Below are 57,093 nucleotides of genomic sequence, written 5' to 3'. Positions count from 1 at the left end.
AGCAGCCATCATTTAAAGAAAGCGTAATAGCTCACTGGTCGAGTCGGCCTGCGCGGAAGATGTAACGGGGCTAAACCATGCACCGAAGCTGCGGCAGCGACGCTTAGGCGTTGTTGGGTAGGGGAGCGTTCTGTAAGCCGTTGAAGGTGGTCTGTGAGGGCTGCTGGAGGTATCAGAAGTGCGAATGCTGACATAAGTAACGATAAAGCGGGTGAAAAACCCGCTCGCCGGAAGACCAAGGGTTCCTGTCCAACGTTAATCGGGGCAGGGTGAGTCGACCCCTAAGGCGAGGCCGAAAGGCGTAGTCGATGGGAAACGGGTTAATATTCCCGTACTCGGTGTTACTGCGAAGGGGGGACGGAGAAGGCTAGGCTAGCCGGGCGACGGTTGTCCCGGTTTAAGCGTGTAGGGGGAGAGAATTGGTAAATCCGTTCTCTTATTCAACCCTGAGGCGTGATGACGATGCACTACGGTGCAGAAGTGGTTGATGCCAAGCTTCCAGGAAAAGCCTCTAAGCTCCAGGTAACACAGAATCGTACCCCAAACCGACACAGGTGGTCAGGTAGAGAATACCCAGGCGCTTGAGAGAACTCGGGTGAAGGAACTAGGCAAAATGGTGCCGTAACTTCGGGAGAAGGCACGCTGGCGCGTAGGTGAAGAGACTTGCTCTCGGAGCTGAAGCCAGTCGCAGATACCAGCTGGCTGCAACTGTTTAATAAAAACACAGCACTGTGCAAACACGAAAGTGGACGTATACGGTGTGACGCCTGCCCGGTGCTGGAAGGTTAATTGATGGGGTTAGCGGCAACGCGAAGCTCTTGATCGAAGCCCCAGTAAACGGCGGCCGTAACTATAACGGTCCTAAGGTAGCGAAATTCCTTGTCGGGTAAGTTCCGACCTGCACGAATGGCGTAATGATGGCCAGGCTGTCTCCACCCGAGACTCAGTGAAATTGAACTCGCTGTGAAGATGCAGTGTACCCGCGGCAAGACGGAAAGACCCCGTGAACCTTTACTATAGCTTGACACTGAACATTGAGCCTTGATGTGTAGGATAGGTGGGAGGCATCGAAGTGTGGACGCCAGTCTGCATGGAGCCAACCTTGAAATACCACCCTTTAATGTTTGATGTTCTAACTCGGCCCCGTAATCCGGGGTGAGGACAGTGTCTGGTGGGTAGTTTGACTGGGGCGGTCTCCTCCCAAAGAGTAACGGAGGAGCACGAAGGTTAGCTAATCACGGTCGGACATCGTGAGGTTAGTGCAAAGGCATAAGCTAGCTTGACTGCGAGAGTGACGGCTCGAGCAGGTACGAAAGTAGGTCTTAGTGATCCGGTGGTTCTGAATGGAAGGGCCATCGCTCAACGGATAAAAGGTACTCCGGGGATAACAGGCTGATACCGCCCAAGAGTTCATATCGACGGCGGTGTTTGGCACCTCGATGTCGGCTCATCACATCCTGGGGCTGAAGTAGGTCCCAAGGGTATGGCTGTTCGCCATTTAAAGTGGTACGCGAGCTGGGTTTAGAACGTCGTGAGACAGTTCGGTCCCTATCTGCCGTGGGCGTTGGAAGATTGAGAGGGGTTGCTCCTAGTACGAGAGGACCGGAGTGAACGCACCACTGGTGTTCGGGTTGTCATGCCAATGGCACTGCCCGGTAGCTAAGTGCGGAAAAGATAAGCGCTGAAAGCATCTAAGCGCGAAACTTGCCTCGAGATGAGTCTTCCCTGGGCCTTTAAGGTCCCTGAAGGAACGTTTAAGACTAAGACGTTGATAGGCTGGGTGTGTAAGTGCAGCGATGCATTGAGCTAACCAGTACTAATGAACCGTGAGGCTTAACCTTACAACACCGAAGGTGTTTTTAGAGACGAAGTAGAGTTTTAATTTTCAGCGATGTTCTTAGATTGGTTCTGGTGGTTACGTGTAGAGACATGTGACGGCCTGGAATGAAACAGAATTTGCCTGGCGGCAATAGCGCGGTGGTCCCACCTGACCCCATGCCGAACTCAGAAGTGAAACGCCGTAGCGCCGATGGTAGTGTGGGGTCTCCCCATGCGAGAGTAGGACACTGCCAGGCATCAAATAAAGTAGAAAGCCTCATGCGAAAGCATGGGGCTTTTTGCTTTGAGATTTAAACTCAGAATTAATTTGTTCAAGAGACTCACTTATTCTCTTATTTCCTTCAGCCATTGTGTAATAAATACGGCGATCTCCTCTGGCCGATTGATATCTAATTGCCGCAGTATATCGTTGGTTTTTTTATCGCTTGCCACCGCAATAACATATTTATCCAGCATACTTTCAAGCGGTTTCCCCACTTCCTCGCGATAAAGAACGATTTTACTGATAGGTTCATGTTTGAATCCCTCCACCAGAATTAAATCCACTTTGCTACTGTCGAACCTGCTGGCCAAATACATTAAATCCAGCGGTTGCTGTTCGGGGGTTTCGGTCATCAGCACCCAACGCCGATCGTTAGCCACCAGCGTTTGACTTGCTCCGGCTTTACGTAGCTCGTAGCTGTCCTTGCCTGGAGTATCCATATCCATATCATGATGGGTATGCTTGATAAGCCCAATTCGTATCTGCTGCTGTTTCAATAGTGGAATTAATTGCTTAAGTAGCGTGGTTTTTCCTGTGCCGCTATAAGCTGCGATAGCGAGTAAAGGGGGTAATGAGTTAATCATCAACGATTCCTTTCTCCTGCAACCATTGCTGGCAATCTTCAGGCGTATTTAAATTGCGGAAAGCCTGTCGCTGGTTATTGAATACAACCTGCTGCGCACCTATGGCCTCCATAAACAGCATCAGCTTACGCTCGCCGCTAGCCAGATAATCCGTCAAGTTACCCAATAGGCTGGTATGGAATAATGCTAATGTGGGGTGCGGGCGCTCGCCGTCGCTGGCATAGGCAGCCAGCGCTGTACCTTTATGCTGCCATAGTTGCTCAACCAAATTGTCTGGGAGATCTGGAACATCACAGGGGGCGCAGACTATCCACTCATTATCGGCATAGTGGAACCCAGCCAATATACCGGCTAATGGGCCGGGGAAGTCAGCCGTCAGATCGCTTACTACTGGTAAGCCGCTTTCCCTATAACGTTGCTGATTGCGGTTTGCGCAGATAATCAGGTGACCAACCTGTGGCATTAATCGATCCAACACGTGTTGGTACAATGCTTTATCACCCAGTTGAATTAGTCCTTTATCTTCACCCATCATGCGGGCAGAACGCCCTCCTGCCAGAATAACGCCGGTTATTTCTTTATGCATCATCCATCACTCTGCTGTATTGCTAATGCACTGATTGTAGCGCTAAACCTGTTCAGATAGGGTGATTTACCTTTATTGACAAGCTGGTTCTTTCACTGCGTGAGTAAGCCTGCTACTTTGTGAGTTTATTCACTTCACTGGATGATATTGGTATGAAAACGCATCGCGTAAACGAGTTGATTGAGCTGCTCCACCCGGCCTGGCAGCAGGATCCGGATCTCAATCTGATTCAGTTTCTGCAAAAGCTGGCGCAGGAAGCGGGTTTTCAAGGTGACTTGGCGGATCTGAGCGATGATATTTTGATTTATCATCTTAAAATGCGCGGCAGTGCTGGCACCGAGCAGATCCCTGGTCTGAAGAAAGATTACGAAGAAGACTTCAAAACCGCATTGCTGCGTGCTCGCGGTGTCATTAAAGACTAGCACTCATCAGGGACAGTCATCTGTAGTGATGATTAGTGCTACTATTTCTCATACTTGGCACTGTGTTGTCATCTGGCGAACTGAATGGCTGTTATGAATAATAACTCTGCTTTTAATTTTGAAACCCTTTCTCCCGATCTGATTATGGATGCTTTGGAAGGGATTGGTTTGCGTGTTGATTCCGGGCTGACGGCGCTGAACAGCTATGAAAACCGCGTTTATCAGTTTATGGATGAAGATCGTAAGCGTTATGTGGTGAAATTTTATCGGCCGGAGCGTTGGAGCGCAGTACAAATTGGTGAAGAGCATCAGTTTGCTCTTGAGCTATCCCAAGCTGAAATCCCGGCAGTTGCACCACTGGTGTTGCAAGGGAATACCCTACATACCCATGCAGGTTTCTTTTTTACCGTCTTTCCCAGTGTGGGGGGCCGGCAATATGAGATAGATAGTCTTGAGCAACTGGAGTGGGTTGGGCGTTTTCTGGGTCGTATTCATCAGGTGGGTAGCGAAAGTTTGTTTGCCGAGCGCCCCACCATCGGCGTTGAAGAGTATCTTACGGCGCCACGGCAGGTTTTGGCAAACTGCGCTTTAGTGCCCAAGGCTCAGCGCGATACTTTTTTGAACGCTATGGATAATCTGATTGCCGTCATCAAACAGCATTGGCAATTGGATTGGCAGCCGTTGCGTGTGCACGGTGACTGCCATCCGGGCAACATTCTGTGGCGTGATGGGCCGTTGTTCGTCGATCTGGATGATGCGCGTAATGGGCCAGCAGTGCAGGATCTGTGGATGTTGTTACACGGTGAACGCCGCGATCGGTTGATGCAATTGGATATCTTGCTGGAAGCCTACGGTGAATTTGCCGAATTTGATCAGCGAGAATTAGCGTTAATTGAGCCGTTGCGGGCGATGCGTATGGTGTATTACCTGGCATGGGTAGCACGCCGTTGGCAAGACCCGGCATTCCCTAAAAGTTTTCCGTGGATGGCTGAGTCTGATTTTTGGTTATCTCAGACTAAGGCATTTACTGAGCAGGTTAAGCTGTTGCAGGAACCTCCTCTGCAGCTGATGCCAATGTATTGAAGCTTTAACATAATGGAGAGTTTAGTTTTATGAAGAAAATATGGTTGGCACTCGTTGGCATGGTGATGGCATTCAGTGCCTCTGCTGCGCAAGTTAGCGACAGTTCTCCATCCATCACTTTGGATAAAGCCGTAAAAAGTGAATCACAGACGCTCAGTGCCTCTACTGCGCGATTTAGCGATGGTACTCAATATGTCACTTTGGACAAACCTGTGACCGGTGAACCGCAAGTATTGGAGTTTTTCTCCTTCTACTGCCCACACTGTTATCAGTTTGAAGAGGTTTATCATGTTTCTGATAGCGTGAAGAAAGCCTTGCCTGCGGGCACCAAAATGACCAAATATCATGTGGAGTTCCTGGGGCCTTTGGGCAAACAGATGACTCAAGCATGGGCTGTGGCGATAGCCTTAGGTGTGGAAGATAAAATCACTCCGCTGATGTTTGAAGCAGTACAGAAAACTCAAACGGTACAAACCCCAGATGACATCCGTAATGTTTTCGTGAAGGCAGGCGTTAGCGCGGAAGACTATGATGCGGCCTTGAACAGTTTTGTCGTGAAATCCTTGGTGGTTCAGCAACAGAAAGCGGCTGAAGATCTGCAACTGCGTGGTGTACCAGCGATGTTTGTTAATGGCAAATACATGGTGAAGCCCGATGGTTTGGATACCAGCTCAATGGAAGCTTACGTGAAGCAATTTGCTGACGTAGTAAAATTCCTGAGTGAAAAGAAATAACGTGTAAACAAGATAACGAACGCCGGTTAATCCGGCGTTTTTTTTAGCGGTACTGGCGCTTGAGTTTATCAAGCAGGCGGTCTTTTTCCAGCCATAAGGTATTCAACCAAAGCTGGAATTTGCGCTTGAACTGTTTGTCGTTGAAGTAATCCCCGTGCAAGATTTTATCAATCGGCAGGCATTCAATTCTTACCACAATGCGTTTCAGCCGGCCGCACAGCATATCCATAAACGTGTGCGCCTGGTTATCAGGATAGAGCAGAGTCACATTCAATACTTTATCAAATTGGTTACCAAGTGAGTTGAGCGTAAAGGCAATACCGGCCGCTTTGGGTGCAAGTAAATTACGGTAAGGTGAGTGAGTTTTGATTTTTTTCGCTTCCGTAAAACGCGAACCCTCAACGAAATTAACGATAGTTGTTGGGCGTTGGCGAAACTTCTCACAGGAACGACGAGTTGTTTCGATATCCCGTCCCCGTTTTTCCGGATGCTTCAGCAAATAGGAGCGAGAATAGCGTTTCATGAATGGCATATCCAACGCCCAGCAGGCCAAGCCAACGAAGGGTATCCAGGCTAACTGCTGTTTGAGGAAATACTTATTCATCGGTATGTGATTACGGAAGAGTACACACAGCACGACAATATCCGACCAGCTTTGATGGTTACCAATCAGCAGATACCAATTCTTTTTTTCCAACCCTTTCAGCCCATCAATATCCCATTGTATACCCGTGTTAATTTTTTTTAGTAGCAGGGCTAGGCTTTGGCACCAGCACCACATGATGTAATCACTAAAGATGGAGATATGTCGCCAAAGAGCGGGAACCGGAACCAACAGTTTAATAACGCCAGCCAAAGTTATAGGGATAGAGCATAAAACCGTCACTACAATGGTGAGCAGTGTAGAGAGGATAAAAATAACGGGGGATAACAACTTTGGCATGAGTTAAGTGCTGAAGGTGAATGAAAACATTGTTACGGATGAAAGAATATTCTAACAGAAACCAGGAGCAGATAACGCTGCTAAAAGCCAGTATTTTGGCTACAAAGGAATAGCCGAGTATTACGTCCCCGTGCAAATCGTTAATCTTGTGCTATGGCCATTGAGGTGCCAAAAATTGATTATTTGTGCTGTTAGCATTTGGCTTAAGTTATATCCACAAATTGCTTGAAAGATGATTAATATCAAGGCATAAAATAATTTACTTTAACGCTATGATTTAAATGCTAATTTTATTTTCAGTTATAATGATAAGCGCATTATTATAATTCGCTATCTTTTCTATGCACAAAGTTATCCACAAGAAGGATCTTGCGGATCGCCTCGCAGAATCCCATCAAATTTATCGACAATGCACGCTAAGGTTCGTCACCAGCGGCTAGCTATGGCATGCTTAGCTCAGTCTTTTCACGAATAAAAAAAGAAACGCTATGGCCCAGATTGCAGAAAACCCATTAATCCTGGTAGATGGTTCTTCCTACCTCTATCGTGCCTATCATGCCTTCCCACCGCTAACCAACTCCGTTGGCGAGCCGACCGGGGCGATGTACGGTGTGCTGAATATGCTGCGTAGCCTGCTTCTGCAGTACACCCCTAGCCACGTGGCGGTGGTGTTCGACGCCAAAGGCAAAACTTTCCGTGACGATCTGTTTGCCGAATACAAATCACACCGGCCACCGATGCCGGACGATTTGCGTGCGCAGATCGAACCTCTGCACCAAATGGTGAAGGCCATGGGGCTGCCGCTGATCGTGACGCCAGGAGTGGAAGCCGATGACGTGATTGGCACCTTGGCACAAGAGGCGGAAAAGGCCGGCCACGCGGTATTGATCAGTACCGGTGACAAGGATATGGCGCAACTGGTGACGCCAAATATCATCCTGATCAACACCATGAACAACACTATCCTTGGTCCACAGGAAGTGTGTGATAAATACGGCATTCCACCAGAGCTGATCATCGATTTTCTGGCATTGATGGGTGACTCGTCAGATAACATCCCCGGTGTACCTGGCGTTGGTGAGAAAACCGCTCAGGCGCTGCTGCAAGGGCTGGGAGGATTGGATGCGCTCTATGCTAATCTCGACAGCATCGCCACGCTGAGTTTCCGTGGGGCTAAAACTATCGCCGCCAAATTGGAGCAGAATAAAGAGGTGGCTTACCTCTCTTATAAGCTGGCGACGATTAAAACCGATGTCGAGTTGGAACTAAGCTGCGGCGAACTGCAAGTGAACCAGCCAGATGTTGATCAGTTACAGGCGCTGTTTAAACGCTACGAATTCAAGCGTTGGATGGCAGACGTTGAGGCTGGCACTTGGTTAGAAAATAAAGGTGGCGGACGTAAAGCCAGTACCGGAGCAAAACCGGCGGCAGCGGCTGAAACACCTAAGGTTGCCAGTGAAGCCACACTGTCGCAGGAAGGTTATGTCACGATCCTTGATGAAGAAACCTTTGTTGATTGGATAGCACGCCTGAAAAAAGCGGACGTGTTTGCCTTTGATACCGAGACTGATGGCCTGGATACCTTAACCGCTAACTTGATTGGTTTGTCCTTTGCTATTGAGCCGGGTGTAGCTGCCTATTTGCCGGTCGCACATGATTACCTTGATGCTCCCCCTCAATTGGATCGTGCCCATGTGTTAGCCACCCTGAAGCCGTTGCTGGAAGATGAAAAGGCGCTGAAGGTTGGGCAGAACCTGAAGTTTGATAAGAGCCTGCTGGCGCGCTATGACATCGATCTGCGTGGTATTGCTTATGACACCATGCTTGAGTCCTACGTACTGGACAGCGTCAGCGGTCGCCACGATATGGACAGTCTGGCCGATCGCCATCTAGGTCATAAAACCATTACCTTTGAAGAGATTGCAGGTAAGGGGAAAAATCAGCTGACCTTTAACCAGATTGCCCTTGAGCAAGCCGGGCCTTACGCCGCTGAAGATGCCGACGTTACGCTGCAGTTACATCTGGCGATGTGGCCAAAACTGAAAGAAAGTGAAGATCTGCTGACGGTATTCAATGAAATTGAAATGCCGTTGCTGCCGGTACTTTCGCATATCGAACGAACCGGTGTGCTGATCGATCAAAATATTCTGGCGGCACATTCCAAAGAGTTGGCTAAACGCCTGGCAGAGCTTGAAGTGCAAGCGCATGAACTGGCTGAAGAGCCATTTAATCTGGCTTCAACCAAGCAGCTCCAGGCAATTTTGTATGAAAAACAAAAGTTACCAATTTTGAAGAAAACCCCCGGTGGTGCTCCTTCAACCAATGAAGAGGTTTTGGCTGAGCTGGCGCTTGATTACCCATTGCCAAAAGTACTGCTGGAATACCGTGGGTTGGCGAAACTGAAAACCACCTATACCGACAAGCTACCGCTGATGATCAATCCGGTTAGCGGGCGGGTGCATACTTCTTATCATCAGGCAGTGACGGCAACCGGGCGTCTTTCCTCCAGCGATCCGAACCTACAGAACATCCCGGTGCGTAACGATGAAGGCCGTCGTATCCGTCAGGCGTTTATTGCGCCAGAAGGTTACCGTATTGTCGCTGCTGACTACTCGCAGATTGAGCTGCGTATCATGGCTCATCTGTCGCAGGACGAAGGTCTATTGAAGGCCTTTGCTGAAGGTAAAGATATTCACCGTGCCACAGCGGCAGAAGTGTTTGGTTTGCCGCTCGACAAAGTGACCAGCGAACAGCGCCGCAGTGCCAAGGCAATTAACTTTGGCCTGATTTACGGCATGAGTGCGTTTGGTCTGGCGCGTCAGTTGGGGATCCCGCGTGGCGAGGCCCAGCGCTATATGGATCTTTATTTCGAACGCTACCCCGGAGTGCTGGAATATATGGAGCGTACCCGCCAGCAGGCCTCTGAGCAGGGTTATGTTAGCACGCTGGATGGTCGCCGGTTGTATCTGCCAGACGTACGTTCCAGTAACGCGATGCGCCGTAAGGCAGCTGAACGAGCGGCGATTAACGCCCCGATGCAAGGTACCGCAGCGGATATCATCAAGCGTGCGATGATCGAAGTGAATGCCTGGTTGCAAGTGCAGGAAAAGCCGTTAGTGCACATGATCATGCAAGTACATGATGAATTGGTGTTTGAAGTACATGAATCGGCCATTGAAGAGGCGAGCCAGCGCATTCACGAACTGATGGAAGGCGGTATGAAACTGGCCGTACCACTGAAGGTGGATATCGGCGTTGGTAAAAACTGGGATGAAGCCCACTGATTGCTTTGCTGCGTTCTTCAGGGGATGGCATCTAACTGGCGATAACCTAAGCACTTTTCGTAATTAAGCTACAATATACGGCGATTGTTTCCCCAACATCGCCGTTCTTAGCCTTTATACTGTGTAACTAAACTACAAAAAATTCTTTTGCGCTGTGAAAAAATGATGTAGAGTTACAGGCGTAGGGTACAGAGGTAAGATGTTCTATCTTTTCAGACCTTTTACTTCACGTAATCGGATTTGGCTTAATATTAGCCGCCCCAGTCGGTTTTGACTGGGGCGTTTTTTATTGTATAAACAAAGGCCAACATAGCTTTCTCTTCGCTTTCTCTGTTTATTCCCTTTCCTGCCAATGGTCGATAACCCTCTGTTTTTATCTGCATTATTCTCTCAATTTTGCCATAAGTCTTTCTGATGGTTTTTAGTCAGAAATGTAACTAGGTAACAAAATAAAGCACAGCGTGGCGATCTGTAGACGTAAAAAAAGCCGATGTCTCCACATCGGCTGTTTACTCAACCAACGGTTATTCTCCGCCGATTTCATCCTCTTCCGGCAGTACCTCGGGTGGGATCTCATTAAACCAGGTGTTTAGCTTTTGGCTCAGCTTGTCGACGCCAATTTTTTTCGGTGAAGAGAAGGCTTCAACCTGAACATCCCCCATAAACGGCAGCACGGCTTCACGCACCATATTCAGCTGTGCCTTGCGCGCGCCGGACGCCAGTTTATCGGCCTTGGTCAGCAGCACAAGCACGGGCGTGCCGACATCAACAGCCCATTGAATCATCTGCTGGTCGAGATCCTTCAGCGGGTGGCGGATATCCATCAGTACCACCAGACCTTTCAGGCAGTTGCGCATCTGCAGGTATTCCCCCAGCGCGCGCTGCCATTTGCGTTTCATCTCTTCAGGGACTTCTGCGTAGCCATAGCCAGGCAAATCCACCAGACGAATACCTTCTTCCACTTCGAACAGGTTGATCAATTGGGTACGGCCAGGGGTTTTACTGGTACGCGCCAACCCTTTCTGATTGGTCAGGGTATTCAACGCACTGGATTTACCGGCGTTGGATCGGCCGGCAAATGCCACTTCAATACCTTCATCCCCCGGAAGGTGGCGAATATCGGGCGCACTGGTGACGAAGTGGGTCACATGATAATTGTAATTCTTACTGGTCAAAATTTTCGTCTCCGTGAGGATGGCTATCTGGTGGGCGATTATAACTGCATCGGTATCAAAATGGTGTTTTTCTCAGTTTTTATACATCTAGCGAGTAGTCCATTCGAGCAAATTGGCTCCTATCGTGTAAGACATTTGCCATTCCAATAGAGGGTAATGTCTCTTTATTTAAATGTTCATTTATTAATTTTGTTTAAAAAACAAATGATTAGTGTTTTTGTGGTGAAAATATCACTGTAAGCCTGTTGTAGGTACCTTGAGTACAGCGCCTAAAGGCGTAAAGTAGGTCTCAACGCAGGACGCGAAGGAAACAGGAACATCCAGGAAGGGTGATAAATCTCATGGAATACACAGGATGTGTAATGAGTATCAGGATGGCTTCAGATGGAATTGAAACTATTTGTACCGGAGCGTATGAATAGCATATGGATGGTGAAGTAACTGCAATTTGGATGCATGCGGGAAGCACACTCAGGAAGAGTGAAGGCTAACGGATTGCACCAGGGACGAATTTCCTTTTCAGGATGAAGGACATAGTTGCAGGGAATGCGGTTATAGCAGATGGAAAAACTGGGACGTTGAGTGTACGCATGGAGTGCGGAGTAGGAATATCCTTCACTTGAAGGTGTGAAATAGGCGGCAGGTTTAACCTGCCGCCTTTTTTCTTTGTCTACTTTCTGCTAGATTCCGCCGCAATCGTATAGCATTTCTATACTGAATCTACACACCTAAGAGCACACGCAATGAACCAGCCATCAAAAGCACCTCGCACCCCACGCAGCAGCGCGGCGACGTCAAAAAGTAAAAAGAAAAGCCGTGTGGAGCTCGATCAGGAAGCTCGTGATCGCAAACGTCTTAAAAAACGCCGTGGTCATGCTTCAGGCTCACGCACCCAGGTTGAGTCCGCCAACCAGAAAGACAAAGCGGCGGCACAGCCTAAAGATCCCCGTATTGGCAGTAAAGTGCCGGTAGCGCTGGTGGTTGAAGCCAAAGCGAAAGCCAAACCTCAGCCAAAACCGAAGGCAGAAGCTAAGCCGCGCCTGTCGCCGGAAGAAGAACTGGCGAAACTGGAAAATGATGAACGTTTAGATGCATTGTTGGAGCGCCTGGATGATGGTGCCACCCTGAATGCGGAAGATCAGGCTTACGTTGAGAAAACCCTGGATCGTATTGATGCACTGATGGAGCAGTTGGGCATTGAGTTGGGTGATGAAGACGACGAAGTCGAAGAGAAGCAGGAAGATATCCTGAAACTGCTGAAAAGCGGTAACCCAAAAGACGTATTTTAATGTGACATGTGGCTGATCCCGGCAATAGCCCTACTGTTGACGTGTTATCTACTGTGGTTATTCGGTAAACTATGGCGGCTGTCGAAACGCAAAGCGCGTTTTCGCAGCGCTTCCGCGGCCAGACAGCATAGACAACTGCCCATTTCCCGGCCCGGTAGGAAAAAGTATCGGAAGGAGTGAGCAAACATGTCTGAACAGACAATAGTCTGGGATTTGGCCCTGATCCAAAAGTATAACTATTCGGGGCCGCGTTACACCTCATACCCCACAGCGCTGGAGTTTAACCAGAGCTACGACGAAGCGGCGTTTCAACGCGCAGCGGCGCGTTATCCTGAGCGCCCGCTCTCGCTGTATGTGCATATTCCTTTCTGTCACAAGCTCTGCTATTTCTGCGGCTGCAATAAACTGGTGACGCGCCAAACCCATAAGGCTGACGAATATCTGGCAGTGCTGGCGCGCGAGATTGCCGCGCGTGCGCCGCTGTTTACGGGCCGTAAGGTTAATCAGATGCATTGGGGCGGCGGAACGCCGACTTACCTCGACAAACAGCAAATCAGCCGGTTGATGGCTATGCTGCGCCAGCATTTTGATTTCCTGCCGGATGCGGAGATGTCGATCGAGGTTGATCCACGCGAAATTGAGCTGGATGTGCTGGATCATTTACGTGCTGAAGGAATCAATCGCCTGAGCATGGGGGTGCAGGACTTCAATAAAGAAGTGCAGCGCCTGGTGAACCGTGAACAGGACGAAGACTTTATCTTCGCGCTGATCGCTCGAGCTAAAGCCTTGGGGTTCAACTCCACCAATATCGACCTGATTTACGGCCTGCCAAAGCAGACGCCGGAAAGCTTTGCTTTCACATTGCAGCGCGTGGCGGAACTGAACCCGGATCGTCTGAGCGTCTTCAACTACGCGCATTTGCCGAATCTGTTTGCTGCGCAACGTAAAATTAAAGATGCTGATTTGCCGAGTGCGCAACAGAAGCTCGATATTTTGCAGCAGACCATCGCTTCGCTGACCGAATCAGGTTACCAGTTTATCGGTATGGATCACTTTGCCCGGCCGAATGACGAACTGGCGATCGCCCAGCGCGAAGGTAAGCTACACCGCAACTTCCAGGGTTACACCACTCAGGGGGACAGCGATCTGCTTGGTCTGGGGGTTTCCGCCATCAGCATGCTTGGTGACAGCTACGCGCAGAACCAGAAAGAGCTGAAGGTGTATTACGCCGATGTAGAAGAACGTGGGAATGCGCTATGGCGTGGCCTGGCGATGACAGAAGACGACTGCCTGCGTCGCGATGTGATTAAAACCTTAATCTGCAATTTCCAACTCAGCTATCAGCACATTGAGCAGCAACACGCTATCCGGTTTACCGATTACTTTGCCGAAGATCTGGCATTGTTGGCACCGTTCGAGCGAGATGGGCTGGTGGAGCGTGATGAGCGTGGCATCCGCGTCACACCGCGCGGGCGTTTGCTGATCCGTAATATCTGTATGTGTTTTGATATTTATCTGCGCAAGCAGGCTCGCACTCAGCAGTTCTCACGGGTGATTTGATGCTTAAAATAACAGCCGCTGAGATGCGGCTGTTATTTTAACTGAAGAAATTGATCAGTGCGGCGCACAGTACCGCAGCAAAGGCCGCCTGCGGCGTGTGGCTGACGGCAGAACTGACGTCTGCGCCATGGGTAATAAAGACGATAAAAGAATCCAACATCCTGAGCCTCCGGGGTTTGCGCCATAATCATACTGCTGCGGCGTACCCTGTAAAGCCGTAATTAGCTGATTTTTTGTGCGCTTGATTGTGTTTTTACTATCCAGCACACAGATTACTCCATCCCCAACTCTTTCAGTTTTCGCGTTAACGTATTTCTCCCCCATCCCAGCAGGCGAGCGGCTTCCTGCTTGTGCCCCTGTGTGTGGCGTAATGCGGTGGTGAGCAAGGTTCTTTCCATCTCAGGCTGGGCTTCTGACAACAGATTTTGATGCCCGGAACGCAGCGCACGATCGGCCCATTGCGCTAGCAGAGTAGCCCAACTGTCCGGCAAGCTGTGGCCAGCGGATTCTGGCGCCGTGGTTTCAAACAGCTCACTGGGCAGATCCTGAATCAGCACCTCTTGCCCGGCGGCCATTACCGTTAACCAGCGGCAGGTATTCTCTAACTGACGCACGTTGCCTGGCCATGGCAGGCGGGTGAGGGCAGTTTCGGTTTCTGAGTGCAGATTTTTCGCTTCCACCCCCAGTTCTTTCGCCGCAACCTGCAGGAAATGGCGTGCCAGGCGTGGGATATCTTCCCGGCGTTCGCGCAGTGGCGGCAGGTGGACGCGGATCACGTTCAAACGGTGGAATAGGTCATCGCGGAACTTACCCTCTTGCACCCGTAATTCCAGGTTCTGGTGGGTGGCGGCAATGATACGCACATCCACTTTTACCGGTGCATAGCCCCCAACGCGATAAAATTGACCATCCGCCAGCACGCGCAGCAAACGGGTTTGCACATCCAGCGGCATATCACCGATTTCATCCAGGAACAGCGTGCCGCCGTCGGCCTGTTCAAAGCGCCCTTGGCGGATCTGATTGGCACCGGTAAACGCGCCTTTCTCGTGGCCGAACAGTTCGGATTCGATCAGGTCTTTAGGGATCGCCGCCATATTCAGGGCGATAAACGGGGACTTGGCGCGCGGGCTGTGGCGGTGCAACGCATGGGCGACCAGTTCTTTACCGGTTCCCGATTCCCCGTTGATCAGCACGCTGATGGACGAACGTGACAGGCGGCCAATAATGCGGAACACGTCCTGCATCGCTGGTGCTTCACCGATAATATCGGCTGCCGGATCGCTAACCGGCTGGCTACGCGCCGGTTGCTGCTGTTCCTGATAATGGCTGATGGCGCGCTCTACCAGCGCGACGGCTTCGTCAATATCAAAGGGTTTCGGCAGGTAGTCAAATGCCCCTTGCTGATAGGCGCTGACGGCGGCATCCAGATCTGAATGCGCGGTCATTATGATGACCGGAAGCATCGGATGGCGCTGTTTTATCTGCTTAAGCAGCGCCAAACCGTCCATACCTGGCATGCGAATGTCTGACAGCAACACATCGGGAGTTTGTGTGGCAAGTTGCTCTAGCACTTCATGGCCACTCTCAAAGGTGACGCAGCTTACACCAGCTCCAGTGAGCGCGCGTTCAAGCACCCAGCGGATGGAGCTATCGTCATCGACGATCCAGACTATCCCTCGTTGCATAGCGACCTCTACTTACGAATGGGCAGGTAAACCGAGAATTCGGTATGCCCTGGCCAACTGTTAAATTCAATTTTTCCGCAATGCTGATCGATAAGATTACGGGCGATAGATAATCCCAGGCCGGTCCCCCCCTCGCGGCCACTGACCATTGGGTAGAACAGGGTGTCTTGCAGCAGCGCCGGTACGCCAGGGCCGTCATCTTCGATATCAATGCGCGCTGCCAGCCGGTAGCGCGTGCCGTGCAGGGTGATCTGAAACGCAGTACGCGTGCGCAGCGTGATGGTGCCACCGGCGTGGCCCAACGCCTGTAGGGCATTGCGGGTGATGTTGAGCAAGATCTGTTCTATCTGGTCTGGATCGTGTGCCAGCTCTGGCAGGCTGGGGTCGTAATCACGCACCAGCGTGACGTTATCCGGTTTTTCCAACGACACCAATTGGCAAACACGCTCTGCAACCTGATGAATGCTCTGGGTAATATGCTGACCAGGCCGCTGTGGCCCCAGCAAGCGATCCACCAGATTACGCAGCCGATCGGCCTGCTCGATGATCACTTTGGTGTATTCGGTCAGCGCCGGATCGGGCAGCGCCTTGGCCAGCAACTGTGCTGCGCCACGCAGGCCACCGAGCGGATTTTTGATTTCATGTGCCAACCCGCGCACCAGATCGCGTGCTGCCACTTGCTGAGCATGCTGCAACTGTTCCTGGCTCAATCGGCGCTGGTTATCCATCGGTGCCAGCTCGATCAGGATAAAGCCTTCAGGCAGCGCCTGGGCGGTCAAGGAGAGGATGTGCGCACGGCTATCGACCACCAGGGTCACTTCATTGTCGGTAAAGCCCTGGCCTGCGTTGAGGCTCTCGCGCATCAGATCGATGTTCAGCGAAAAATAGCCCAGTAATTCAGGCAATGGCGTACCGAAAAGTTTACGGGAACTTTGCGCCAGCAGTTGCTGCGCTGCCGGGTTGGCGTAGTGAACAGCAAGCCGGTCATCCAACAGCAGGATGCTATTGATCAGAGAATTGAGGATCTGCCCAGCATCGGGTAGCTTGCCAGTTGCCATACATGCCCTTCATCTTTCAAGGCACAGCGTTGTTGGCCGCCCTTGCTTACTCCAGTCACTTGGCCGACCAAGCATCCTGGGGATGCGCTCGGTTGCCGCCTAGCTATACCATGGAACCTATTGGGTACAGAAGACGTCTGCACCTTTTTAGTGCATCCATCCTACTCCATCCTGCACTCTCGCGGTATGAAATAGTTTTGCAGAAAATACGGTGGAGAAAAAAGCCCATCAGAGATGGGCTAAAAAGTTTCCACGGCAACAAAAAAACGGCAACTGAAACCGGTGCGCCATCCGCGGACAGCGCAAGGTATCATTTAAACGCTGTAGTACAGCTCGAACTCTACTGGGTGTGGCGTCATGCGAACGCGGTCCATCTCTTCTTTACGCAGTTCGATGTAAGCATCGATCGCGTCGTCAGTGAACACGCCACCACGGGTCAGGAACTCGCGGTCTTCGTTCAGTGCAGCCATAGCTTCATCCAGTGAGCCGGCCACTTTTGGAATCTCAGCTTCTTCTTCCGGCGGCAGGTCATACAGGTTTTTGTCCATGGCATCGCCAGGATGGATCTTGTTGATCACGCCATCCAGACCAGCCATCAGCAGTGCTGCGAAGCACAGGTATGGGTTAGCCGCTGGATCCGGGAAGCGCGCTTCGATGCGGCGAGCTTTCGGGCTGGAAACCACTGGAATACGAATAGACGCTGAACGGTTACGGGCAGAATAAGCCAGCATCACCGGTGCTTCGTAACCTGGGACCAGACGCTTGTAAGAGTTGGTGGTCGGGTTAGCCAGGGCGTTGATCGCTTTAGCGTGCTTGATGATACCGCCAATGTAGAACAGTGCGATGTCAGACAGGCCGCCGTATTTGTCGCCAGCAAACAGGTTAACACCGTTCTTGGACAGCGACATGTGGCAGTGCATACCGGAACCGTTATCACCGAACATCGGTTTTGGCATAAAGGTCGCGGTTTTACCAAATGCGTGCGCCACGTTGTGCACCACGTATTTGTAGATTTGGATTTCGTCGGCTTTCTTGGTCATGGTGTTGAAGCGGGTTGCCACTTCGTTCTGACCTGCGGTGGCCACTTCATGGTGGTGAGCTTCAACCACCAGACCCATTTCTTCCATGGTTAAACACATGGTAGAACGGATGTCCTGTGAAGAGTCAACCGGTGGTACTGGGAAGTAACCGCCTTTCACCGCTGGACGGTGGCCTTTGTTGCCGCCTTCGTATTTGGTGCTGGTGTTCCAGGCGCCTTCGATGTCATCGATGCTCACGTGGGAACCACGGATGCTGCTGCCGAAACGCACGTCGTCAAACAGGAAGAACTCTGGTTCTGGCCCAAACAGCACGGTGTCTGCAATGCCGGAAGAGCGCAGGAAATCTTCTGCACGTTTGGAGATCGAACGCGGGTCACGGTCATAGCCCTGCATGGTGCCTGGCTCGAGGATGTCACAGCGAATGATCAGCGTGGTTTCTTCAAAGAACGGATCCAGAACCGCAGTGCTGGCGTCTGGCATCAGCACCATGTCAGATTCGTTGATGCCCTTCCAACCACCGATCGAGGAGCCGTCAAACATTTTGCCTTCTTCGAAGAAATCGGCATTTACCTGATGAGCAGGGATGGTGACGTGTTGTTCTTTACCCTTGGTGTCAGTGAAGCGCAGGTCTACAAATTTCACTTCATGCTCATTCAGCATCGTTAAAACGTGTTCAGCGGACATACTTAACTCTCCCGGATTTATCGTTGTCGTCGTCGTGGAACGAATCTGTGGAAACTGGCTTGATTTCGCCTTGCGTAGACTAAAGCGAAAACTGTGCCAACTATTTTAAAAGCGCAATAATCGCCTTTCTGCGCGGGTTTTGCCCATCCCTAGTATGCACCATGGGGGATGCAATGCACTGCTGTGGTGCAAATAATGCCTGCTGGGGCACTTAAATGGTGCAAAACGTCATCAGTTGCTGCTTTTTGCACCGTGAATGAGATCACAAACTGACCTGTACACAGTTGTTTATAAGAGAGTGTTGTGATCTTGTTTAGTACCTCGCTTAATACGTGTACAATAGCGCGCTATTTCTAATGCCTGAGGCAAAGCTGTGATCGAAAATTTGCGTAACATCGCCATTATTGCCCACGTTGACCATGGTAAAACCACCCTGGTTGACAAGTTGCTGCAACAATCCGGTACTTTCGGAGAGCGTACAGAAGCAACTGAACGCGTAATGGACTCCAACGATTTGGAGAAAGAGCGTGGGATTACCATCCTCGCAAAAAACACCGCCATTAATTGGAAAGACTACCGCATCAACATCGTGGATACCCCAGGACACGCCGACTTCGGCGGTGAGGTTGAGCGAGTGATGTCAATGGTCGACTCGGTGCTGCTGGTCGTGGATGCGATGGATGGCCCAATGCCGCAAACCCGTTTCGTGACCAAGAAAGCGTTCGCTAACGGTCTGAAACCGATCGTGGTCATCAACAAGGTTGACCGCCCTGGCGCGCGTCCTGACTGGGTCGTTGATCAGGTCTTCGATCTGTTCGTTAACCTGGACGCCACCGACGAACAGCTCGATTTCCCAATCATCTATGCTTCTGCACTGCTGGGTATCGCAGGTCTCGACCATAACGAGATGGCTGAAGACATGACCCCGCTGTATCAGGCGATCGTTGACCACGTGTCTGCACCGCAGGTTGAGATGGATGCTCCATTCCAGATGCAAATCTCTCAGCTGGACTACAACAACTACGTTGGCGTGATCGGCATCGGCCGTATCAAGCGCGGTAAAGTGAAGCCTAACCAGCAAATCACTGTGGTCGACAGCGAAGGTAAAACCCGTAACGGTAAAATCGGTAAAGTGCTGACCCACATGGGTCTGGAGCGTATCGAAGCCACCGTTGCCGAAGCGGGCGACATCATCGCTATCACCGGTCTGGGTGAACTGAACATCTCCGATACCATCTGTGATGTGAACGCGGTAGAAGCACTGCCTGCGCTGTCGGTTGATGAACCGACCGTAAGCATGTTCTTTAACGTCAACACCTCACCGTTCTGTGGTAAAGAAGGCAAGTATGTGACTTCACGTCAGATCCTTGAGCGCCTGAACAAAGAACTGGTACACAACGTGGCATTGCGCGTTGAAGAAACGGCAGATGCTGATGCATTCCGCGTTTCAGGCCGTGGTGAACTTCACCTGTCGGTACTGATCGAGAACATGCGTCGTGAAGGTTTCGAACTGGCGGTTTCCCGTCCGAAAGTTATCTTCCGCGAAATCGATGGCCGCAAGCAGGAGCCATTCGAAAACGTGACGTTGGACATCGAAGAGCAGCATCAGGGTTCTGTGATGCAGGCGATGGGCGAGCGTAAAGCTGACCTGAAAAACATGGATCCTGATGGTAAGGGCCGTGTGCGTCTGGACTATGTGATCCCAAGCCGTGGTTTGATCGGTTTCCGTAACGAATTCATGACTATGACTTCCGGTACGGGTCTGCTGTACTCCACCTTCAGCCATTATGACGACGTGCGTCAAGGTGAAGTGGGTCAGCGTCAGAACGGCGTGCTGATCTCCAACGGCCAGGGTAAAGCGGTAGCATTCGCCCTGTTCGGTCTGCAAGATCGCGGCAAGCTGTTCCTGGGCCATGGCGCAGAAGTGTATGAAGGCCAGATCATCGGTATTCACTCACGTTCTAACGACCTGACCGTGAACTGCCTGACCGGTAAAAAGCTGACCAACATGCGTGCTTCTGGTACTGACGAAGCAACTACCTTGGTTCCTGCCATCAAGATGTCTCTGGAGCAAGCTCTGGAATTTATCGATGATGACGAACTGGTAGAAGTGACGCCAACCTCGATCCGTATCCGTAAGCGTCACCTGACGGAAAACGATCGTAAGCGTGCAAGCCGCGGTCCTAAAGAAGCTTAATCAGCTGATTTAATCCGCAATGCTTAGGGCGCGTAAAGGCGCCCTGAGTTTTTTCCTCAGTCTTTCCCCCGTTTCTGCGGCGTGTCGTGCGCTTTTCCTCCTTGTTCCCTGTTCAGCCTTAACTTTTCCCGTTACAGTAAAATCTCACTGGCCCATCAGGAGAGGACTATGCTGTATATCTTTGATTTAGGTAATGTGATCGTCGATATCGATTTCAAACGTGTGCTGGGAGTGTGGAGCAATCTGAGCGGTACACCGCTGGCGATATTGACCGATCGTTTCAGCATGGGCGAAGTCTTCCAGCAGCACGAACGCGGTGAAATCAGCGACGAAGATTTTGCCGCTAAACTGTGTGATGAGATGGGGGTTGCGCTCAGTTTCGAACAGTTTGCCACTGGCTGGCAGGCGGTGTTTGTCGCCCTGCGCCCAGAAGTGATCGACATTATGCTTCGCTTGCGCAATGAGGGGCACCGTGTAGTGGTGCTGTCGAATACCAACCGTCTGCACTGCAACTACTGGCCGCAACACTACCCGCAAGTTGCCGAAGCTGCCGATCATATGTACCTGTCGCAAGACATCGGTATGCGTAAACCTGACGCCAATATTTATCAGCATGTGCTGGCTGCGGAAAATACTCCGGCGGATCAGGCGGTGTTTTTTGACGACGTCGCCGCTAACGTGGCGGCGGCTGAAGCGTTGGGGATCAAAGCGGTGCAGGTGACCGATCGGCAGGTTATTCCGGCGTATTTTGCTCAATGACCACTGCGCGTTAAGCTTAAGGCGTAAAGGCCGATCTCAAGGAGTGGATATGTCGTTTTTCCGCCGAAAAAAGCTGCCTGCGTCGCTTAAGCCCGGAGTGACCTTCGGGCGGTTGCTGATGAAGCGTATCGATAGCGATGGCCTGACCATGCTGGCAGGCCATCTGGCCTATGTTTCTCTGCTCTCGCTGGTGCCGTTGGTCACCGTAGTGTTTGCGCTGTTTGCCGCCTTTCCGATGTTTTCGGACATCAGCGTTCAGTTGAAAAGCTTTATTTTTTCTAACTTTATGCCTGCTGCCGGCAACGTGATTCAACAGTACCTCGAGCAGTTTGTCGCCAACTCCAGCAGGATGACGGCGGTAGGGGCCTGCGGTTTGATTATCACCGCGTTATTGTTGATCTCCTCGGTGGATTCCGTGCTGAACACCATTTGGCGCAGCAAAAATAAACGCCCGATCGTGTTTTCCTTTGCCGTTTACTGGATGGTGCTGACATTGGGGCCGCTGTTGGTAGGGGCCAGCATGGCGATCAGCTCTTATCTGCTGTCGCTGAAATGGCTGGCACAGACCGGCGTCAACGACCTGCTCGATGATGTGTTACGCATTTTTCCGCTGCTGCTTTCATGGGTATCCTTCTGGTTGCTGTACAGCATCGTCCCCACCGTGCGGGTACCGCCGAAGGATGCGCTGGTCGGTGCGCTGGTTGCCGGGGTGCTGTTCGAACTGGGCAAGAAGGCTTTTGCGTTTTACGTCACCATGTTCCCGTCTTATCAACTGATCTATGGCGTGTTGGCAGTGATCCCCATTTTATTCCTATGGGTGTATTGGAGCTGGTGTATCGTGTTACTCGGTGCTGAAATCACCGTCACGTTGGGTGAGTATCGTCTTTATCAGCAACAGCAAAAACGGCAGCAGGAAGAGCATTTATGATTGCGTTAATTCAGCGGGTGTTAAACGCCAGCGTGGTGGTTGAAGGTGAAACGCTAGGCAAAATTGGCCCTGGTTTGTTAGTGTTATTGGGCGTTGAGGCGGATGATAACGAACAAAAAGCTGAACGCCTGTGCGAGCGGGTGCTGGGATACCGCATCTTTGGCGATGAGAACGACAAGATGAATCTCAACGTACAGCAGGCCGGTGGCAGCGTGCTGGTGGTGTCGCAGTTTACGCTGGTGGCCGACACCGAGAGAGGCATGCGCCCGAGCTTTTCGCGCGGTGCGGCGCCGATCGATGCCGAGCGTTTGTATCAATATTTTGTTGGCCAGTGCCGTGAGCGCGGTGTGGAAACCCAGACCGGAGAGTTTGCCGCCGACATGAAAGTGTCGCTGGTGAACGATGGGCCGGTGACGTTCTGGCTGCAAGTGTAAGCATGATAAGAGAGAAGGCGTCTATGTATCACCTACGAGTCCCCGTAACAGAACAAGAACTGAAAGCGTATTACCAGTTTCGCTGGGAGATGCTGCGCAAGCCGTTGCATCAGCCAGTGGGTTCGGAAAAGGATGCCTACGACGCCATGGCGCACCATCAGATGGTGGTGGACGAGAATGGCAAGATTGTGGCGATTGGGCGGTTGTATATCAATGCCGACAATGAAGCCGCTATCCGCTTTCTGGCGGTTGACCCTACGGTACAAGACAAAGGCCTGGGTACGCTGGTGGCGATGACCCTGGAGTCGGTCGCGCGTCAGGAAGGGGTAAAGCGGGTGGTGTGTAGCGCGCGTGAAGATGCCGTCGATTTCTTTGCCAAACTTGGGTTTATCAATCAGGGCGAGATCACTGCTCCGCAAACCACCCCCATCCGTCACTACTTGATGATTAAACCGGTAGCAACGCTGGATGATATCCTGCATCGCCCCGATTGGTGCGGGCAGTTGCAACAAGCCTGGTATGAACATATCCCGCTCAGTGAAAAAATGGGCGTGCGCATCAGCCAATATACCGGCCAGCGTTTTGTCACCACTATGCCGGAGGTGGGTAATCAGAACCCGCACCATACGCTGTTTGCCGGTAGCCTGTTTTCGCTGGCGACGCTAACCGCCTGGGGGTTGATCTGGCTGCTGCTGCGCGAGCGCCATCTCGGCGGCACCATTATTCTGGCGGATGCCCACATCCGTTATAGTAAACCGATCACCGGTCGCCCACGAGCGGTGGCGGATCTCAGCTCACTCAGTGGCGATCTTGCCCGTTTGGCCCGTGGCCGCCGGGCGCGCGTGCAGGCGGAAGTCCATTTGTTTGGGGATGAGGATAAAGGGGCAATCTTTGAAGGCACCTATATGGTGCTGCCTGCCGAACCTGATGAACCGTTGGACAAGGGCGGTTCAGAAGCGTAGCCAGCTATACTCGTCATACTTCAAGTTGCATGTGCGTTGGCTACGTTTGCTCACCCCAGTCACATAGTGGTCTATGCTCCTGGGGATTCGCTCACTTGCCGCCTTCCTGCAACTCGAATTATTTAGAGTATAAAGATCAATTGCCGCAATGCTGGTCAGTTAAGCGAAAAACAGCATAAAGATGCAGCAAAGGCTGAAGGTGTGGCCTCCCTCTCCCTGTGGGAGAGGGACGGAGTGAGGGGCTTGTTGTGCAGAGGAGCCTCTCACCTAACAGGTTAGCTTTAACGAACGGTATTGCGCTTATGGCAGCTGTTGCTCCAGCGTTTGCCCTTCTTTGCTGGTCGCCTGTAAGTGGCCCTGTAATGAGGATTTAAACGATTCTTCCCCGTTCAGCATCCCTTTCAACTGCAATTGCAGATTACCATCACCTTCCAACGGCACCTGCTGCCATCCCCACTGCTGTAAGGTGTTTAACGGCACCGAGCGCCCATCAAGAGATAGCGTAAACGGCTTGCCGGGTAACTGGCTGATATTGGCCTTGGCATCCAACAGGCCATCCGGCATAAAGGCGCTCAGTTCGGTAACGTTAATCTGCTGTGTATCGGCATCCAGCGCCAGAGAAGGGCGGCGCACGTCAACTTTGTTGAAGGTGGCATCGCTGCCGTTGAGCTTCAACGAGCCGGACCAGATGCCCCACTGATGATCGTTGGCCAGCAGCAGATTGCTGCCGTAACCATCCAATGCGGTGATCTGGAAAGGGAAATCCGGATTGATGTCGATAATCAGATTACGATTGGTCGTCAGTTTGCCGATATACACTTGCGCCAACCAGCTTGGCAGCGGTTGCAACCATAGCGCCCGCCAATTGTTTGGCAACGTATATTCCAGCGCGGCCATGGCCACTTCATCGAGTTGCAACCGCTTGTCGGCGCGCAGCCAATTACCGGAGGTGCGTAACAGCCCACCCTCCCAACGGGTGGTGAACTGTTGAATGGTAATACCGGCCGGAGAAAGCTGCATATTGATGATCGGATCGACCAGATGGAAACTGCCATGGATGAGATCGCCCGCGTTAAAGCTGAGCGTTCCATCCTGGCTGCTCCAGTCACCCTGTTCGAAGGTGACGTTTTGCAGCGATAAATCGAGATCGTTAATTGCCCACTCTTTCCCTTCCAGGCGTGCATCGATCAAGTCAAAGCGCTTCACCGTAATCGGTGGCAGTGCGGTGACGTGCTCCCAAAGCTGTTCCAACGTCAGCGCGGTTTGCAGGCGTACATTACTCAGGCGCAGGCGCTCTACCAGCCAACTACCGTCTGCGGCCCGGCTGGCCACCCCGGTCAGATCGCCTTGGGCCAAGTCAGCCCCGAAATCGCTCAAGATCAGTTGGTCTTGCTTGATTTCACCTTGCACCAGCACCTGTGAGGCAGGAACACCGTTCAAGACCATCAAACCGGCGCTGAACTGGAACTGGTTGTTTTCACCCAGCACATGGGCAGTGGTCGGCTGCCAAGGAGTGACACCGGCATTCACCTTTTGCGCATTCAACCGCCAGTTTGCCTCGTTGGACTGCAACGCCATATTACTCAGTTGCAGCGTATCGGCCTGTATCGGCAAGGAGATGCCCTGCTGTGATTGTATATTGAGCGTCCCGTCGCGCAGCGTCACGCTGCCGAAGTAACCTGGTTCAGTGATCTGCCGTAGGCTGAAGGCAAAATCCACCTGCTTGGCGGCCAGCACCTGCGGCTGGTTAGCCTGAGCCAAAGTGACCTCTTCCAGCGTGATTTGCCCTGGCTTACTCCATGAATGGGTGATTTTTTCCACCGATAGGCGGTATTCACTGTTATTGCTGATCCAACGGCTCATCCAGCCCGCAGCCCAGCGTGTTTGCCCCAAGACGTATAGCAGCACCACGGCGAGCACCGCCAGCAGTAACAACGTCAGCAACAGTTTTCCGATAAATTTCATCGTCCGAATCCGTAGCGGTCAGAAAAGATACCCTGTTTATGCCGTAATTAGGCCGTCAGCTCAAGTGCAATAGCCTGAAAGACAATAAAAAAACGGCCAATAGCGCTTTGCTACCGGCCGTTTTACCACTTAGGGTCGGATTGGTTATTTTTCCTGCGGGAACAGCAGGTTTAACACAATGGCCGTGATCCCACCGGCGGCGATGCCGGAAGAGAACAGGGTTTTCAGCCAATCCGGTGCAAACTGCAGGATCAGCGGTTGCTGAGAAACGCCCATCCCAACGGCCAACGACAGCGCCATAATCATGATCGCACGGCGGTTCAGGGTCTCGCGGGACACGATACGCACGCCGGAGGCGGCAATGGTGCCGAACATCACGATGGTGGCGCCACCCAGCACCGGTTCTGGGATATGCAGCACGATACCGGCGACCGCAGGGAACAGCCCCAGCACGATCAGCATCAAGGCAACCACGAAACCGACGTAGCGGCTGGCTACGCCAGTCAGTTGGATCACGCCGTTGTTCTGACCGAAGCAGGAGTTCGGGAAAGTGTTGAATACGGCCGACAGCATCGAGTTCAGGCCGTTAGCCAGCACACCGCCTTTGAGCCGCTTCATATATAGCGGGCCGCTGACCGGTTGTTCGGAAACGTCGGAAGTTGCCGTAATGTCACCAATGGTCTCCAACGAGGTCACCATAAAGATCAGCATCAGCGGCAGCAGCAGGTTCCAGTCAAAGCCCAAACCGTAATACAGCGGCGTTGGGATGTTGATCATGGCCGTATTGGTGGCGGGTTGGGTTTCTGGCAGCATGTCCATCGCCCAGGCCAGCAGATAACCCACGGCCATGGCGATCACCAGCGAAGCCACGCGCAGGTAAGGATTGCGCTGGCGGTTAAGCAGAATGATCACCACCAGCACTACGCCAGCCAGCAACAGGTTTTTCGGTGCGCCAAAAGTATGGTCGTTCATGGCTGCGTAGCCACCGCCAATGGACGTCAGACCCACCTGAATCAGCGACAGGCCGATGATCATCACCACAATACCGGATACCAGCGGGGTGATAATGCGGCGCGCCAGATGCAGCACCCTCGAGAGCAGGATTTCAGTACAGGAAGCCACCATCAGTGTGCCGAACAGCGCCGCCATCATGGTTGGCACGTCGGCACCGCCGTTTTTCAACGCCAGCCCGCCCATAATCAGCGGTGAGACAAAGTTAAAGCTGGTACCCTGAATGGATAGCAGACCAGAACCCACCGGGCCCCAGGTTTTGATTTGCAGAATCGAGGCCAAACCTGAAGCAAACAGCGACATGCTGATAATGTGCTGCGTATCCTGCGCGGGCAGGCCAAGTGCCTGGCAGATCAACAGGGCTGGGGTGATCACGGCAACAAACATCGCCAGCAGATGCTGACCGGCGGCAAACAGGGTTTGCGGCAACGGCGGGCGATCTTCCAAGCGATAAATCAGTTCACTGGTGCGTGGAGCGGTTGCTGATGCCTGTTGCGCGGTATCAAGCTCAGCGGATTGGATGGACATGGTGTAGCGTTCCCTGAAGCGGCAAAGAAAGCATTTTAATGATCCGCCTCACAAAAGCAAACGGTTGCGCATTAATATTTTTGCCAAATTTAGCCTTATGAAGGTCACATTTTCGTTCGCTTTTTCTTTTGTTATTAGTCTTTTCCACTAATAATCGACCACTCATCGAGTTAAAAGCCTGACTAAAATTATGGTTTATAATTTATTGTATATCGATTCTGACACGGAGTACCTGAGATGTTCCATCTCGATACCTATGGCACTTTAGTTGCTGCCACGCTGGTTTTGCTCCTTGGGGGCAAATGTGTACGATCCATTCCTTTGTTGAGAAAATATACTATTCCGGCCCCGGTGGCGGGCGGTTTGCTGGTGGCGTTGTTGTTGTTACTGGTGAAAAAAACCGTCGACTGGGAAGTTAGCTTTGATATGTCGCTGAGAGATCCCTTGATGCTGGCTTTTTTTGCCACCATCGGTCTGAATGCTAACCTGGCGCGTTTGCGGGCAGGGGGCAAGGCGCTGTTTGTGTTCGTGTTTGTCGTGCTGGGCCTGCTGGTGGTGCAGAACGCCATTGGTATCGGCATGGCGAAAATACTCGGCTTGAATCCGCTGATGGGGCTGATTGCTGGCTCGATTACGCTTTCTGGCGGCCATGGCACCGGCGCTGCCTGGAGTAAGGTGTTCATCGAACGCTATGGTTTTGAGAATGCGACAGAAGTCGCGATAGCCTGCGCCACCTTTGGTCTGGTGCTGGGTGGGCTGATCGGCGGCCCGGTGGCGCGTTATCTGGTTAAGCACTCTTCAACCCCGGAAGGAAACCCGGAAGACAGCGTGCAGCCAAGCGGTTTTGAAAAGCCGGAAAGTGGCCGCCTAATCACCTCGCTGGTGATGGTCGAAACCATTGCCATGATCGCTATCTGCCTGAGCCTCGGGAAATTTATTTTCGGGTTACTGAATGGTAGCTCCTTCGAACTGCCCACGTTTGTCTGCGTGCTGTTTGTGGGGGTGATCCTCAGCAACACGCTGTCGGCTACCGGTTTTTATACGGTGTTTGAGCGCGCCGTTTCGGTGTTGGGCAACGTCAGCTTGTCTCTGTTTCTGGCGATGGCGCTGATGAGCCTGCGTTTGTGGGAACTGGCCTCTCTGGCATTACCGATGCTGGCGATTCTGGTGGTACAAGCCTTGGTGATGGCGCTGTATGCGATCTTTGTGACCTATCGCGTGATGGGCAAAAACTATGATGCCGCGGTATTGGCCGCTGGGCACTGTGGTTTTGGTATGGGGGCGACGCCGACGGCGATTGCCAACATGCAGGCGATTACCGATCGTTTTGGCCCTTCGCACCTGTCGTTTCTCGTGGTGCCGATGGTGGGGGCGTTCTTTATTGATATCGCCAATGCCATCGTGATTAAGCTGTATCTGATGTTGCCGATGTTTGGCTAAATGATGTCGCCCTTTCCATGGGGGAGGGCGACAGAATCAGGCGTTGGAGTAGCGGGCGGTTTCAGGCAGCCAGCGCTCAATCAGGGCGTGAGCATGTTGCGGGTAGTGCTGGTGGATATAGCGCGCCGTGCGCTGAACCTCTGGGATCATCGCCTGATCGCGCAACAGATCGGCCACTCTGAACTCTGCGCTGCCGGTTTGGCGCGTACCCAACAGCTCGCCCGGCCCACGGATTTCCAGATCGCGCTGGGCAATCACAAAGCCGTCGTTACTGTCGCGCAGCACCTGCAGGCGTTTTTGCGCCGTTTTGCTGAGCGGGGTTTTATACAGCAGCACGCAGTGAGAGGCGACGGCACCACGGCCAACGCGGCCGCGTAGCTGGTGCAACTGCGCCAATCCGAGCCGCTCCGGGTTCTCGATAATCATCAGGCTGGCATTGGGTACGTCAACGCCCACCTCAATCACTGTGGTTGCGACCAAGAGCTGCAACTCGCCCTGTTTGAAGGCCTGCATCACCGCCTGTTTCTCTTGCGCCTTCATGCGACCATGGACCAGAGCCACCTTCAGCTCCGGCAGGGCGATTTTCAATTCTTCCCAGGTGGCTTCCGCTGCTTGAGCCTCTAGCAGGTCGGACTCTTCAATCAGCGTACAAACCCAATACGCTTGGCGGCTTTCTTCTAAACAGGCGCTTTTTACCCGCTGAATAATATCGGCACGGCGCGTATCAGGGATTGCCACGGTGGTTACCGGCGTGCGCCCCGGCGGCAGTTCGTCGATAACCGAAGTGTCGAGATCGGCATAGGCGGTCATCGCCAGCGTGCGTGGAATTGGCGTGGCGGTCATGATCAACTGATGAGCATGGAACCCTTGCTCTTCGCCTTTTTCCCACAGTGCCAGCCGCTGATGCACGCCAAAGCGGTGTTGTTCATCGATAATCACCAGTGCCAGGCCATTGAATTGCACCTGTTCCTGGAAGATGGCGTGCGTTCCTACCACCATCGATACTTGCCCGCTGGCAATCGCGTCCTGCTGTGCGATGCGTGCTTTGCCCTTTTGTTTCCCCGCCAGCCAGCCCACCTCAATTCCCAGCGGTTCAAACCATTGGCGGAAGTTATTGGCGTGTTGTTCGGCCAGTAACTCAGTGGGGGCCATCAGCGCCACCTGCTTACCGTGGGCGATGGCACGCAGGGCGGCCAGTGCTGCAACCAGAGTTTTGCCTGAACCAACATCCCCTTGCACTAGGCGCATCATCGGGAAACCCTTCTGCATATCGGCTTCGATATCTGCTACTACCCGATTTTGCGCACCGGTAGGGGCAAACGGTAACTGAGCGAGGAAACGCTTTTTCAGCTGGTCGTCCGGCGTGAGTGATAGTGCTTTATAGCTTTGCGCGCCTGCACGTACTGCCAGCATGCTGAGGTTATGCGCCAGTAGCTCTTCCAGAATCAGGCGTTTTTGTGCCGGGTGTTTGCCCTGCTCCAGATCGGCCAGTTGGATATCCGGCGGCGGTCGGTGCAGGGTATGTAGCGCCTGTGGCAGGCTGATTAATCCACCGCTCAGTTCCGCAGGCAGTAATTCGGCGATGGCACAGGTATCCAGCAGTTCTAATGCTTGGTCGGTCAGCTTGCGCAGCGTGGCTTGACGCACGCCTTCGGTGGTGGGATAGACCGGTGTCAGGGCTTCTTGTAGCTCAACTTCACTGCTTTCACCCTGAATACGATATTCAGGATGAATGATTTCGGCGCCGTGAGTGCCGCGTTTGATTTCACCGTAAGCCGTCACGCGGCGACCGGTAGACAGGCTGTTCTTCATCGCCGCGTTGAAATTGAAGAAGCGCATGGTCAGAAGGCCGGTGCCGTCGCTGATCTGGCAGGTTAGCATGCGGCGGCGGCCAAAACTGATATCGCTGCGCAGCACTTCCCCTTCCACCGTGGCAAAAATACCGGGCAGCAGATCGTTGATGGAGTACAGGCGGGTGCGATCTTCGTAACGCAGTGGCAGATGTAACAGCAAATCCTGAATGGTGTTCAGGCCGATTTTGGCTAATTTACCTGCCTGGCTGGCTCCAACCCCGGAAAGTGTTGTAAGAGGGACGGCATCCAGCAGGCGGCCTTTCATCGGCGTACCGTCGTTGCCTGCATGGTTGCCCACCATTCGGCGCTGGCAATCACTTGGCCCTGCTCATCAATATGCGGGCGTGGCAGCCCTTTGCGCTTGGCCACGTTGGCCAGCACCGGATAACCTCCCTCAAACAGCAGGCGTTGTTGCTCTTCTTTATTCAGTGCGCTGTGTTCGCGGCGGTACATGCCAGCGTTTTGCCGCTGACGCTGGGCTTCATACAGGATTAATGCGGCAGCCACAGAAACATTGAGCGATTGCACCATACCGATCATCGGAATAATGATGTCTTGATCGGCCAGCGCCAGCGCTTCTTCGGTGATACCGGTTTTTTCCTGCCCCAGCAGTACACAGGTCGGGCGGGTATAGTCCACTGCGCGAAAATCGACAGCGCGTGCGGAAAGATGGGTGGCCAGGATCTGCATCCCCTGGCTTTTCATCTGTGCCACGGCATCGGCAATGGTCGGGTGGGTTTGGACGTTTACCCAGCTGTTGCTGCCTGCGGCGGAAGAAACCAGCGTGCGCATCCGCGCGGTTGGCCACACGGCATGCACCTGATGCACACCAATGGCATCGGCGGTGCGAATAATCGCGGAGACGTTATGCGGTTTGTGTACCTGCTCCAAGCAGACTGTCAGATCGGGCTGCCGGGTGGACAGCATTTCACAAATCCGTGCATAACGTTCAGGGCTCATAAGCGCTAGTTTCGGTTACGGTTAACTTTGATGACATCCGGCATGATACGGATCTTACGCATAATGTTTGCCAGATGGATGCGATCGCGCGTGGTTAAGCGAATAAAGGCACTGTAGACCCGGCCATCTTTCTCTTCGGTATTCAGGCTTTGAATATTCGATTCGGCCGCATTAATGGCCGCCGTCAGGTTAGCCAATGCTCCCTGATGGTTGAACATATCCACTTTGATTTCAGCAATGAATTCCTGCTCGGTTTCCAGATCCCACTCTACCGCCATGAATTTCTCAGGCTCTTTCTGGTAGCCGCGGATGTTACGGCAGGACTCATGGTGGACCACCAACCCTTTGCCTGGGCTGACGTGGGCAATAATCGGATCGCCCGGAATTGGCCGGCAGCACTTGGCGAAGGTAATCAGAACGCCATCGGCCCCTTTAATGGCCAGATTGCGCACGCCGGAAGAAGCCCCGAGGCTGGAGTGATCGCCCTGCAAATTCTTCGCGATGACCACGCTCATGGTATTGCCGAGGCCGATTTCTGCCAGTAAGTCGTCCAGCGTAGCCAGCTTCATGCGTTCCAGTTCGTGCTGGATGTTTTCCTGCGGTACTTCAGACAGCTTACGGCTGCCACCGAGCGCGTGGTTAAGCAAACGGCGGCCCAGGCTGACAGAGTCGTCACGCTTGAGGTTTTTCAGCATCTGGCGGATTTTAGCGCGGGCTTTTGAGCTGACAACAAAGTTCAGCCAGGCGGCGTTGGGCCGTGCGCCCGGCGCTGTGATGATTTCCACCGTCTGACCACTGGACAGCGATTGTGACAACGGATACGGCTGGCGATCGACGCGTGCGCCTACGCAGGCATGGCCGATATCGGTGTGCACTGCATAAGCAAAGTCGACAGGCGTTGCACCCGCAGGCAGTTCCACGATGCGCCCTTCCGGGGTGAAAACGTAAATCTCATCGGGGAACAGATCGGATTTTACGCTTTCGATAAATTCAAACGAGCTGCCAGCACTTTGTTGTAGCTCAAGCAGGCTCTGCATCCAGCGCTGAGCGCGGATCTGTGCGGTTGTGCCGGTGGTTTCGCCTGGAACCCTTTCTTTATAGGCCCAATGCGCGGCAACCCCCATCTCTGCCATCTGATCCATGTCTTCGGTACGGATCTGCACTTCAACCGGCACGCCGTGCGGGCCGATCAGCGATGTGTGCAGCGATTGATAGCCGTTGGCCTTAGGAATGGCGATGTAGTCTTTCACTCGCCCAGGGCGTGGCTTATACAGGCTATGCGCCTGGCCCAGAACCCGGTAACAGGTGTCGACTTCTTTCACGATCACCCGGAACGCGTAGATATCCATTATTGAATGGAAACGCTGTTCTTTCAGGTGCATCTTGCAGTAGATGGAATAGAGATGCTTTTCCCGCCCGCTGACGCGGCAGGGAATACCCGCTTCGGTTAAACGCCCTTCGATCTCGGAAAGAATCTTCTGGATCATCTCCTTACGGTTACCGCGCGCGGCTTTCACCACGGCTTTAATGACACGATAACGGTTTGGATAGAGCGCCTCGAAGCCCAACTCTTCCAGTTCGATCTTCAGATGATGAATACCTAGCCGGTGGGCTAGCGGGCTGTAAATTTCCAGGGTTTCGCGCGCGATACGCCGCCGTTTGTCGGGGCGTAGCGAACCGAGAGTCCGCATATTGTGGGTGCGGTCAGCCAGCTTGATCAGAACGACGCGGATGTCTTGCACCATTGCCATGATCATTTTGCGGAAGTTTTCCGCCTGCGCTTCTTTCTTATCCTGGAATTTCAGCTTGTCGAGCTTGGATACGCCTTCAACCAGTTCGGCAACGCTTTTGCCAAATAGTTGTTCCATATCCTGATAGGTGGCCGGGGTGTCTTCGATGACGTCGTGCAGCAGGGCTGCCATTAGCGTTTCATAGTCGAGACGCATTTCCGCTAGAATACAGGCCACGGCAACAGGGTGAGTAATGTAGGGCTCACCGCTGGAGCGTGTCTGTCCCTCGTGAGCATCACGTGCAACGAGGTATGCCTGTTTGAGGCGTTTAATCTGCTCCTCAGGCAAGTAACGTTGAATCAGCAGATTCAGGCTTTCAAACAGGTACAAGGCAGACTCACAGTCTAATTAACGACGACCTTCAGCAATTGCGGTAACCGCTTGAATCTCTGCGGCTTCCTGCTCTTGCTGCTCCTGGCGCTCACGCACATCAAGGATCTGGCTGTTGATCAGCCCTTCTTCGATTTCGCGCAGAGCGATAACGGTGTACTTATCATTCTCTTCTGGTACCAGAGCGTCTTTACCACCGGTCTGGATTTGACGCGCCCGACGAGCAGCGACCAACACCAGGTCAAAACGGTTACCAATTTTCTCTACAGCGTCTTGAACAGTTACGCGTGCCATATTTGTGCTACTCCACAGGTGACGAAAAGACTGGGCATAATACTGAAACTGTCTTCAGTCTGCCAATAGTTTGCTGATTAAAGCGTCATGCCGCAGCATTTGTCGGCCCAAACGCAAGCGTTCGGCGCGAATAATGGTTTTCAGATCGGACAGTGCCAGATCGAAATCATCATTCACGATTAAATAATCATACTCCGCGTAGTGCGTCATCTCTGCAACGGCCTGCGCCATGCGCCTGGCGATCACCTCATCAGCGTCTTGCCCGCGGCCCCTCAGGCGGCGACCCAGCTCTTCCTTTGATGGCGGCAGGATAAAGATGCTGCGCGACTGGGGCATTTTGGCACGGATCTGCTGCGCCCCTTGCCAGTCGATATCCAGGAAGACATCGACACCGGTCGATAGCACTTGCTCAATTGCAACACGCGACGTGCCGTAATAGTTGCCAAACACTTCGGCGTGCTCAAGAAACTCATCCCGCTCAATCATATGGCGAAATTCGTCTTTAGAGACGAAGAAATAATGTTCGCCGTGATTCTCACCCGGGCGACTGTCGCGCGTGGTGTGTGAAACCGAAACCTGCGTGTCGTACAGCGGTTGCGTCTTTAACAAAGCCTGAATCAGACTTGATTTCCCTGCGCCGCTAGGTGCAGAGACAATATAAAGCGTGCCTTGAGCCATGATGATGTTCGTTGATAGCGGTTGATAAGCCAGTAACAGCAGATGTGTATTTTCTCCGCACAGTATACACGGCTAAAGCCCGGTATGCAGCGTTGGGTCGCATTTTGGCCGCTGCTTTCTGTTAAAAACAGGGGAAAAAAGCCAATTTGCGCAGCATCTCTGGAAATTTTCGGCGTTTTCAGCAAACGTTCATTCCTTTCTGGAACCACTTTGCATTTTTGATTTTTAGCCATCGCCAATCATTCAGTTTCCGTTTTTACTGCCCTGCACCAAGGAGGTGTGCGATGTCGGGGTACAGTAATTACACAAGGATTATGCTAATAGCCGTAGGGCTGCTGTGTAGCACGGCATGGGCCCAAACCTGCCCAAGCTGGCGGCCAGAAAGATTGCAGTTGGAGATAACGGCGTTAAATAGCCAGTTAGAGCGCTGGGATGAGGCTTATTACCGTCAGGGTCGTAGCTTGGTTGATGACGAGATTTACGACAGCTTGCTGCAGCAACTGCAACATTGGCAAAATTGCGCCGGTAAGGAGCCATTGGCAGACGTCAGGCTGGTTTTACCGGAAGGTAAAACGCTGCATCCTGTTACCCAGACCGGTTTGCGCAAGCTGCCAGATCGCGTGGCCGTGGGGCAATGGATGCAAGGGCGTAGTGACCTGTGGGTTCAGCCCAAGATTGATGGCGTGGCCGTCACGTTGGTCTATCAGCAAGGAAAGCTGGTCAGCGCTATCAGCAGGGGCAACGGGGAGAAAGGTGAAGATTGGCTGGAAAAGGTCAAAGCCATTCCCGCGGTTCCCCAAGATTTGCCGAGTGCCCCCGCACAATTAGTGTTACAGGGGGAGTTGTTCCTGATGGTGAACGATCACCGCCAGCAAAGGCTTGGGGGGATCAATGCGCGGGCAAAAGCTGCCGGCATGCTGATGCGCAAGCAACTTTCCCCGGAGCTGAAACAGCTCGGCCTGTTTGTCTGGGCGTGGCCTGATGGCCCACCGAATATGGCCGAACGTTTGCAGCAGCTTACTGCGATGGGTTTTGCGTTCACCCAGCAATACTCAAAACCGGTCAATACGCTGGATGAGGTGGAGCAGTGGCGCACATCTTGGCATCGTGACCCTTTGCCATTTGTGACTGACGGTATTGTTATCCACCAAGGGTCGGTACCTGAGGGGCGTTACTGGCAAGCCAAACCTGGCGATTGGGCGGTTGCATGGAAATACCCACCGGCCCAGCAGGTAGCCAGGGTGACGAATGTAGAATTTGGCGTTGGCCGTACCGGAAAAATCACCGTGGTGTTGCTTCTGGAGCCGGTACGGATGGACGACAAATGGATCCGGCGCGTTAACGTTGGCTCGTTGTCACTATGGCAGAAATGGGATATTGCGCCGGGTGACCATATTGCCATCAGCTTGATGGGGCACGGTATTCCGCATTTTAATCGCGTGGTGTGGCGAGCGGTAGAACGACAGGTTCCCGTGGCCCCCAATCCGGAAAACTACCATCCGTTGAGCTGCTTTACGCTACAGCCCGGTTGTCGTCAGCAGTTTCTGGCTCGTCTGGTATGGCTAAGTGGCACTCACGGATTGAACATGAGCGGCCTGAATGAGGCTGGGTGGCAGTCGTTAATCGATCAGGGCTTGGTTGACGATTTGCTCGATTGGTTAGTATTAACCCCGGATCAGTTGAACGACATACCGGGCATTGGCAACAAGCGTGCGCAGTCACTCTATCAGCGGTTTCGCCAAGCGCGGCAGCAGCCCTTCGAACGCTGGCTGATCGCGCTAGGAGCACCGCTTTCACCTATTCAGGTTATCGGAGCACAAGCGCAAAACTGGCAACAAATGCAGCAGATAACGCCAGAAAATTGGCAGAAAGTGGCTGGAATTGGCGCTAAAAGAGCCGGGCAACTCCAGGCCTTTTTACAATCACCGGTCATGCTCGGGTTGGCAAAAACCTTGGCAGAGCAAGAAATCAACGGGTTCGAAACGTTATCTAATCATCCCATAATGCTGGGCCCGGCCGAATAACGTGACGCGGTATTAATGATCAGGATGCTGATAGTTAAATACCGGCAGGCCGAGGCGGAAGCGCAATGCCAGCAGGCGGGCGCTGAGGCCAACAGCCAGCGTGATAATAACCACCATGTTATGCGGCAGGCTAAGGTGTTGCAGACCGATATACAGCCAGGCAGCAGCGAAAGCGATGCCAGCATAGATTTCTTTCTGGAAAACCAGCGGGATGCGGTTACAGAACATATCGCGCAAAATGCCGCCGAATACGCCGGTAATCACCGCAGCAATGGCAGCGATGATTGGGCTATGGCCCATGTCCAGCGCCACCTGTGCCCCGATGATGGAGAAGACAATCAGCCCGATAGCGTCCAACACCAGAAACAGGCGGCGCAAATGGCGCATCAAAGGTGCCAGCCAGGTCGTCACAATCGCGGCGATAGCCACGATAACAATATATTCGGGGTGTTTGACCCAGCTCAGTGGAAAATGCCCCAGCAGCATATCGCGCACTGAACCGCCACCAATGGCGGTAGCCGAAGCAATAAAGATCACGCCAAACATATCCATTCGGCGGCGGCCAGCGGCCAGGGCTCCGGTCATGGCTTCAGCAGTGATGCCAATGATGTAAAGAACGAGCAGTAACATAGGGGGGATTCACAAGGTGGGAAATTAAGGTGCAATTGCTAGAGGGTAACGGTCGAGCAGTGAATGCGCGACTGAGTTTTTCTAAAGGATCTCACTTCGGATTACTTAATCTAATGATAGGTGAGCTTACTATACCTATTAATAAAGCCTACTTGGCACAGTATACGGTAAATGGATTAGATAATTATGGGTAATTCCAGACGGTGATTTATACTTTCTGGGCTGTTTTCTATGATATTCAGCTCTGTTCCAGAGTAACCATTTTAAGGAAAGTGAAAATAAAATGAGACACAACGTAATGCTGGCAGCGGTTGTTGCAATAGCCATGTTGTTGAACGGCTGTGTTGCGCCAGCCCAGAAGGCTACGCCGCAAAAGTCGGTACCATTTTGCAGCGTTGGCGATCCGTTGACGCAGACCACGCTCTATTTTGGCTTGAACCGCCCGGTAGGACCTGCGATTACCGCAGCGGAGTGGCAGTCTTTTGTTGATCAACAAGTGACCCCGCGTTTTAAAGAAGGGCTATCGGTATTTGATGCCAAAGGGCAATGGTTGGGTAACGATGGCAAGCTGGCGCGAGAAAACAGCAAAGCGCTGATGTTGATTCACCCATCGGGTGCGGAAAGTGAGCAGAAGATAGAAGCGCTGCGTAGCCATTATAAACAGCAGTTTATTCAGGATTCCGTGATGCGGGTTGATACGCCGGTGTGCGTGGGGTTTTGATACGTTCCCGGCTTGCTGCGCAAGCGACAAGCCGGGAACCCCATTTAGAGCACCAGCCCGGCGACCGCCGCTGAAAGCAGGCTGACCAGAGTTGAGCCATAAACCAGTTTCAGGCCGAAACGTGAAACGACGTTGCCCTGTTGCTCATTTAGGCCCTTGATGGCGCCAGCAACAATGCCGATGGAAGCAAAGTTGGCGAAGGACACCAGGAAGACCGAGAGAATACCCAATCCACGCGGGGACATTTCTGCGGCGATTTTTTTCAGTTCAATCATCGCGACAAACTCATTGGCGACCAGCTTGGTAGCCATAATACTGCCAGCCTGCAGCGCATCGCTTGCCGGGATGCCGATCAGCCAGGCCAGCGGATAGAACACGTAGCCTAGGATTTGCTGGAAGCTGATGCCAAAAATCGCCGCAAAGATGGCGTTCACCGCTGCGATGAGTGCAATAAACCCGATCAGCATAGCGGCAATAATCATGGCGATTTTGAAACCCGCCAGAATGTATTCCCCCAGCATTTCAAAGAAGCTCTGGTCTTCATGCAGTTTGTTCAGCTTCAGTTCCGGCTCATCTTCAACCTGATAGGGATTGATAATAGAAAGAATGATAAAGGTGCTGAACATGTTGAGGATTAACGCCGCTACCACGTATCGGGCGTCGATCATCACCATATAAGCGCCGACGATCGACATTGATACCGTCGACATGGCAGTGGCGGCCATGGTGTACATCCGGCGCGGGGAGATATCCGCAATAATGCCTTTGTAAGCAATAAAGTTTTCAGATTGGCCAAGTACCAAAGTGCTGACGGCGTTGAAAGACTCCAACTTACCCATGCCGTTCACTTTGGAGAGCAGCGTACCTACCGCGCGGATAATCAGCGGTAAGATACGGAAATGCTGCAAAATACCGATCAACGCAGAGATAAAGATAATCGGGCACAAAACGCCGAGGAAGATAAACGATAACCCCTCTTTGCTCATGCCACCGAAAACGAAGTCAGAGCCCTGTGCAGCAAAGGTCAACAGGGTTTCAAAGAAACTAGCCACGTGCTTAATCACACCCAGGCCGCTTTCCGAATGCAGGAAGAAATAGGCCAGAATCGCTTCAGTCACCAGAAGCTGGATAATATAGCGTGGGCGGATTTTCTTACGATCATTGCTGACCAATAACGCGAGGGCGATGATAACGACCAACGCCAAAGTAAAGTGCAGAATTTGCGACATAGACAGTCCGAACAGCATGCAGGCTAGAAAAAAGTTACTTATACCTAATTTGCAGCCGCTCGTCAGCATGAGGCTAACCGGGGGGGTAAGTCCGCCCCCGGTTATCGGGTCGTTAACTCAAATCAACATTCTTGCTGCCGAAGAACCAGGTAATAATAAAACCTGCTGTATAAGACACCAGTAGCCCGGCAACGTAGACCATGATCCCGGCATAAATGCCCTGTGCAGACGTCATCAGCGGAATAGATACAATGCCTGACGGGCCAAAGACGGTGTTGAGACCAACCGGCAATCCCAGGTACGCAATCATCCCGATGAAGAACCCACCAACGGCACCCCCGAGACAGGCGGTGATAAAAGGTTTCACTCTAGGCAACGTCACGCCATAAATCAGTGGTTCACCAATGCCAAGAATACCTGGAATGATGGCACCCTTGATCTGGGTGCGCAGCACCGAGCCTGCTTTTGCTCTGGCGAACAGCGCCATTGAAGCACCCACTTGCCCGCCGCCAGCCATGGCCAGGATCGGAAATAGCGAGTTGAAACCCTGCGCGTCCATCAAAGCGAAATAGACTGGAACAAACCCCTGATGAATACCGAACATAACCGCCAGCAGGAACAGACCTGCCAGAACGGCGCTGCCAAACGGGTTGCCATTCAGGTGTAAGAACAGCCACGACATCCCTTTAAACAGTTCCCCTCCGACCGGCATGATGACCACGAAAGTCACCGCGCCCATAATCAGCAGAGTGATGACTGAGGTCAGTATCATATCCAGATTATCGGGAATAAATTTCCGTACTGTTCGTTCGACCCAGGCTCCCATAATCGTGGCAATCAGCACGCCGATAATGCTGCCTCTAGGATCGATAGGCAGGCCAAAGAAGTTGTCGATGCCGGAGTAGTAACCCACTTTGGCATCGGGTACGTAGCCCAGTACAAACAGCGAAGCGATGATGGCTCCATTCACTCCCGTACCGCCAAAGGCTTTTTGTGCATTATGGCCGATCAGAATACTCAAGAAGGCAAACAGGCCTTTACTGAATACTTTCATATAGCCAATGGCGCTGATTAGCCAGGGGTTGGGAGACTCAACGCCGAGAACCATACTTTGTTCGAGCAGAGTCGCAATCCCCAGCAGCAGCCCTGCGGCAATAAAACCGGGGATCAGCGGGGTAAAGATGGTAGCAAACTTGCTGAAAAATTGATGGATAGCGCTGCTTTGCTTGGATTTGAGCTGCTTTTTATTCTCCGAAGCGATTGCGTTAAGATCTTTGGGCTCGTCAGCGGTGTTCTGCTCAGTACGGCTCAGCAAGGTATTCATCATTTCAGCGGCGGTTTGTGCCTTGCCGGGGCCCAGGACGATTTGCAACTGATCGTCACCTTCAATCACCCCCATCACGCCAGCCATTTTTTTCAACGCATCACGGTCTACCCGCTCTCTGTCTCTCAGGGTTAGGCGCAGCCGTGTCATGCAGTTACCGCAAATAGCAATATTATTGCTACCGCCAACATGACCCAAAATTTGTTCGATCATTGCTTCATTGATTTTCGCCATCGGATTGACGTCCTGTTCCTGATAAGACTGCGCGGATAAAACCGTTATTGTGTTTTAAAATCGTACTGGCTTCGGTGGCCGAAAGGTTGGCCAGTATCATGACGATCGCTGTTTTACAGTGGCGCCCGCATGCGTCCAAGGCTTCGGAGGCACGCTGGTGGCTGCACGCCGTTGCCTGCATGACGATGTTTACTTGCCGTTGTACCAGCTTGGCGTTGGTGGCCTCAACGTCCACCATCAGGTTGCCATAGACTTTACCGATGCGGATCATCGCGCCGGTACTCAGCATATTAAGCACCAATTTTTGTGCCGTTGCCGCCTTCATGCGTGATGAACCGGTGACTACTTCGCTCCCCACTATCGGTTCGATAGCAATATCGGCCAACTGGCTCATTTCACTGTTCTGGTTGCAGGTCAGAGCCACCACCGTTGCCCCTTGAGTGCGGGCGTAACGCATGGCCCCCATGACGTAAGGTGTGCGCCCGCTTGCCGCGATGCCGACAAGTACATCGCTGGCATTAAAATTCAGGTCACGCAGATCCTGTTCCCCTTGGGCTTCATTGTCTTCGGCGTTTTCTACCGCCTGTAAAATAGCGGGATGCCCCCCAGCAATCAGGCCGATCACCTGTTCACGTGGGGTGCCATAGGTTGGTGGACATTCGCTGGCATCTAGAATGCCCAAGCGCCCGGAAGTCCCCGCACCGCAGTAAATCAAGCGCCCGCCGTGGGTAAAGGCCGCGCTAATGGCATCCACCGCCAGCGCTACCTGTGGTAACACCAACTCTACCGCCAAAGTAACCTTTTGATCTTCGGCATTGATAACCTTAAGCATCTCCAACGTCGGTAAAGTATCAATATTTTCACTGGCCTGATTCCGACTCTCGGTAACCAGGGTAGATAAATCAATTTTCATTACTGTCTCAAAACATATCCGAATAATGTTGGAATAATTAATTCCAATGATAATCAAATCAATAGATATTTTATTTTTATGGTGATTATGTGACCGTTATCAACTTGCCATGGCCCCCTGTCTATACCCCAGGTTGTTTTTAAGTACTGGCAGCGTAAGATAGCCCGGTAGAGCCTGCTTTTTTGTTGATAATGTGAGTCACCACCGCGATGAGATACACGCAAAAGATAATTCATAACAAAGAGTTATTCACCCCCGGCGAGCGTAAGATCGCTGATTATGTGCTGGAAAACCCTGATAAACTAAAACAGCTCTCCTCACAGAGCTTGGCGATGATTCTGGGGGTTAGCCAATCCAGCATTATTAAATTTGCTCAGAAGCTGGGAATGAAAGGCTTTACCCACCTCAAAATAGCGCTAATTGAAGAGTGGGGGCAGCAGGCGTCAGAGCAGAAGCTGCATATTTCACACATTCATAATGGTATCAACAGCAATGACAGCCTGCCGGATATCGCCGAGAAGTTATTTCTGGAGAAACAGCAGGCGTTGCGCGATACCACCGACAGCCTCGATTTTGCTCAGTTACAGCAGGTGGTGTCACATATTCAGGCGGCCAAGCGTGTTCAGATTATCGGTGTGGGTGGTTCGTCGTTAATTGCCAAAGATCTCGCCTATAAGCTGATGAAGATTGGCTATTCGGTGATGAATGAGTTGGACAGCCACGTCCAAATCACGGTTGCCCAATCCCTGAGCCCAGCCGATGTGCAGATTATTATTTCATTTTCCGGCAAACGCCGGGAGATACTGATCGCGGCAGATGTCGCCAAGAAAAGGGGGGCCACGCTGATTGCCATCACTTCCTTACAGCATAATCCTCTGAGAGAGCTCGCGGACTACACGTTGGATACCATCGCCGATGAGACACGCTGGCGCAGCTCCTCGATTGCTGCCAGGACGGCGCAAAACACCATCATTGATTTGCTGTTTGTCAGCCTCATGCAGCAGAACAGTGAAGAGAGCCGCCATTTTATTCAGCAGAGCCAGACGCTGGTTGAGCAATTGAGTAATAAATAGAGGCTTGGTATGTACTTAGACTTAAATCACTCAGTGAACACCCAAGGCTAAGAATAGAAAAGCCTTAGCTATCTTTATACAATGTGACCTACATCAATGTGCAATTCTTGGAAAAATTTATCTTGTCATACGAAGCCAGCTTGGTTTACAAGTTGTTCTTCTGCTGTGAATAATTAACGCGTGCTAACGATCGTTTATTTTTCATATGTTGGCATAGAGATAAATCTAGGGGAATGTTGTTATGCCATGGAGTCATGAGATTCAACAGGCAATTACTTTGTTACAGGCATGTCAGTGTCGTAATGCGGATAATCTTCCTTGCCCAGCCAGAGGGGACGAACCTGGTGCGGTTGGCACTTGCGCAGACAAGATCATGCCATCGATTATCCTACTCAATGCTTTTGCCGATGTGCTCCCACAGCATCAAGAATTGCACCATATTGGTACGGTTCTGGAAGCTCAGGGTCTGATCCCAAAACTGGCTCAAGACGAGAGCTACAGCCAAAGTGCATTGGCGTATTTGCGTGCGCAGGTCACGTCATAAGATCAAGGGTATTTGGGTAAGGGGAGAATCAACTTATCTTATAAAGCCATTTGATTGGGCATTAGTGTGTAGTATTGCTTATGGTCAGTGTTAATAGAGAAGTCTTTTATTATTCACACTGTTAAGATGGAAAAGATATTATTTAATATGATTTTTAAAGAATAGAGTTGCTTGAAAACGTCTAATTCAATATTGATTTAGTGGCGTAGTTGGTACACATTTTGGTATACGTGGGCTCTGTGCTTTATTGATTCCTTATGCTAGCTCATGACAAAAAAGCCCGCTGTTATACGGGCTGTCTGGTTTTTTTCAGCTTACTGAATGTTTATTCAATGTTCTGAATTTGCTCACGCATCTGCTCGATCAACACCTTCAGCTCAATGGCAGAAGTGGTGACATCGGCATTAATGGATTTTGAGGCCAGCGTGTTCGATTCGCGATTGAACTCCTGCATCATAAAGTCGAGGCGGCGGCCAACGGCTTCTTTCTTTTTCAGGATGTTGTGCGTTTCTTTCACGTGCGCTTCCAGGCGATCCAGCTCTTCTGCCACGTCAATACGCTGCGCCATCAGCACCAGTTCCTGCTCCAGGCGGGTATTTTCTAACTGAACCTGTGCTTCTTCCAGCTTGCTGACCAGGCGCTCACGCTGCCATTGCAGGACATTTGGCATCTGTGCACGCACTTTGAGTACTTCAGCGCTCACGCCGTCAAGGCGTTGTTCGATCATGGCTTTCAGCGCAGTACCTTCGCTTTCGCGCGCGGTAATAAAGTCATCCAGCGCGCCTTCCAGCGCCTGCATCAATTGCGCACTGATGGTATCCAGATCCTGTTCCTGAGCGGACATAACGCCCGGCCAGCGCAGTACGTCGATAGGGTTGATTTCCCCTTCGTCGCTTTGCATTTTGACCCAGTTAGCGGCTTCGACCAGCTGTTTAGCCAGTTTTTCATTCAAAATAAGCGAACTTTGCGCGCTGGGATCGAGTTCGAAACGCAGGTTACATTCCACTTTGCCGCGCGTCAGGCGGCCACGGATACGCTCACGGATCACCGGCTCAAGGCTGCGGAACTGCTCTGGCAGGCGGATGTAGGTTTCTAAGTAGCGTTGGTTAACGGAACGCAGCTCCCAAGCTGCGCTGCCCCATTCACCCTTGATTTCACGCCGGGCGTAGGCGGTCATGCTGCGGATCATTGATGCGTACCCGTAATAGGAAAAGATGAAACGATTATAGCGTTGCACCTGCGGCCAAGATAGGCATAACGTCACGAAGCCCGTATAATGCGCAGCCAAACGTTGATTAGAAGCCGGAGAGAGCCCATGCGTCCTGCAGGCAGAGCACCACAACAAGTTCGCCCCCTGACATTGACCCGTCACTATACGAAACACGCTGAAGGTTCAGTGCTGGTTGAGTTTGGCGATACCAAAGTTTTGTGCACCGCCACGGTTGAAGAAGGCGTTCCGCGCTTCCTGAAAGGCCAGGGTCAGGGTTGGATCACCGCAGAATACGGTATGCTGCCGCGTTCTACCCACAGCCGTAATGCCCGCGAAGCCGCCAAAGGCAAACAGGGTGGCCGCACGCTGGAAATCCAGCGCCTGATCGCTCGTTCGCTGCGTGCGGCAGTCGATCTGAAAAAACTCGGCGAGTTCACTATTACCTTGGACTGCGACGTGTTGCAGGCTGACGGCGGCACTCGTACCGCGTCTATTTCTGGTGCCTGTGTGGCATTGGCCGATGCGCTTAATGCGCTGGTGGCCGCTGGCAAGCTGAAGGCTAATCCGATGAAAGGGTTGGTGGCTGCGGTTTCGGTGGGCATCGTTAACGGCGAAGCGTTGTGCGATCTGGAATACGTTGAAGATTCCGCCGCAGAAACTGATATGAACGTAGTGATGATGGAGGATGGCCGCATGATCGAGGTGCAAGGCACTGCTGAGGGCGAACCGTTCAGCCATGATGAGCTGCTGGCGTTGCTGGCACTGGCCCGAGGGGGCATCGAAACCATTTTCCAAGCGCAGAAAGCGGCGCTGGCAGATTGATTTTTGAAGGCGACGGAGAAGTCGCCTTTTTTACGCCCGGTGATCGGGCGGCAGTAGAACAGACGTAACAGAACCAGACGAGGAGATGCAGTAATGAAAGCCTATCAGCGCCAGTTTATCGAGTTTGCGCTTAACAAACAGGTATTGAAGTTCGGTGAATTCACCCTGAAATCCGGCCGTGTCAGCCCATATTTCTTCAATGCCGGCTTGTTTAACACCGGGCGTGATCTTGCGCTGTTAGGGCGTTTCTATGCAGAAGCATTGGTTGATTCCGGCATTGATTTTGATCTGCTGTTCGGCCCAGCCTATAAAGGGATCCCGATTGCCACCACCACGGCGGTGGCGTTGGCGGAACATCATGAGCGTGATGTGCCGTATTGCTTCAACCGTAAGGAAGCCAAAGATCATGGCGAAGGTGGCCTGCTGGTGGGCAGTCCATTACAGGGGCGTGTGATGTTGGTGGATGATGTGATTACGGCGGGCACGGCAATCCGCGAATCAATGGAAGTCATCAGTGCCAATAACGCTACACTGGCGGGGGTGCTGATTTCTCTCGATCGTCAGGAGCGTGGCCGTGCCGATGTGTCTGCGATTCAGGAAGTTGAGCGTGATTATCACTGCAAAGTGATCTCCATTATTACCCTGAAAGATTTGATTGCGTATCTGGAAGAGAAACCAGAAATGGCGAGCCATTTGGCGGCAGTGCGGGCGTATCGCGAACAATACGGCGTTTAACATGATAACGCCGGGCATAAACCCGGCGTTATCATTATCTTTCACGCTGCAATAGTAGCGATTATTGCAGTTGTGACGCCAATAGTGGCCAGCGTGCATCGAAATCCTGCGTCGGGCGGTAGCGGAATTCGGAGCGGATATAGCGCGACAGCATACCTTCGCAGAAGGCCAGCAATTGGCTGGCCAGCAGTGTTTCGTCCATGACAAAACCTTTGCCTTCGCGCAGTTTCCGTTCTTTCAGTACCTGGCGTAGCTGTGCCTCGATACGTTCAAACAACTGGTTGATTCTGCCCTGTAGGCGATCCTGTTCAAACATCAATGCGTGCCCGGTCATGATGCGTGTCAGCCCCGGATTGCGCTCAGCAAACCCCAATATCAGCAACAGAATCAGGCGCAGGCGGTTGAACGTCTCTTTCTCATCCTGCAAGATCAGGTTGATGCGTGATATCAGGCTGTCTTCAATGAACTCGATCAGGCTGTCAAACATCCGTGTCTTGCTGGGAAAATGCCGGTAAAGGGCAGCCTCAGAGACACCAACGTTTGCGGCAAGCTTTGCTGTGGTAATACGCTGGCTGCCGTCGCTGGATTCCAGCATCTGGGCTAACGCCTGCAGTATTTCCTCGCGCCGATTCCTTTTCGTATTTTCTTTCTCTGCCATGTTTGATTAGACCTTTGCTAAAACGGTTATACCCCTTTGTTTTGCAATCCATTGGGTATAGATTCTCAAGAACCCAAACACTGACCGCGGCAGAGCAAACTCCAGGCGGCTTATGTCATCGTTTTTTATGGTGTTTGGGCCAATGGTCTGTTCAACCATTATTCTCTACGCGATCGGGTGCGCGGTACTTTCATTGCCGAACAAACCTTGCCATAAAGATTTCCTTCTCTCTGACGCGGCATGTCGGCTTCGGCTATCACATCACGGGCTGAACTTAGTGGCGGCCAGAGTGGCCAAAACCACCGGCACCGCGTTCGCTGCTGTCGAATTCGGTCACCAGATTGAATTCGGCCTGCACGACCGGTACAAACACCATCTGTGCGATGCGTTCACCCGGTTCAATGGTGAAGGTTTTTTGGCCACGGTTCCATACGGAGACCATCAACTGGCCTTGATAATCGGAATCGATCAGCCCTACCAGGTTACCCAGCACTATGCCGTGTTTATGCCCCAACCCGGAACGTGGCAGGATCACCGCCGCCAGATCGGTATCGGCGATATGAATGGCCAGGCCGGTAGGCAGCAAGGTAGTTTCACCTGGAGCCAGTTCAACCGCGCTATCCAGGCAGGCCCGCAGATCCAGGCCGGCAGAGCCAGGGGTGGCGTAGGTTGGTAAAGGGAAATCCTGACCGATACGCGGGTCGAGGATCTTAACGTCGATTTTTTTCATCATAACGGCTGACTATCTCGTCTAGTAAACGTTGGCCAAGGAGTGCCTTGTCGCTGTGCGGAAGGCGCTTTTCTCCATCCTGCCAAAAAAGATGCAGGGCATTGGTATCACTGTTGAAACCGTGCTCTGCAAGCGATACATCGTTAGCGCAGATTAAATCCAGTTTCTTCCGCGCCAGTTTTTGTCGCGCGTATTCTTCCACATTCTGGGTTTCGGCCGCAAACCCGACAACAAACGGACGATTTTTGTTCATCGCGGCCACACCTGCGACGATATCGGGGTTTTTTATCATCTTGAGAGTGATTTCATCACCCTGTTTTTTGATTTTTTCATCGGCAATCTGTTCTGCGCGGTAATCCGCCACGGCGGCACAGGCGATAAAAATGCTCTGCTGCGCGGCATGCTGCTGCACCACCTGTTCCATCTCCAGAGCACTGATGACATCTATACGCGTCACCTTGGGCGGCGTCGATAGGCTAACCGGCCCGGCAACCAACGTTACCTGCGCACCGCGAGCCGCCGCCGCATGTGCGATGGCAAAACCCATCTTGCCGGAGCTGTGATTGCTGATAAAACGCACGGGATCCAGCGCTTCACGCGTGGGGCCTGCGGTGATCATAAGCTTTAAATGTTGCAGATCCTGTGACGCGGAGAAATAACCGTTAGCCAGTTCGACGATGTCCAGCGGATCCAGCATACGGCCAGGCCCGACGTCACCGCAGGCCTGGCTGCCGCTGTCTGGCCCCCATAGCAACATACCACGCGTTTGCAGGGTGTGCAGATTGGCCTGCGTAGCTGCGGCACGGTACATCTGCTGGTTCATGGCCGGCGCTGCGGCGATCGGTGCAGCAGTTGCCAGGCAGACCGTGGTCAGCAGATCGTTAGCCATACCGGCGGCAACGCGTGCCAGCAGATCGGCTGTGGCCGGTGCCAGAATCACCAGATCGGCCCATTTGCCTAATTCAATATGGCCCATGGCGGCTTCTGCTGCGGGATCCAGCAGATCGTCAGAAACTGGATAGCCGGAAACGGCCTGCAATGTGAGCGGGGTGATAAAGGCTTTTGCTGCAGAAGTCATGACGACCCGCACCTCGGCGCCCCTGTCGCGCAGGCGGCGTACCAGCTCAGGGCATTTATAGGCAGCAATGCCGCCGCTGATGCCAAGCACAATATGTTTGCCGGAAAGTCCCGTCATCATGATTGTCCGATTGAAAACCGAAAGATGCAGCATTTTAGCATAACCGTTGACGAGGTGAGCGATTCTGCTGTGTATGCAGCCAGTTACATTCCGGTTTGCGCAATACTTCGCAATGTTATCAATCACCTGTCGCGATCCAGAATGCCTCATGGCATGCTCGGTTGATTGCAGGGAGGTAGTGATGAGCAGCCAGGATATGTCGTTATGGCCGGGAGAGTTGGCCCCGAGAGAGAAATTGATGCGCGATGGTGCGGCGGCGTTGTCAGACGTGGAACTGCTGGCGATCTTTCTGCGTACCGGTTTGCCCGGTATTCACGTTTTACAGCGGGCAGAACAGTTACTGGCTCATTTTGGTTCGCTGTACCATTTGATTTCGGCAGATTATGCGCAATTCTCCAGTCAGAAAGGGTTGGGAAATGCCACCTATGCCCAGTTGCAGGCCATTTCGGAATTGGCTTTGCGGCTGTTTTCTGGCCCGCATTTGTTGGAAAACGCCTTGCTGAATCCGAAAGTAACCCAGCATTATCTGCACAGTTTGCTGGTTCACCATGAGCGCGAGGTGTTTTTAGTATTGTTTTTGGACAATCAGCACCGGGTTATTCGCCATCAGGAGATGTTTGCTGGTACCATCAGCAGCGTCGTCGTACACCCAAGAGAAATTGTGCGTGAAGCGTTGAAGGCTAATGCAGCCGCCATCATTCTGGCGCATAATCACCCTTCGGGTAAGGCTGAACCCAGCCACGCCGACCGTTTGATAACCGAGCAAGTGGTCAATGCCTGCCGGTTATTGGAGATCCGAGTGCTCGATCATTTGGTTATAGGCCGGGGTGAATGCGTCTCTTTTGCCGAGCGCGGATGGCTTTAAGCCATTTTTTCGCGATCCTTGAGGGATCTTTAGCTGTTCGGGACTTGAGCACTTACGCTTCAGAGCGTATACTACGCCACCTTTGAGAATCTTGGGTTTGGCGTTAAGAGCCTATCTCAGCAGGTTTCTAACCTGATGTGTAGTTTCTGACCTGATGACGAGAGTCTCCTCAGTGTGAAGTTTGCTGAGATGGGCTCTAAAAGCCTGACGAGGCGGCCATACCCTATACGAAGCTCGAGCTGATTTGATTTTTGGAGAATAGACATGTCCCGAGTCTGCCAAGTTACTGGCAAGCGCCCGGTGAGCGGTAACAACCGTTCCCACGCAATGAACGCGACCAAACGCCGTTTTCTGCCGAACCTGCACTCACACCGTTTTTGGGTTGAGGCTGAGAAGCGCTTTGTAACTCTGCGTGTATCTGCTAAAGGTATGCGTGTTATTGATAAGAAGGGTATTGAGACGGTCTTGGCCGATCTGCGTGCCCGTGGTGAGAAGTATTAAGGAACTGAATCATGGCTAAAGGTGTTCGCGAGAAGATCAAGCTGGTTTCTTCTGCTGGTACTGGTCACTTCTATACCACCACGAAGAACAAGCGTACTAAGCCGGAAAAATTGGAACTGAAGAAATTCGATCCAGTTGTCCGTCAACACGTGATCTACAAAGAAGCTAAAATTAAGTAATTTTAGTGGATTAATAAAAACCCGGCTAAGGCCGGGTTTTTTGTTATATGAGGTGTACGAAAGGGAGCGCAGCATGCCTGAATTACCAGAAGTCGAAACCAGCCGCCGCGGCATTGAACCTTATCTTGTCGGCCATAACATCCAGTATGCAGTAGTGCGTAATGCCCGTCTGCGCTGGCCCGTCTCCGAGCAGATCCTGATGCTGAGCGATCGGCCGGTGCGCAGCGTGCAACGCCGTGCCAAGTATCTGCTGATCGAGCTGGATTACGGCTGGATTATCGTCCACTTGGGGATGTCTGGCAGCTTGCGCATGCTGGCGGAAGAAACCGAAGCTGGCAAGCATGACCACGTCGATCTGGTGATGAGCAACGGCATGATCCTGCGCTATACCGATCCTCGCCGTTTCGGTGCCTGGCTGTGGTGCGAAGATCTGGCAACGAGCAACGTGCTGACTCATCTCGGCCCAGAACCGCTGAGCGAGGCGTTTGATGGCAACTATCTGTATGAAAAATCGCGTAATAAACGCACGCTGATAAAACCCTGGCTGATGGACAACAAGTTAGTGGTGGGCGTAGGGAATATCTATGCCAGCGAATCGCTGTTTACCGCCGGGATCCTGCCCGATCGTCAGGCAAGTTCACTGAGTCATGCGGAGGCGGATTTGCTGGTGGCCACCATCAAGGCAGTCTTGTTGCGTTCTATTGAACAGGGAGGCACTACGCTGCGTGATTTTCTGCAATCAGACGGAAAACCTGGCTATTTTGCGCAGGAACTGCAGGTTTATGGCCGGGCAGGCGAGCCTTGCCGCGTATGCGGAACCCCGATTGAAAGCGCCAAGCACGGGCAGCGCAGCACCTTTTTTTGCCGCTGCTGCCAGCACTGATTTACTCTGCGGCGAGCTTTTCCATCAATGCCTTGGTGACGACATCCGGTAGGAACGGTGCGATGTCGCCGCCATGGCGTGCCACTTCCTTCACCAGGGTAGAAGAGATAAACGACCACTCTTCGGACGGCATCAGGAACACGCTTTCAAGCGTTGGCATCAGATGGCGGTTCATATTCGCCAACTGCAATTCATATTCGAAATCAGACACCGCTCGCAGCCCACGAACCAGAATGTTAGCGTTTTGATGAGCGGCAAAGTGTGCCATCAACTCGCTGAAACCGAGCACTTCCACATTATCCAGATGCGAGGTTACCTGCGTAGCCAGTGCCACGCGTTCTTCTAGCGTAAACAGGGGCTTTTTGCTTGAGCTGGCGGCAATGGCCAGAATCACATGGTCAAACATCAATGAGGCGCGGGTCACTAAATCCAGATGGCCGTTGGTCATCGGATCGAACGTTCCTGGGTAGATGGCTTTAGTGGTCATGATTCACTTCTCTGAATAAACCCTTCATCCTTAAAGATGTGGGGGTGTTGGCTGCCTTCACTCACCCCAGTTACTTACTTGTGTAAGCTCCTGGGGATTCACTCAGTTGCCGCCTACCCACATCTCGAAGGCTATAAGGTTGTGTTACGATCCAATGCCCACAATGCGGCATATTTATTGAAGGTATATTGCGCGTTGACCACGGCTAACAGCAAGCCCTGTTTACCATCAAGGAAACCGGCACGTAGCAGCCAGGTTTTGCAGAAAGCGCCCACCGTGTGAGTGAAAATAGACAGAAAACCGCAGCGTTTACCGGCCTGATGGCGTTGAATGGCCCATTGCTCGGCGTAATGTAGCTGCTTGCGCTGGAAAGCAAAAAAATCGCGGCAGGTCAGATGCAGCAGATCGCCCTTTAGCGGCATCACTTTTGCGCCGTTGGTATTGAGGGATTCATGCACCAGGTCGTCATTGTAACGGTAGCGCTGATTAGCATAAAGACGGTTGACCCGATCCGGATACCAGCCGCTGTGGCGCATAAAGCGGCCCAGAAACAGATTGCGGCGGCCAAGACTATAGACCACGCTGTCGTCTGCGGCTGCCAGCGCCTGTTCGATTGATTGGCGTAACTCCGGCGTCACGCGTTCATCGGCATCGATCATCAGAACGTAATCTTTAGTGGCATAGCTTTGCGCTTGCTGCCGCTGTTTGCCGAAGCCCTGCCAGTCGGTATGGGTAAAAACTTTGGCGCCCAGGCTCTCGGCTAGGGCGACGGAACCGTCTTGGCTGCCGGAATCAAGCATGATGATTTCATCCGCCCAGGCCACCGATTGCAGGCATTCAGGCAGCAGATCGGCTTCATCTTTAGCAATCATCACCACCGACAGGCTTTTACGATCGCTCATCTAGTGGCTCCGCGGCGGCAAGTAGGGCTCCAGCAATTGCAACAGACGCTGCAGCGCTCCCTGATTCTGATACAGCACTTCAACCGCATGGCGGCCGTGGTAACGGCGATAGTCTTCGTCCGTCAGCAGCGTTGTTACTTCCTTCACCAGAGAATCCACATCGGTGACGGCAATCAGCCCGCCAGCCTGCGAGAGCTTGGCACAGATATCTTTGAAGTTGAAGATATGCGGGCCCATCAGCACCGGGATAGCATGCGCTGCCGCTTCCAGCGGATTATGCCCACCGCGCGCCACCAGGCTGCCGCCGACAAAAGCCAGATCGGCAATACCGTACAGCAACATCAATTCACCCATGGTATCGCCGATCACCACCTGCGTACTGCTGGAGGGAATTTCGCCGCTACTGCGGGTGGTGTAACTGAAGCCTGATTTCTGTGTCAACTCTTTGGCGGTGAGGAAGCGTTCCGGATGGCGTGGCACCAGAATCAGCAGCAGGTCAGGGTGCTTTTCCAGCAGTTTGCGATGCGCTTCCAGCAGAATGGCCTCTTCACCTTCGTGGGTACTGGTGGCGATCCACACCGGGCGGCGCGGCGCCCATTGGCGGCGCAGCGTTACCGCGCGTACCGCCAATTCTGGCGTAACGGAAATATCGAATTTCAGGCTGCCGGTCACGGTGAGCTGTGAACGTTTCAGGCCCAGTTCGATAAAGCGTTCCCCGTCTTCTTCATTCTGCGCTGCGATCAGAGTAATGCGGCGCAGGATATCGCGAATGAATCCGCTGATTTTCTTATAACCAGCGGCTGAACGGACAGAAAGACGGGCATTGGCAATCACCAGTGGAATTTGGCGTTGATGCAGCGCATTAATCAGATTTGGCCAGAGTTCGGTTTCCATAATGATCACCAGCTTCGGATTCACCTGGTCGAGAAAACGGCGCATAGAACCGGGCAGATCATAAGGCAGATAAACATGATGCACGTCGTTACCGAAAGCAGATTGCACACGCTCGGAACCCGTCGGCGTCATTGTGGTCACAGTAATCGGTAAATAAGGGTAGCGATGGCGTAGTGCGCGCACGAGCGGAATAGCTGCCAGCGTTTCGCCGACAGAAACGGAATGCAGCATAATACCGCCCGGCACCACTTTACCGGCGCAGAAGCCATAGCGTTCTGCCCAGCGTTTACGGTAGGCTGGTGCTTTGCGGCTGCGCAACAGTAAGCGAAGCCAGATCAGGGGTTGGATAAGGTAGAGTAGTACCTGATATAAACGGAGCAGCATTCTATCAATTTCATTTATATGGGTTATCCAGAATAGTATCATAACCGCAAGGGAAAGGCGCTAATTTGGTAACCTGGGGCTAAGGTTGGAACAACAGGCGAGAGTTTCGCCGAAAGGCTTGGAATGAAGAATATTTTAATTATTCGCCGCGACAACATTGGCGATCTTGTTTGTACCACTCCATTGATTGAAGCGGTGAAAATTGCTTATCCAGAAGCCAAAATTTATTTGTTGATCAACAAAGCTTGCCAAGATGTGGTGAAAAATAACCCAAACATCGAAAAAGTGTTTGTTTATAAAAAAGCAAAACACAAGGCAAAGAGTGAAACTACGCTGGGCGTCTATTTTGAGCGCTTAATGGTATTTTTGCAGCTGCGTAAAATAAATTTTGATGCGGCGATCCTGGCTAACCCTGTTCCTTGTAAATATAGCCTGCGGCTGGCAAAGATGGCTGGAGTGAAACACATTATTGGCGCTGATTTAGGTAAACCTGAAATCACTCATGCTTTTCGTAAGGAAGATTTTCATGGCAAGCATCAGGTTGAATATGCCTTCAGTTATCTTTCTGCCATCACCGATAAAACCATCCCTATTCCGCCCGTGCGTGTTTATCTCAGTGAGGATGAACGCCAGGCCGCTGCCCAACGTTTAAAGACCCTGCTGCCGGTGAGTTCGCATATCTGTGCGGTGCATTTCAGCAATCGAAGAGAAAAGAGCACATGGCCTTTGGAGCGTTATGCCGAGATCATCCGCCGTTTGACGGCTGATCCACAAACCTCAGTGCTGATTTTTTGGTCGCCGCAGGGAACCTTGGCCCCAGATGATATCGGCGATCAGCGGCGCGCTGAACAACTGTTGGAGCAGTGCCAGAATGGGCGTGTTGCACTCTATCCCACGGCCTCGTTACGTGAGCTGTTAGCCGCGTTCGATCTCTGCGATCTGGTGTTATGCAGCGATGGTGGTCAGATGCATTTGGCTGCGGCGCTGAATAAAAACCAAGTGGTATTTTTTGGTGAGACGAGCCAGGAAGAGTGGCACCCGTGGTCAGGGAAATACCAGATATTACAGGCGGAATCGGGTGATTGTAGTGATATTCCTGTCGAAGAAGTGTGGCGTAGTATTGAAGCAATGAAATAATCTCTGATGGCAGGGGATGCCCTGCCATTTTAGTTATTTCTTTAATGCCAAATACTGTTGGCAAATAGGTTGTAAGCCGTAGCTTAACAACTGCTGGCGATTAATTTCTGGTGGCCGAGCATAAATTTCTGCCATTTTCTCCGCCAGTGATTTTTCATTTAATTCCGCCAGGGCATGACTCATTCCCGCATTTTCCAGAATTTCCTCAGGCCCGCCAGGGCAGCGAGTACTCACCACCGGGGTATCGCACAGCAATGCTTCAACCAGTACGTTACCGAAGCCCTCGCTATCTGAACTGAGTACCAGCATCGTTGCGTGTTTGATCAAGGGATAAGGGTTAGCCTGAAAGCCGAGAAACAGCACACGCTCGGCAATATTCAATTCAGTGGCCAATTTCCTGATGACATTAATATGCTGTTCATCGCCCGTCCCAACCAAAGCCAGCGGAGCTTGGATGCCGGAAAGCGCATAGGCTTTCAGCAGGCGATCGTGACGTTTATGCGGATGAAAACGGCCTACGTGGATCAGATAATCTTGGCCCGCCAGTTCGCAGGGTTCCGCCGCCTGTTGTGCGATCGCATCAATATCGAACGGATTGTTAATCACGGCCAACTGCTTGGGCTGAATCGACAGGTTTTGCCGCAGGTCACTCCCCACCGCTTGCGAGACGGCAACGATATTTTGTTCCTGATAAACACGGGCAACCTTACGCTTTTTCAGCCAGCGATCCAGACCGGTACGGTGACCCAGGTAGGACGTCGATAGAATACCGTGAATACAGAACCACAGCTGTTCGGAAGAAAGCACTTTGCTGTGGCTGACGATACGGTCGGTTTTATGCAGGTTTGAGAACACCAGTTCGTAACGGCCGTTCTGCTGCTCGTTGGCGGCGATCGCCTGGTCCAGCATGTTGGCACGGCGCGTAAGTTCTGTCAGTTTCCGCCAGGGTTTGCGGCAGTTATCCGCCACCACCTGATAATCGATGCCGTCAGGGATCGGGTAATTACACACGTCACGCAGTGAAATCAGGCTGACGTCATGCCCCATTTGCTGCATGCCTTGGCTCAGTGTCAGTACTACTTTCTCTGCGCCGCCACCGGGTAAACCGTCGATAATCATCAGGATACGCATAATCAGTCCAACAGTCGGTTATAAAGATCGATCAGTTGCTGCGAGAGATGGGCTGGCGTGGCAGGCATGATGCGTAACCTGGCAGCTTCTCCCATGCTTGAACCCAGCGCCTGCTGTGGCAAGGCGTGGATAGCGTCGGTGAGGGCACTGACATCCAGCGCGTCGGTGACAAAACCGTTTTTCCCCGGCGTGATAAATTCAGCGCCACCGCAGGTGGTGCTGGTGATCACCGGTAATCCGCATGACATCGCTTCCAGAATCACGTTGGGGAAGGGGTCGTACAGCGTAGGCAACAGCAAAGCATCCGCAGCCTGATAGAACGGCAACGTCTGTTTCTGCACGCCCATAAAGCGCACCCGATCGCTACAGCCCAGCGATTGCGCCAGCGCGCGGTAACGCTTCTCTGCTTTGTCTTTGCCAACAACCAGTAAGTAACTCTCGGTCGGGGCGATTGCACGGATGGCCGCCGCCAGCCCTTTGCGTTCAAAGCCTGAGCCGACAAAGATCAGACAATGTGCCTGCGGGGGAATTTGGTATTGCATGCGCAATTGTTGCCGCTGCTGTTCGCTGGCCGGTAAAAACGCCTGATTGTCGATAGCGTTATAGATCACCGTGACTTTATCGGCAGGTACGCCGAAATCGGCAATGATCTCTTGCTTGATCATCTCTGCGTTGCAAATCACCGCTTTCAGCTCAGGTGCGGCATACATGGCGCGCTCGGCACACATCACATAGCGATGATAACGATTGGAGAACAGCCATTTGCGCCGCCACTCGGGCAGCAGCCGTGCGCGTTGCAGCAACCAGCGGCGGTGCACACCATCGCCAGCGCGGTAGATATCACAGCCGGGAATGCGCTCATGGCTTTGCACTAAATCGAAATTTTCTTTCTGCCACAAGGCTCTGGCCGCTTCGGCAAAACCACGTTCGCGGCTGATGCGCCCGAACTTCATCGGGTTACACAGGTGGATGTGCCAATTCGGATGAACGTCACCCTGCCATTCGCGGGTAATGACGTTCAGATCCAGATCTTGTTGCTCCAGCGCCTCTAGGGCACGGGAAACGAAACGCTCTGCCCCGCCGTCCGGGCGGTATTTTTGGCGGACAATCGCCAAACGAAATGCTTTCATGCAAGCGTGCTCCGCGCGGCTGCAATCACCGCGTCTGTAGGAATAAGGTCGAGATAACGCTCATCGGTACCGGTATTGATGGCATCAGGGTCGGGTAGCGTGCCGTAGTCTCCGGCCCAAATAACGTGGCCAATCGCCTGCCAGGGGCGCCAGAATACCAGTTTGGATGGCCCAAACAGCGCAATGCAAGGGGTTTGC

Annotated in this window: 53 protein-coding genes and 2 rRNA genes (2 of these 55 cut by a window edge); 25 read left to right on the top strand and 30 right to left on the bottom strand. The window is 52.4% G+C overall.

Translation table 11 applies throughout. The features are described from left to right. Together ACX1CU_RS23810 and rrf are read left to right on the top strand one after the other, a co-directional pair. Positions 1-1,841: ribosomal RNA gene (locus tag ACX1CU_RS23810) — 23S ribosomal RNA — on the top strand (it extends 1,068 nt beyond the left edge of the window). A 118-nt stretch (positions 1,842-1,959) separates the two neighbouring features. Continuing rightward, positions 1,960-2,075, top strand: a 5S ribosomal RNA gene (rrf, locus tag ACX1CU_RS23805). Between the two features lie 88 nt (positions 2,076-2,163). Here rrf and mobB read toward each other — a convergent pair. Both mobB and mobA read right to left on the bottom strand, forming a co-directional pair. Further along, entirely contained in the window at positions 2,164-2,685 is a 522-nt protein-coding gene (mobB, locus tag ACX1CU_RS23800; RefSeq protein ID WP_459400627.1) for a molybdopterin-guanine dinucleotide biosynthesis protein MobB, read from the bottom strand. Then, entirely contained in the window at positions 2,678-3,271 is a 594-nt protein-coding gene (mobA, locus tag ACX1CU_RS23795) for a molybdenum cofactor guanylyltransferase MobA (protein WP_459402898.1), read from the bottom strand. The genes mobB and mobA overlap by 8 nt, the downstream gene beginning before the upstream one ends. 152 nt (positions 3,272-3,423) lie before the next feature. Here mobA and ACX1CU_RS23790 point away from each other — a divergent pair, with 152 nt between their 5' ends. The 3 genes from ACX1CU_RS23790 to dsbA all read left to right on the top strand — a co-directional run bounded on the left by ACX1CU_RS23790 (position 3,424) and on the right by dsbA (position 5,510). Beyond that, the gene (locus ACX1CU_RS23790; protein ID WP_037400383.1) at positions 3,424-3,693 is read left to right on the top strand and encodes a YihD family protein; all 270 of its coding nucleotides are present in this window, start codon (positions 3,424-3,426) and stop codon (positions 3,691-3,693) included. A gap of 84 nt (positions 3,694-3,777) precedes the next feature. Continuing rightward, a complete protein-coding gene (locus tag ACX1CU_RS23785; RefSeq protein WP_459400626.1) occupies positions 3,778-4,776 on the top strand; it encodes a serine/threonine protein kinase in 999 nt (332 codons plus the stop codon). A gap of 29 nt (positions 4,777-4,805) precedes the next feature. Beyond that, positions 4,806-5,510, top strand: coding sequence for a thiol:disulfide interchange protein DsbA (dsbA, locus tag ACX1CU_RS23780; protein ID WP_459400625.1), 705 nt, complete (start codon positions 4,806-4,808; stop codon positions 5,508-5,510). Positions 5,511-5,553: 43 nt separating this feature from the next. Here dsbA and ACX1CU_RS23775 read toward each other — a convergent pair whose 3' ends face one another. Next, positions 5,554-6,453 (bottom strand): acyltransferase, encoded by a 900-nt coding sequence (locus ACX1CU_RS23775; RefSeq protein ID WP_459400624.1) that lies wholly within the window; start codon positions 6,451-6,453, stop codon positions 5,554-5,556. A gap of 488 nt (positions 6,454-6,941) precedes the next feature. Here ACX1CU_RS23775 and polA point away from each other — a divergent pair, with 488 nt between their 5' ends. Then, the gene (gene polA, locus ACX1CU_RS23770) at positions 6,942-9,737 is read left to right on the top strand and encodes a DNA polymerase I (protein ID WP_459400623.1); all 2,796 of its coding nucleotides are present in this window, start codon (positions 6,942-6,944) and stop codon (positions 9,735-9,737) included. Between the two features lie 524 nt (positions 9,738-10,261). Here the strand turns inward: polA and yihA are convergent. Then, positions 10,262-10,912: a ribosome biogenesis GTP-binding protein YihA/YsxC gene (gene yihA / locus ACX1CU_RS23765; protein WP_459400622.1), complete on the bottom strand. Its 651-nt coding sequence runs from the start codon at positions 10,910-10,912 to the stop codon at positions 10,262-10,264. Positions 10,913-11,655: 743 nt separating this feature from the next. Here yihA and yihI point away from each other — a divergent pair. Together yihI and hemN are read left to right on the top strand one after the other, a co-directional pair. Beyond that, positions 11,656-12,201, top strand: coding sequence for a Der GTPase-activating protein YihI (yihI, locus tag ACX1CU_RS23760; RefSeq protein WP_459400621.1), 546 nt, complete (start codon positions 11,656-11,658; stop codon positions 12,199-12,201). A gap of 186 nt (positions 12,202-12,387) precedes the next feature. Next, a complete protein-coding gene (hemN, locus tag ACX1CU_RS23755; protein ID WP_459400620.1) occupies positions 12,388-13,761 on the top strand; it encodes an oxygen-independent coproporphyrinogen III oxidase in 1,374 nt (457 codons plus the stop codon). A 37-nt stretch (positions 13,762-13,798) separates the two neighbouring features. Here hemN and ACX1CU_RS23750 read toward each other — a convergent pair whose 3' ends face one another. The 4 genes from ACX1CU_RS23750 to glnA form a co-directional block, all read right to left on the bottom strand. Then, positions 13,799-13,921, bottom strand: coding sequence for a YshB family small membrane protein (locus ACX1CU_RS23750; RefSeq protein ID WP_459400619.1), 123 nt, complete (start codon positions 13,919-13,921; stop codon positions 13,799-13,801). A gap of 112 nt (positions 13,922-14,033) precedes the next feature. Further along, positions 14,034-15,446 carry a nitrogen regulation protein NR(I) gene (gene glnG / locus ACX1CU_RS23745; RefSeq protein WP_459400618.1) on the bottom strand — a complete coding sequence of 471 codons (1,413 nt, stop codon included), beginning with the start codon at positions 15,444-15,446 and terminating at the stop codon, positions 14,034-14,036. Positions 15,447-15,454: 8 nt separating this feature from the next. Beyond that, entirely contained in the window at positions 15,455-16,504 is a 1,050-nt protein-coding gene (gene glnL / locus ACX1CU_RS23740) for a nitrogen regulation protein NR(II) (protein WP_459400617.1), read from the bottom strand. A 314-nt stretch (positions 16,505-16,818) separates the two neighbouring features. Continuing rightward, positions 16,819-18,228 carry a glutamate--ammonia ligase gene (gene glnA, locus ACX1CU_RS23735; protein WP_459400616.1) on the bottom strand — a complete coding sequence of 470 codons (1,410 nt, stop codon included), beginning with the start codon at positions 18,226-18,228 and terminating at the stop codon, positions 16,819-16,821. Between the two features lie 373 nt (positions 18,229-18,601). Here glnA and typA point away from each other — a divergent pair, with 373 nt between their 5' ends. From typA to fabY, 5 genes are all read left to right on the top strand, one after another. Next, positions 18,602-20,425 (top strand): ribosome-dependent GTPase TypA, encoded by a 1,824-nt coding sequence (gene typA / locus ACX1CU_RS23730; RefSeq protein WP_459400615.1) that lies wholly within the window; start codon positions 18,602-18,604, stop codon positions 20,423-20,425. Positions 20,426-20,593: 168 nt separating this feature from the next. After that, entirely contained in the window at positions 20,594-21,184 is a 591-nt protein-coding gene (yihX, locus tag ACX1CU_RS23725; protein WP_459400614.1) for a glucose-1-phosphatase, read from the top strand. A gap of 49 nt (positions 21,185-21,233) precedes the next feature. Continuing rightward, positions 21,234-22,112, top strand: coding sequence for a virulence factor BrkB family protein (locus tag ACX1CU_RS23720; RefSeq protein WP_459400613.1), 879 nt, complete (start codon positions 21,234-21,236; stop codon positions 22,110-22,112). Further along, complete coding sequence (gene dtd / locus ACX1CU_RS23715; protein ID WP_459400612.1) at positions 22,109-22,546, top strand: D-aminoacyl-tRNA deacylase; 438 nt, start codon at positions 22,109-22,111, stop codon at positions 22,544-22,546. The genes ACX1CU_RS23720 and dtd overlap by 4 nt, the downstream gene beginning before the upstream one ends. Before the next feature lie 23 nt (positions 22,547-22,569). Next, positions 22,570-23,508 carry a fatty acid biosynthesis protein FabY gene (fabY, locus tag ACX1CU_RS23710; RefSeq protein WP_337263296.1) on the top strand — a complete coding sequence of 313 codons (939 nt, stop codon included), beginning with the start codon at positions 22,570-22,572 and terminating at the stop codon, positions 23,506-23,508. A 300-nt stretch (positions 23,509-23,808) separates the two neighbouring features. On the opposite strand, the gene ACX1CU_RS23705 is transcribed toward fabY, so the two are convergent. After that, positions 23,809-25,473, bottom strand: coding sequence for an AsmA family protein (locus tag ACX1CU_RS23705; RefSeq protein WP_459400611.1), 1,665 nt, complete (start codon positions 25,471-25,473; stop codon positions 23,809-23,811). Between the two features lie 144 nt (positions 25,474-25,617). Then, a complete protein-coding gene (locus ACX1CU_RS23700; RefSeq protein WP_459400610.1) occupies positions 25,618-27,012 on the bottom strand; it encodes a nucleobase:cation symporter-2 family protein in 1,395 nt (464 codons plus the stop codon). 237 nt (positions 27,013-27,249) lie between these two features. Between ACX1CU_RS23700 and gltS the strand changes: the two genes are divergently transcribed. Beyond that, positions 27,250-28,452: a sodium/glutamate symporter gene (gene gltS, locus ACX1CU_RS23695; protein ID WP_459400609.1), complete on the top strand. Its 1,203-nt coding sequence runs from the start codon at positions 27,250-27,252 to the stop codon at positions 28,450-28,452. A 36-nt stretch (positions 28,453-28,488) separates the two neighbouring features. On the opposite strand, the gene recG is transcribed toward gltS, so the two are convergent. Genes recG through ACX1CU_RS23665 form a run of 6 tightly spaced genes read right to left on the bottom strand, consistent with a single transcriptional unit; the run spans position 28,489 to position 34,590 of the window. Further along, on the bottom strand, positions 28,489-30,570 hold the full coding sequence (gene recG, locus ACX1CU_RS23690; RefSeq protein WP_459402897.1) for an ATP-dependent DNA helicase RecG: 2,082 nt from the start codon (positions 30,568-30,570) through the stop codon (positions 28,489-28,491). Continuing rightward, positions 30,567-31,265: a tRNA (guanosine(18)-2'-O)-methyltransferase TrmH gene (trmH, locus tag ACX1CU_RS23685; protein ID WP_459400608.1), complete on the bottom strand. Its 699-nt coding sequence runs from the start codon at positions 31,263-31,265 to the stop codon at positions 30,567-30,569. The genes recG and trmH overlap by 4 nt, the downstream gene beginning before the upstream one ends. Positions 31,266-31,270: 5 nt before the next feature. Continuing rightward, entirely contained in the window at positions 31,271-33,385 is a 2,115-nt protein-coding gene (spoT, locus tag ACX1CU_RS23680) for a bifunctional GTP diphosphokinase/guanosine-3',5'-bis pyrophosphate 3'-pyrophosphohydrolase (protein WP_459400607.1), read from the bottom strand. A gap of 18 nt (positions 33,386-33,403) precedes the next feature. Then, positions 33,404-33,679 carry a DNA-directed RNA polymerase subunit omega gene (gene rpoZ / locus ACX1CU_RS23675; RefSeq protein WP_024482945.1) on the bottom strand — a complete coding sequence of 92 codons (276 nt, stop codon included), beginning with the start codon at positions 33,677-33,679 and terminating at the stop codon, positions 33,404-33,406. 54 nt (positions 33,680-33,733) lie between these two features. Next, complete coding sequence (gmk, locus tag ACX1CU_RS23670; RefSeq protein ID WP_459400606.1) at positions 33,734-34,357, bottom strand: guanylate kinase; 624 nt, start codon at positions 34,355-34,357, stop codon at positions 33,734-33,736. After that, positions 34,297-34,590 (bottom strand): hypothetical protein, encoded by a 294-nt coding sequence (locus ACX1CU_RS23665; protein ID WP_459400605.1) that lies wholly within the window; start codon positions 34,588-34,590, stop codon positions 34,297-34,299. Before ACX1CU_RS23665 ends, gmk begins: the two co-directional genes overlap by 61 nt. A gap of 81 nt (positions 34,591-34,671) precedes the next feature. Between ACX1CU_RS23665 and ligB the strand changes: the two genes are divergently transcribed. Next, positions 34,672-36,381 carry an NAD-dependent DNA ligase LigB gene (gene ligB, locus ACX1CU_RS23660; RefSeq protein WP_459400604.1) on the top strand — a complete coding sequence of 570 codons (1,710 nt, stop codon included), beginning with the start codon at positions 34,672-34,674 and terminating at the stop codon, positions 36,379-36,381. A 12-nt stretch (positions 36,382-36,393) separates the two neighbouring features. Here the strand turns inward: ligB and ACX1CU_RS23655 are convergent, their stop codons facing one another. Beyond that, positions 36,394-37,011: a trimeric intracellular cation channel family protein gene (locus ACX1CU_RS23655; RefSeq protein WP_459400603.1), complete on the bottom strand. Its 618-nt coding sequence runs from the start codon at positions 37,009-37,011 to the stop codon at positions 36,394-36,396. Between the two features lie 283 nt (positions 37,012-37,294). Between ACX1CU_RS23655 and ACX1CU_RS23650 the strand changes: the two genes are divergently transcribed. Then, entirely contained in the window at positions 37,295-37,732 is a 438-nt protein-coding gene (locus ACX1CU_RS23650; RefSeq protein ID WP_459400602.1) for a DUF3574 domain-containing protein, read from the top strand. 44 nt (positions 37,733-37,776) lie between these two features. Here the strand turns inward: ACX1CU_RS23650 and ACX1CU_RS23645 are convergent, their stop codons facing one another. The 3 genes from ACX1CU_RS23645 to murQ form a co-directional block, all read right to left on the bottom strand. Further along, positions 37,777-38,961, bottom strand: coding sequence for a NupC/NupG family nucleoside CNT transporter (locus tag ACX1CU_RS23645; protein WP_459400601.1), 1,185 nt, complete (start codon positions 38,959-38,961; stop codon positions 37,777-37,779). 112 nt (positions 38,962-39,073) lie between these two features. Beyond that, entirely contained in the window at positions 39,074-40,519 is a 1,446-nt protein-coding gene (gene murP, locus ACX1CU_RS23640; protein ID WP_459400600.1) for a PTS N-acetylmuramic acid transporter subunit IIBC, read from the bottom strand. After that, positions 40,503-41,432, bottom strand: a complete 930-nt coding sequence (gene murQ, locus ACX1CU_RS23635; protein WP_459400599.1) for an N-acetylmuramic acid 6-phosphate etherase — start codon at positions 41,430-41,432, stop codon at positions 40,503-40,505. Before murQ ends, murP begins: the two co-directional genes overlap by 17 nt. A 209-nt stretch (positions 41,433-41,641) precedes the next feature. Between murQ and ACX1CU_RS23630 the strand changes: the two genes are divergently transcribed. Together ACX1CU_RS23630 and ACX1CU_RS23625 are read left to right on the top strand one after the other, a co-directional pair. Continuing rightward, positions 41,642-42,505 (top strand): SIS domain-containing protein, encoded by an 864-nt coding sequence (locus tag ACX1CU_RS23630; RefSeq protein ID WP_459400598.1) that lies wholly within the window; start codon positions 41,642-41,644, stop codon positions 42,503-42,505. Positions 42,506-42,746: 241 nt separating this feature from the next. Further along, positions 42,747-43,049, top strand: a complete 303-nt coding sequence (locus ACX1CU_RS23625) for a hypothetical protein (protein WP_459400597.1) — start codon at positions 42,747-42,749, stop codon at positions 43,047-43,049. A 325-nt stretch (positions 43,050-43,374) separates the two neighbouring features. Here ACX1CU_RS23625 and ACX1CU_RS23620 read toward each other — a convergent pair whose 3' ends face one another. Continuing rightward, entirely contained in the window at positions 43,375-44,238 is an 864-nt protein-coding gene (locus tag ACX1CU_RS23620) for a YicC/YloC family endoribonuclease (RefSeq protein ID WP_459400596.1), read from the bottom strand. 126 nt (positions 44,239-44,364) lie between these two features. On the opposite strand from ACX1CU_RS23620, the gene rph reads away from it, so the two are divergent. Beyond that, on the top strand, positions 44,365-45,081 hold the full coding sequence (gene rph / locus ACX1CU_RS23615; RefSeq protein ID WP_076943943.1) for a ribonuclease PH: 717 nt from the start codon (positions 44,365-44,367) through the stop codon (positions 45,079-45,081). 93 nt (positions 45,082-45,174) lie between these two features. Then, positions 45,175-45,816 carry an orotate phosphoribosyltransferase gene (gene pyrE / locus ACX1CU_RS23610; protein WP_459400595.1) on the top strand — a complete coding sequence of 214 codons (642 nt, stop codon included), beginning with the start codon at positions 45,175-45,177 and terminating at the stop codon, positions 45,814-45,816. A gap of 61 nt (positions 45,817-45,877) precedes the next feature. On the opposite strand, the gene slmA is transcribed toward pyrE, so the two are convergent. The 3 genes from slmA to coaBC form a co-directional block, all read right to left on the bottom strand. Beyond that, complete coding sequence (slmA, locus tag ACX1CU_RS23605) at positions 45,878-46,474, bottom strand: nucleoid occlusion factor SlmA (protein WP_459400594.1); 597 nt, start codon at positions 46,472-46,474, stop codon at positions 45,878-45,880. Positions 46,475-46,748: 274 nt separating this feature from the next. Further along, positions 46,749-47,207 (bottom strand): dUTP diphosphatase, encoded by a 459-nt coding sequence (dut, locus tag ACX1CU_RS23600; RefSeq protein ID WP_459400593.1) that lies wholly within the window; start codon positions 47,205-47,207, stop codon positions 46,749-46,751. Beyond that, complete coding sequence (gene coaBC / locus ACX1CU_RS23595) at positions 47,185-48,402, bottom strand: bifunctional phosphopantothenoylcysteine decarboxylase/phosphopantothenate--cysteine ligase CoaBC (protein WP_459400592.1); 1,218 nt, start codon at positions 48,400-48,402, stop codon at positions 47,185-47,187. The genes dut and coaBC overlap by 23 nt, the downstream gene beginning before the upstream one ends. A 181-nt stretch (positions 48,403-48,583) precedes the next feature. Between coaBC and radC the strand changes: the two genes are divergently transcribed. The 4 genes from radC to mutM all read left to right on the top strand — a co-directional run bounded on the left by radC (position 48,584) and on the right by mutM (position 50,830). Next, positions 48,584-49,267, top strand: coding sequence for a RadC family protein (gene radC / locus ACX1CU_RS23590; protein ID WP_459400591.1), 684 nt, complete (start codon positions 48,584-48,586; stop codon positions 49,265-49,267). Between the two features lie 264 nt (positions 49,268-49,531). Next, positions 49,532-49,768, top strand: a complete 237-nt coding sequence (gene rpmB / locus ACX1CU_RS23585) for a 50S ribosomal protein L28 (RefSeq protein WP_004931195.1) — start codon at positions 49,532-49,534, stop codon at positions 49,766-49,768. 11 nt (positions 49,769-49,779) lie between these two features. After that, the gene (gene rpmG, locus ACX1CU_RS23580) at positions 49,780-49,947 is read left to right on the top strand and encodes a 50S ribosomal protein L33 (RefSeq protein ID WP_004392084.1); all 168 of its coding nucleotides are present in this window, start codon (positions 49,780-49,782) and stop codon (positions 49,945-49,947) included. Positions 49,948-50,020: 73 nt separating this feature from the next. Further along, positions 50,021-50,830, top strand: coding sequence for a bifunctional DNA-formamidopyrimidine glycosylase/DNA-(apurinic or apyrimidinic site) lyase (gene mutM / locus ACX1CU_RS23575; RefSeq protein WP_459400590.1), 810 nt, complete (start codon positions 50,021-50,023; stop codon positions 50,828-50,830). A 1-nt stretch (position 50,831) separates the two neighbouring features. On the opposite strand, the gene coaD is transcribed toward mutM, so the two are convergent. From coaD to waaA, 3 genes are all read right to left on the bottom strand, one after another. Further along, positions 50,832-51,317, bottom strand: coding sequence for a pantetheine-phosphate adenylyltransferase (coaD, locus tag ACX1CU_RS23570; protein WP_459400589.1), 486 nt, complete (start codon positions 51,315-51,317; stop codon positions 50,832-50,834). A gap of 131 nt (positions 51,318-51,448) precedes the next feature. After that, positions 51,449-52,219 (bottom strand): glycosyltransferase family 2 protein, encoded by a 771-nt coding sequence (locus tag ACX1CU_RS23565; RefSeq protein ID WP_459400588.1) that lies wholly within the window; start codon positions 52,217-52,219, stop codon positions 51,449-51,451. Next, positions 52,220-53,497: a lipid IV(A) 3-deoxy-D-manno-octulosonic acid transferase gene (waaA, locus tag ACX1CU_RS23560; protein WP_459400587.1), complete on the bottom strand. Its 1,278-nt coding sequence runs from the start codon at positions 53,495-53,497 to the stop codon at positions 52,220-52,222. Between the two features lie 123 nt (positions 53,498-53,620). Here waaA and ACX1CU_RS23555 point away from each other — a divergent pair, with 123 nt between their 5' ends. After that, entirely contained in the window at positions 53,621-54,634 is a 1,014-nt protein-coding gene (locus ACX1CU_RS23555) for a glycosyltransferase family 9 protein (protein ID WP_459400586.1), read from the top strand. Between the two features lie 33 nt (positions 54,635-54,667). On the opposite strand, the gene ACX1CU_RS23550 is transcribed toward ACX1CU_RS23555, so the two are convergent. The 3 genes in view from ACX1CU_RS23550 to rfaQ are tightly spaced (at most 2 nt apart) and all read right to left on the bottom strand, a layout consistent with a single transcriptional unit that may run on beyond the window. Beyond that, positions 54,668-55,765 carry a glycosyltransferase gene (locus ACX1CU_RS23550; RefSeq protein ID WP_459400585.1) on the bottom strand — a complete coding sequence of 366 codons (1,098 nt, stop codon included), beginning with the start codon at positions 55,763-55,765 and terminating at the stop codon, positions 54,668-54,670. Between the two features lie 2 nt (positions 55,766-55,767). Continuing rightward, entirely contained in the window at positions 55,768-56,895 is a 1,128-nt protein-coding gene (locus ACX1CU_RS23545) for a glycosyltransferase family 4 protein (protein ID WP_459400584.1), read from the bottom strand. After that, positions 56,892-57,093, bottom strand: partial view of a putative lipopolysaccharide heptosyltransferase III gene (rfaQ, locus tag ACX1CU_RS23540; RefSeq protein WP_459400583.1) — the end only. 881 nt of this gene lie beyond the right edge of the window; the window shows 202 of its 1,083 coding nt (coding positions 882-1,083); the start codon falls outside the window, past its right edge — the gene reads right to left on this strand; it ends in the stop codon at positions 56,892-56,894. Before rfaQ ends, ACX1CU_RS23545 begins: the two co-directional genes overlap by 4 nt.

The sequence above is a fragment of the Serratia sp. D1N4 genome (assembly GCF_054552755.1).
This window is presented reverse-complemented; position numbering and strand designations above follow the sequence as displayed.

Excerpts from the sequence above, each read along its gene's own strand:
- mobB (WP_459400627.1), bottom strand. The coding sequence starts at position 2,685 with ATGATTAACTCATTACCCCCTTTACTCGCTATCGCAGCTTATAGCGGC.
- coaBC (WP_459400592.1), bottom strand. The coding sequence starts at position 48,402 with ATGATGACGGGACTTTCCGGCAAACATATTGTGCTTGGCATCAGCGGC.
- glnG (WP_459400618.1), bottom strand. The coding sequence starts at position 15,446 with ATGCAACGAGGGATAGTCTGGATCGTCGATGACGATAGCTCCATCCGC.
- ACX1CU_RS23785 (WP_459400626.1), top strand. The coding sequence starts at position 3,778 with ATGGCTGTTATGAATAATAACTCTGCTTTTAATTTTGAAACCCTTTCT.
- dut (WP_459400593.1), bottom strand. The coding sequence starts at position 47,207 with ATGATGAAAAAAATCGACGTTAAGATCCTCGACCCGCGTATCGGTCAG.
- ACX1CU_RS23555 (WP_459400586.1), top strand. The coding sequence starts at position 53,621 with ATGAAGAATATTTTAATTATTCGCCGCGACAACATTGGCGATCTTGTT.
- ACX1CU_RS23620 (WP_459400596.1), bottom strand. The coding sequence starts at position 44,238 with ATGATCCGCAGCATGACCGCCTACGCCCGGCGTGAAATCAAGGGTGAA.
- ACX1CU_RS23790 (WP_037400383.1), top strand. The coding sequence starts at position 3,424 with ATGAAAACGCATCGCGTAAACGAGTTGATTGAGCTGCTCCACCCGGCC.
- ACX1CU_RS23665 (WP_459400605.1), bottom strand. The coding sequence starts at position 34,590 with ATGGCTAAAAATCAAAAATGCAAAGTGGTTCCAGAAAGGAATGAACGT.
- ACX1CU_RS23705 (WP_459400611.1), bottom strand. The coding sequence starts at position 25,473 with ATGAAATTTATCGGAAAACTGTTGCTGACGTTGTTACTGCTGGCGGTG.
- yihI (WP_459400621.1), top strand. The coding sequence starts at position 11,656 with ATGAACCAGCCATCAAAAGCACCTCGCACCCCACGCAGCAGCGCGGCG.
- ACX1CU_RS23550 (WP_459400585.1), bottom strand. The coding sequence starts at position 55,765 with ATGCGTATCCTGATGATTATCGACGGTTTACCCGGTGGCGGCGCAGAG.
- mobA (WP_459402898.1), bottom strand. The coding sequence starts at position 3,271 with ATGCATAAAGAAATAACCGGCGTTATTCTGGCAGGAGGGCGTTCTGCC.
- rpoZ (WP_024482945.1), bottom strand. The coding sequence starts at position 33,679 with ATGGCACGCGTAACTGTTCAAGACGCTGTAGAGAAAATTGGTAACCGT.
- waaA (WP_459400587.1), bottom strand. The coding sequence starts at position 53,497 with ATGCTGCTCCGTTTATATCAGGTACTACTCTACCTTATCCAACCCCTG.
- glnA (WP_459400616.1), bottom strand. The coding sequence starts at position 18,228 with ATGTCCGCTGAACACGTTTTAACGATGCTGAATGAGCATGAAGTGAAA.
- hemN (WP_459400620.1), top strand. The coding sequence starts at position 12,388 with ATGTCTGAACAGACAATAGTCTGGGATTTGGCCCTGATCCAAAAGTAT.
- ACX1CU_RS23655 (WP_459400603.1), bottom strand. The coding sequence starts at position 37,011 with ATGTTACTGCTCGTTCTTTACATCATTGGCATCACTGCTGAAGCCATG.
- dsbA (WP_459400625.1), top strand. The coding sequence starts at position 4,806 with ATGAAGAAAATATGGTTGGCACTCGTTGGCATGGTGATGGCATTCAGT.
- ACX1CU_RS23645 (WP_459400601.1), bottom strand. The coding sequence starts at position 38,961 with ATGTCGCAAATTCTGCACTTTACTTTGGCGTTGGTCGTTATCATCGCC.
- rph (WP_076943943.1), top strand. The coding sequence starts at position 44,365 with ATGCGTCCTGCAGGCAGAGCACCACAACAAGTTCGCCCCCTGACATTG.
- ACX1CU_RS23775 (WP_459400624.1), bottom strand. The coding sequence starts at position 6,453 with ATGCCAAAGTTGTTATCCCCCGTTATTTTTATCCTCTCTACACTGCTC.
- radC (WP_459400591.1), top strand. The coding sequence starts at position 48,584 with ATGAGCAGCCAGGATATGTCGTTATGGCCGGGAGAGTTGGCCCCGAGA.
- ligB (WP_459400604.1), top strand. The coding sequence starts at position 34,672 with ATGCTAATAGCCGTAGGGCTGCTGTGTAGCACGGCATGGGCCCAAACC.
- murP (WP_459400600.1), bottom strand. The coding sequence starts at position 40,519 with ATGGCGAAAATCAATGAAGCAATGATCGAACAAATTTTGGGTCATGTT.
- ACX1CU_RS23565 (WP_459400588.1), bottom strand. The coding sequence starts at position 52,219 with ATGAGCGATCGTAAAAGCCTGTCGGTGGTGATGATTGCTAAAGATGAA.
- rpmG (WP_004392084.1), top strand. The coding sequence starts at position 49,780 with ATGGCTAAAGGTGTTCGCGAGAAGATCAAGCTGGTTTCTTCTGCTGGT.
- recG (WP_459402897.1), bottom strand. The coding sequence starts at position 30,570 with ATGAAAGGCCGCCTGCTGGATGCCGTCCCTCTTACAACACTTTCCGGG.
- ACX1CU_RS23545 (WP_459400584.1), bottom strand. The coding sequence starts at position 56,895 with ATGAAAGCATTTCGTTTGGCGATTGTCCGCCAAAAATACCGCCCGGAC.
- trmH (WP_459400608.1), bottom strand. The coding sequence starts at position 31,265 with ATGAGCCCTGAACGTTATGCACGGATTTGTGAAATGCTGTCCACCCGG.
- coaD (WP_459400589.1), bottom strand. The coding sequence starts at position 51,317 with ATGACCACTAAAGCCATCTACCCAGGAACGTTCGATCCGATGACCAAC.
- yihX (WP_459400614.1), top strand. The coding sequence starts at position 20,594 with ATGCTGTATATCTTTGATTTAGGTAATGTGATCGTCGATATCGATTTC.
- glnL (WP_459400617.1), bottom strand. The coding sequence starts at position 16,504 with ATGGCAACTGGCAAGCTACCCGATGCTGGGCAGATCCTCAATTCTCTG.
- polA (WP_459400623.1), top strand. The coding sequence starts at position 6,942 with ATGGCCCAGATTGCAGAAAACCCATTAATCCTGGTAGATGGTTCTTCC.
- murQ (WP_459400599.1), bottom strand. The coding sequence starts at position 41,432 with ATGAAAATTGATTTATCTACCCTGGTTACCGAGAGTCGGAATCAGGCC.
- ACX1CU_RS23630 (WP_459400598.1), top strand. The coding sequence starts at position 41,642 with ATGAGATACACGCAAAAGATAATTCATAACAAAGAGTTATTCACCCCC.
- fabY (WP_337263296.1), top strand. The coding sequence starts at position 22,570 with ATGTATCACCTACGAGTCCCCGTAACAGAACAAGAACTGAAAGCGTAT.
- ACX1CU_RS23650 (WP_459400602.1), top strand. The coding sequence starts at position 37,295 with ATGAGACACAACGTAATGCTGGCAGCGGTTGTTGCAATAGCCATGTTG.
- mutM (WP_459400590.1), top strand. The coding sequence starts at position 50,021 with ATGCCTGAATTACCAGAAGTCGAAACCAGCCGCCGCGGCATTGAACCT.
- dtd (WP_459400612.1), top strand. The coding sequence starts at position 22,109 with ATGATTGCGTTAATTCAGCGGGTGTTAAACGCCAGCGTGGTGGTTGAA.
- rpmB (WP_004931195.1), top strand. The coding sequence starts at position 49,532 with ATGTCCCGAGTCTGCCAAGTTACTGGCAAGCGCCCGGTGAGCGGTAAC.
- slmA (WP_459400594.1), bottom strand. The coding sequence starts at position 46,474 with ATGGCAGAGAAAGAAAATACGAAAAGGAATCGGCGCGAGGAAATACTG.
- ACX1CU_RS23625 (WP_459400597.1), top strand. The coding sequence starts at position 42,747 with ATGCCATGGAGTCATGAGATTCAACAGGCAATTACTTTGTTACAGGCA.
- pyrE (WP_459400595.1), top strand. The coding sequence starts at position 45,175 with ATGAAAGCCTATCAGCGCCAGTTTATCGAGTTTGCGCTTAACAAACAG.
- ACX1CU_RS23700 (WP_459400610.1), bottom strand. The coding sequence starts at position 27,012 with ATGTCCATCCAATCCGCTGAGCTTGATACCGCGCAACAGGCATCAGCA.
- ACX1CU_RS23720 (WP_459400613.1), top strand. The coding sequence starts at position 21,234 with ATGTCGTTTTTCCGCCGAAAAAAGCTGCCTGCGTCGCTTAAGCCCGGA.
- gmk (WP_459400606.1), bottom strand. The coding sequence starts at position 34,357 with ATGGCTCAAGGCACGCTTTATATTGTCTCTGCACCTAGCGGCGCAGGG.
- gltS (WP_459400609.1), top strand. The coding sequence starts at position 27,250 with ATGTTCCATCTCGATACCTATGGCACTTTAGTTGCTGCCACGCTGGTT.
- ACX1CU_RS23750 (WP_459400619.1), bottom strand. The coding sequence starts at position 13,921 with ATGTTGGATTCTTTTATCGTCTTTATTACCCATGGCGCAGACGTCAGT.